Genomic DNA, 55002 nt, shown 5'->3' with positions numbered 1-55002 from the left:
GAACTGGGCAAGCACATCTTCAGTGCGCCCACGTTCTACTACAAGACCGGAATCGCCTTTATGTCCTGGCTGAACGGACATCAACAGGGCTTCCAAATGGTTGGCGGGCTGCATTCGGGCCGCTCGGTGGTCCACTTGGCCCAAACTTTCGAACTGGCAGACCGGGCCGGATTGCTCAAGAATCCTGACCACGCCGCGTTCCGGATGTCCGATTTCCTTCGTATTAATGGAGTAGCAACATGAGCGACTTTTCACGGTTGTCCCTGAACTCGGCCACAACCAAGAAATGGACCCTCGCAGAGGCCGTCGACGGGTGTGTCCGGGCCGGCATCCCCTTGATCGGGCCCTGGCGCGACATCGTCGCCGACGCCGGGCTGGACAAGGCGGCCCGGCTCATCAGCGATGCCGGACTCCGCGTGTCCTCGCTGTGCCGGGGAGGGTTCCTCACCGCGGTCGACCAGGCCGGTCAAGCAGCAGCCCTCGCCGACAACCGCGCCGCTGTTCTGGAGGCGGCGGCGCTCGGCACCACCGAACTTTTCCTGGTGGTCGGTGGTCTGGCGCCGGGGGAGAAGGACGTCGTCGCGGCCCGCCGCCGCGTGGCCGATCGTCTGGAGGACCTGGTGCCGTTCGCCGTCGAACACGGTGTGCGGCTGGTGCTGGAGCCTCTGCACCCGATGTATGCGGCGGACCGGGCCCTGATTTCCACCCTGGGGCAGGCCCTCGATCTGGGCGCACCCTACGATGCGACGGCTGTGGGCGTCGCCATCGATACCTTCCACGTCTGGTGGGACCCGGAGCTGAAGGCACAGATCGAACGTGCCGGCCGCGAGAACCGGATTGCGTCCTACCAAGTGTGCGATTTCAATCTCCCCATAGCGGCGGACGCCCTGCTGTCCCGCGGCATGATGGGCGACGGCGTCATAGACTTCGCGACCATCGGCACCTGGGTCCGCGACGCCGGGTATACCGGTGCCATCGAAGTCGAAATCTTCAATCAGGAGATCTGGGACGCCGACGGCGACAGCACCCTGACCACAATGAAAGCCCGGTACGCAGAACTGGTTCTGCCCTACGCCTGACCGGCGGCGTCAGCTGGCGCCGACGGCGTCTGCCGGGCCTATCCGGAAGACGCCGTCTCTGACGCTTCTGCAGCCGTCCGCGCATACGACTCCGAGACCCGGCGGTAGACGGGGGTCAGGAAGGCCAGCAACGCGGCCACGATCATGATGATCCCAGCCACCAGGAACACCAGGGCGATGCCGCGGGAGGTGCCCTCGCCCAGCAGCGGGGCCAGCTGGGCGGCACCCTCAGAGGAGCGCGCGTACGGGATGATCCAGACCTGGGCGATCGGTGCGATGAGGAACGCGGTGATCGGCGCTGCCGCAGACTCGAATGCCATGGCGAATCCGAAAACCCGGCCCTGCCGGTTCAGGGGCACCACCTGTTGGATGACCGTCTGCTCGGCGGCCTCCACGAAGGGGACCAGGACGAGGTACAGCCAGATGCCGGCAATGTACAGCCAGGCCCACTCACGAAGCGTGAACACCGCACCGAGGACCCCCATCAGGACCACCGCGATGAGCATAGTACGCAACGGGTTGGACCCGAGCCCGAACTTGCCGATCAGCGCGCCGCCCACGATGAACCCGGTGGCGCCCACCGCGAAGTACGTCCCCCACAGCTCCACGGGGAACATCTCCAGGCCGTAGGGATCCATCAGCGCCATGTAGACGCCACCGATGAAGTTGTTGAACGTGGAGAAGAGGATCAGCGCAAACAGTCCGGAAATGGCCAGCACGGCTGCGAGGGAGCCGCGCAGGTCGAATCCGCCGTGCGCGTCCGTGGCGGCAGCGCGCACTTCCTCTGGCATGCGCAGCGTGAGCAGGTGCGCGAATGCCAGCGCCGTGAGCACCACGGCGACGGCGACCGTCCAGCCCATGCCCAGCAGCCCGACCGAGAGTCCGGAGAGCACCGAGGTGACGATGAACATCAGTCCCTGCACCATGCCCACCAGCCCGTTGGCGTTGGCCCGGCGATCCGGTTCGATCAGGATGGTGACCGTGGTGGAGAGAGCAATGTTGCGCATGTTTTCCACGACCGCACCGACCAGGATGATCAGGGCGAAGACCCAGAACCAAGGCTGTGCCAGGTCCAGCAGCCAGGCCGTGGGGGTCAGCAGGAACATCACCCCGGCGAGCACAAACATCACAAGGGTGAATCCGGCGGCAAAGCGCATCACTGCCAGCTTGCGGTAGCGGTCCACGAAGGTGCCGAAGCTGATGCTGGAAAGGGCGATCAACAGCATGTACGCCCCGCCGATTACCCCGGTGGCGATCACGTTGCGCGTCTCCAGGTACACCCAGAACGTCAAGGCGAACCACAGGTAGCTGGTGGTGATGTTGGCCAGCGCGGTGTTCACCAGGATCCCGGCGAAGGTGCGGGACCGTTGCGCAGGACTGCGCAACGTCGTGTCGATGGCGACCGGCATGGGGCTGTCGGCCACGTCCTCGCGGAGGTCAACGTTGTAGTCGGGAGCCGCAGCGGCCCCTGGCGGGGCCGGTTCCTGCTCGGTCATGCGTCCCAGTGTACTGACAACTTCCAGGCACGGACACGGCCGCCGGCCGGTCGGGTGGTGAGCATGCCGGCACCAGTTTGTGACGTAAGGAAACCTGCAGGAAACGTTCCCCGTCTACGCTGGCAACACCGCGGCGCCGCAAGGCCCCCGTGACCGCCGGTGTGAAGGGATTCCGTCATGCATCTGCTGCCCCGTGAGCAGGAAAAGCTCATGATCGTGGTCGCGGCCGACCTTGCCCGCCGCCGCCAGTCGCGCGGACTGAAGCTGAACTTCCCGGAGGCGGTGGCCATCATCAGCTACGAACTGATCGAGGGTGCCCGGGACGGCCGGACAGTCGCGGACCTGATGAGCCACGGCACCACGTTGCTCGGCCGCGAGGACGTCATGGAGGGCGTGCCGGAGATGATCCACGACGTCCAGATTGAAGCCACGTTCCCGGACGGCACCAAGCTCGTCACCGTCCACGATCCGATCCGTTAGGAGCCCACAATGATTCCCGGAGAGTACGTTCTCGGCCCGGAGCCTGTGCCGGTCAATGCGGGGCGTGAGGCGATCGACGTCGTGGTGACGAACACCGGTGACCGTCCCGTGCAGGTGGGCTCGCACTTCCACTTTTCCGAAGCGAACGCCGCCCTGTCGTTCAACCGGCGTGCCGCCTACGGCCGGCGCCTGGACATCCCGGCGGGCACGGCGGCCCGTTTCGAGCCGGGGGACAGCAAGACCGTCCGGCTGATCGAACTGGCCGGCCGGCGCGAGGTCTACGGCCTCAGCAACGCGGTCAACGGCACTCTGGAGGGACGGAGATGAGCTTCGAATTGTCCCGCAGGCAGTACGCGGACCTGTACGGCCCGACGACGGGCGACGCCATCCGCCTCGCCGACACCGAGCTTTTCCTCGAGATCGAGAAGGACCTCACTGTCTACGGCGAGGAGGTCGTCTTCGGCGGCGGCAAGGTGATCCGCGACGGCATGGGGCAGAACGGCCAGCTGACCAGGGACGGAAACATTCCGGACACCGTCATCACCAACGTCGTGATCCTCGACTACACCGGGATCTACAAGGCCGACGTGGCGCTCCGGGACGGCCACATCTTCCGGATCGGCAAGGCCGGCAACCCGCAGATCACCGACGGCGTGGACATCGTGATCGGGGCCAGCACCGAAATCATTGCCGGCGAGCGGAAGATCCTGACCGCCGGCGGCATAGACTCCCACATCCACTTCATCTCCCCGGACCAGGTTCCCGCCGCCCTCTGCAGCGGAGTGACCACGATGATCGGAGGCGGCACCGGCCCGGCCGAAGGCACCAAGGCCACCACCGTCACGCCCGGCAAGTGGCACATCCAGCGGATGCTGCAGGCCGCCGAAGGGCTCCCCATCAACATCGGCCTGTTCGGCAAGGGGCACGCGTCCGCCGTCGAACCTTTGGCCGAGCAGATCCGCGCCGGCGCGATCGGGCTGAAAGTCCATGAGGACTGGGGTTCGACGACGTCCTCGATCGACACCTCGCTGCAGGTCGCGGATGAGTTCGACGTCCAGGTGGCCATCCACACCGACACCCTGAACGAGTGCGGCTTCGTGGAGGACACCATTCGGGCCATCGACGGCCGCGTGATCCACACCTTCCACACCGAGGGCGCCGGCGGCGGGCACGCCCCGGACATCATCAAGATCGCCGGGCTGCCCAACGTCCTGCCGGCCTCCACCAACCCCACGCTGCCGTACACCCGCAACACCATCGAAGAGCACCTGGACATGCTTATGGTCTGCCACCACCTCAACCCGGACATCCCGGAGGACGTGGCCTTCGCGGACTCCCGCATCCGCGCCGAAACCATCGCCGCCGAGGACGTGCTGCAGGACCTGGGGATCTTCGCGATCACCTCCTCGGACTCCCAGGCCATGGGCCGGGTGGGCGAGGTAGTGATCCGCACGTGGCAGGTGGCGGACAAGATGAAGCGGCAGCGGGGTGTCTTGAAAGACCCGGACGGAGGCGAGCACGGGGCGGAGTCGGGCCTGGGCGCCGAGAGCGACAACTTCCGCCTGAAACGCTACGTGGCGAAATACACCATCAACCCGGCCATCGCGCAGGGCATGGCGGACTCCATCGGCTCGGTGGAGGTGGGAAAGTTCGCGGATCTGGTGCTCTGGGATCCGGCGTTCTTCGGGGTCAAGCCGGAACTGGTGCTCAAAGGCGGGCAGATCGCCTACGCGCTGATGGGGGACGCCAACGCCTCCATCCCCACCCCACAGCCGCGCACCATGCGGCCCATGTTCGCCGCCTATGGCAAGGCCCTGCAGCAGTCCTCCATCACCTTCCTCTCCCAGGCCGCCATCGACGCCGGGGTCCCGGCGGAGCTCGGACTGGAGAAGGTCATCCGGCCGGTGTCCGGCATCCGCAGCCTCACCAAGGCGGACCTCAAGTACAACGGCGCCACCCCGGAGATCGAGGTGGACCCGGAAACGTATCAGGTGACGGTCGACGGCGAGGACGTTACGTGCGAACCGTCAGACGTGCTGCCCATGGCGCAGCGCTACTTCCTTTTCTAGGCTCCCGGAGGAGACAGGCATGATCATCGAAAAGGTCCTCGGCAACACCCACGACCTCCCTCCCGGCCCAGACCCGTACTTTGGGCTCCACCGGGAAAAGGTGGTGCTGCCCAGCGCCCAGCTGGTCAAACGCATCCAGCGCGTCACCACCGACCACGGGAAGGAACTCGGCATCCGTCTCCCCGCCGGTTCCGGGGACCTGCGCGACGGCGACATCCTGCACGTGGCCGGGACCAACATGATCGTCGTGTCGTTGCTGCCCACCGATGTCCTCGTGATCGCGCCGCGCTCCATCCACGAGATGGGCGTGGTGGCGCACTCCCTGGGCAACCGGCACCTGCAGGCCCAGTTCTTCGATGCGTCCTCGGAGTATGGGGCCGAGGTGATGGTCTGCCAGTACGACCACACAGTGGAGGACTATTTGAAACACGTCGGAGCGCCCTACGACCGCCAGGAGCGCGTGATGCCCGTCCCCTTCCGCCATGCCGAACACTCGCACTAGCCCGGCGTCCTACCAGCTCGCGCTGCAGCAGCTGACGGATTCCGCGCTGCCTACCGGGGCCTTTGCCCACTCGCTCGGGTTTGAGACATACATCGAGCGCGGTCTGGTGCGGGATGAGGCGTCGTTCGGTGTGTGGCTGGCCGCGTTCACATCGCAGCAGCTGACCTGCTCGGACGCCTTGGCGATCCGGTTCCTCTACGAGGGTGACCCGCTAGCGGAGCTGGATTCGCTGCTGACAGCACAGCTGTTGCCGCGGCAGCTGCGCGAGGCCAGCATCAAGATGGGTGGCCGGCTGCTGGAGATCGGCGCCGAGATCTTTCCGTCCCCTGAGCTGGCGGAATACCGGGAGCTGGTGGGCTCCGGCCGCGCCGCCGGCCATCAGCCGCTGGCGTTCGCCGTCGTCGCCCGGTCCTTGGGTATCCCGTTCGCCGAGGCCCTGACCGCCTACCTGTTCGCCACGGTCACGTCATTGACGCAGAACGCCGTCCGGGCGATCCCGCTGGGCCAGAACGCCGGCCAGCGGCTGCTGCGGAAAGCGTCCGACGACGTCGCTGCCGCGGTGAAACGCGCCGGACACCTGGACCGGTCCGACTTTGGCGCGGTCAGTCCCGGACTCGAAATTTCGCAGATGCGGCACGAGCGACAGCGTGCCCGCATGTTCATGAGCTGACCGCACACCGAAGAAATATGTCTGGAGAAGAATATGTCTGAACCCATCAAAATAGGCATCGGCGGCCCGGTGGGTGCCGGCAAGACGCAACTCGTGGAGCGTCTTACCCGCCACATGAGCCGGGACATCTCCATGGCCGCCATCACCAACGACATCTACACCATCGAGGACGCCAAGATCCTCGCGGCCAACGGGATCCTCCCGATCGACCGGATCATCGGCGTGGAAACCGGCGGCTGCCCGCACACCGCCATCCGCGAGGACACGTCCATGAATACCGCGGCCATCGAGGAGCTGAAGAAACGGCACCCGGACCTGCAGGTGATCTTTGTGGAATCCGGCGGGGACAACCTCTCCGCAACGTTCAGCCCCGAACTGGTGGACTTCTCCATCTACATCATCGACGTGGCCCAGGGCGAGAAGATCCCGAGGAAGGCCGGCCAGGGCATGATCAAGTCCGACCTCTTCATCATCAACAAGACCGACCTCGCACCGCACGTCGGCGCGGACCTCTCCGTCATGGAGCGGGACTCCAAGGAATTCCGGGGCGGCAAGCCGTTCTGCTTCACGAACCTCAAGACCGACGAAGGGCTGGAGCGCGTCATCGAATGGGTGCGGCGCGATGTCCTGATGCTCGATCTGGCGTCATGAGCACGACGGCGGCCCTTGAGCCTCCCGCTGTCGAAGCACCCATGGGGGAGCTTGCTTTGCTGGTCGCCGAGCGTGGTGGGCGGTCGGTGGCGGTGCGTCAGTTTCATCAAGGCGCCTTGCGGGTTTTGCGGCCGCATTATCTGGATGATTCGGGGCAGGTTTGTTATGTGGTGGTGAATCCTGGCGGGGCGTATTTGGGGGCCGACCTTTATGTCATTGATGTGGAGGTGGCGGAGGGTGCGAAGCTGCTGCTGACTACGCAGTCGGCCACCAAGATTTACCGGACACCTGGTTCGTTTGCCGAGCAGCGGATGCGCCTGCGGCTGGGGGCGGGGGCGCAGCTGGAGCTGGCTCCGGACCAGGTGATCGCCTACCGGGAGGCCAGCTACCGGCAGAACACCCACATCACCCTGCACCCGACGTCGAGCCTGGTCATGTCCGAGGTCATCACCCCCGGCTGGTCGCCGGACGGGGCGTCGTTCCGCTACGAGGAATTGCGGCTCCGGACCGAAATCCAGATCGAATCCGGCGGCCTGCTGGCGCTCGACAACCTGCTGATCCGGCCGCCGCAGCACGACGTCACCGGCCTGGGGTTCATGGAGGGCTTCAGCCATGTGGGATCACTGATCGTTGTCGATCGCCGCGTCGACCAGGCACTCGCCGACGAACTGCATGTGCTGACCGACGGGCACGACGCCTACACAGGAGTCTCCCTGACTGCCACAGTTGATGGCATCAGCGGCGTTGTTCTCCGGTCCCTCTCGAACAGCACCGAAGAACTCAACAGGCTGCTGGGCGCGTGCAGTGCCCTGCTCCGTCAGCGGTGGCATGGCACGGCGCCCCTGGACCTAAGGAAATACTGATGACGACGTTGACCGAGTTCGCCGCCATGTACCGACAGCGCGAGCAGCTCCCGCTGCGGACCAGGTTGCTGGTGACCTTCGGCGCCGTCATTGCCCTGCACGCGGCCGCCGTCGTGCTTCTCCTGGCCGGTCTGGTGACGGCGGGAGAGCCGCTGGCTCTTGGCCTGGTGCTGACTGCCTATATGGCCGGCATCAAGCACAGCTACGACTGGGACCACCTCGCCGCCATCGACAATTCGACCCGGAAGTTCGTGGCCCAGCGGAAGGACCCGGTGAGCGTCGGCTTCGCTTTCAGCCTTGGCCACAGTTCCGTGGTGATCCTGGCCGGGGTCCTTGTGGTGGGCGGCGCCGCGATGGTGGGACAGTTCATGGAGGACGGCACCACCGGAAACCTCGTGCTGGGACTGATTGGCAGCGGCGTCTCCGGGATTTTCCTGCTTGCCATGGGGCTGTTCAACGGATCCGCCTTCCTCCGGGCCGCGAGGGCCTACCGGAGCGTGCAGGGCGGCGGAGACGTGCGCGACGACGACCTGGAGGCCGGGGGATTCGTTGCCCGGCTGCTGGCGAAGCCTCTGGCCGGAGTCCAGCGGCCCCGGAACATCTACGTCCTTGGGTTCCTTTTCGGCCTGGGGTTCGACACCGCCACCACCATCGGGCTGCTGGTCACGGCGACGGCGGCCTCCCTGGCAGGAGTTTCCCCGCTGGCGCTCCTGGCGCTTCCGCTGGCATTCACCGCGGCCATGACACTGTGCGACACCACCAACGGCGTTGCCATGATGCGGATGTACAGCTCCGCCATCCACAACCCCCAACGGCGCCTGGGCTTCAACGCACTGATCACCGGCATCTCCGCCGTGTCGGCCCTGTTTATTTCGTTCATCACCCTGGGCGGCTTCTTTAACGCAGCATTCGGGCTCGAGGATCCGGTCACTACCTGGCTGGGCGGGATCGACCTGGGCGAGGCAGGTCTCTTGCTGGTCGCCTGCCTGCTGATGGTCTGGGGATTGGCTTCCGTGCGCGGGCGGCTGCCCGCCTCACGCCGGGGGAACTAGCCAGCCTGCGGCCCGGGCCGGCAATCGCAACGAAAGCGGCCCGTGCCCGCCCAGGACGGGAGGGCACGGGCCGCTTGGTGACAGCTCTAGCGGACGGAGGAAGCCTCCGACCGGTCAGCGGCGACGCCGACCGGCTCGCCGGCGATGATGGCGTCGACTTCAGCCTTTTCCTTGGCGCCCCAGGTTTCGCGGGTGTTCAGCACGCCGATCAAGCCGATGACACCCACCAGGACGTACAGCGAGGCGCCGCCGGCCCAGCCGAAGACCGAGGCCAGGAGCACGGCCAGGAAGGGCGCGAATCCGGAGATCGAGGCGGCGACCTGGTAGCCGATGGAGGCGCCGGAGGTCCTGGTGTTGGTCCGGAACAGCTCCGCGAACCAGGCGCCCTGCGTGCCGGTGAACGTCGCGTGGATGATGCCGATGCCGATCACAAACGCCAGGACGATCAGGAACGGGTTGCCGGTGTTGCTGAGCAGGAACATCGGGAAACCGAAGGCAATGACGGCAATGGTTCCGCCGAGGTAGAGCTTGCGGCGGCCGATGCGGTCGGTCAGCGCGCCGGCGATCAGTGTGACCGGGATGGCAAGCAGGCTGGCGATCACAATGCCGGTGAGGCCGATGGCCCGGTCGTCGGGGTTGTTCTTCGCGATGTAGGACAGCAGGAAAGTGGCCGTCACGTAGTACGCGCAGCTCTCCACGATCCGCAGTGAGATCACCCGCAGGATGTTCCGCCAGTCGTTCTTGATCACGGTGGTCAGCGGGTTCTTGACGATTGCGCCCATAGCCTTGGTGTGTTCGAACTCGGGGGATTCCTCGAGCTTCATCCGGACAACCAGGCCGACGACGATCAGGACGGAACTGGCGAGGAACGGCAGCCGCCAGGCCCAGTCGGTCTGCAGGGAGGCGGAGAGCAGGAACGCGGCGTTGGCCAGGGTGATGCCCAGCGGGTTGCCCGCCTGCGGGATGGCGGCGAAACGCCCGCGCTGCTTCCAGGGTGCGTGCTCGAACGTCATCATGACGGCGCCGCCCCATTCGGCACCGAAGGCGAGGCCCTGGATCATCCGGATGATGACCAGCAGAATGGGCGCGGCGATGCCGACCTGCGCGTAGGTGGGGAGGCAGCCGATCAGGACGGTGGCGATGCCCATGGTCAGCAGCGCGCCGACGAGCACGGGCTTGCGGCCGTACTTGTCGCCGAGGTATCCGCCGACGGCTCCGCCGATGGGCCGCATCAGGAATCCCACCGCCAAGGTGGCGAAGGCCAGGAGCGTTCCGACCACGGGGTCCGTGTTGGGGAAGAAGACCTTGCCGAAGTACAGGGCCGCGGCCGTGCCGTAGGCGACGAAGTCGTAGTTTTCCACGCAGGTTCCGGCGGCCGAGGCCATGGCTGTCTTGATCTTCCCGGGGGAGCCCTGGGCGGCCTGGCGCGGCCGATCGGTGATTTCTGCCGTCATGTTCTATATCTCCTTTGATATTGCTGGACAGCCTTGGGCGGCATGCCGAAGGCCAGGTGAAGTTCTGGTGGGGCCGGCCGGTCAGATTTCTGCGGCCAGTTCCCGGGCTCCTTCTAGTTCCATTTCGCGCAGCTTCCGGACGCGCCGAATGGTGTCCTCGTCGTTGTCGAACTTCGCGTCGAGGAAGGACTGGAGGACTTCTTTGGCGGTGGCCCGGCCGATCAGCCACGCGCCCATGGCGATGGCGTTCGCGTCGTCGTGTTCCACGCTCTGGTGGGCCGAGTAGACATCGTGCCCCAGCGCGCAGCGGATCCCCGGGATCTTGTTCGCCGCCATGACGGCACCGACTCCAGTCCCGCAGACGAGTACCACCCTGTCTGCGTGGCCGGACTTCACAAGCTCACAGGTGGCGCGGGTGATGTCCGGGAAATCGACAGGGGCTTCGCTGGGGGCCCCGCAGTCAATGACCTCGTGGCCGAGGTCTTCCAGGACTGACTGGACAAACGCCTTCAGGGGGAAGCCGGCGTGATCGTTGCCGAGTGCGATTTTCATGGGTCTCCTTAGTTCGAAACGAAGTTGGTGGGCAATGTGGCGGAAGCCGTGGCGGCTGGCAGTTCCACCCGCCATGGAATCGATTCCATAGCGCCGCTGCGTGTGACAGCCAAAGCGGCAGCGCCGGTTGCGAGACGCATCGCGGCGGCAAGGTCCCCGGGCGTGGCCAGAAGGGAAGCGGCGAGGTAGCCGACAAAGGTGTCACCGGCGCCGGTGGTATCGACGGCGGCTGCGGTGGGCGCGGGCACATGCACCAGGCCGCCGTCGAGAACCGTGAAGGACCCTTCCGCGCCCACAGTGCAGACGATTGCCGCCCCGAGAACCGGTGGAAGTGACTGGACGAGCTCCAGATGGTTCCCCGGCGGCATTCCGGAGATCTCCGCCACGGCCCGGATCTCCTGTTCATTGACCACCAGAAGGTCGACGTCGTCGAGCAGGCCGTCGATCTGCCGGGGGGCGGGGGCGGCATTGAGAATGACGAAGGCACCGCGGCTCTGCGCGATGGCGGCTGCCTGCCGGACCAGCGCCGCCGCGATTTCCAGCTGCAGGACCAGCACGTCGCCGGACTGCATGGCGTCGAGGCCGGCTTCGACGTCTTCGGCGGTGAGGCTGGAGTTTGCCCCCGGACTGACGATGATCTGGTTCTCCCCGCGGTCGTCGACGGCGATAATCGCCGTCCCCGTGGGGGCGTTGCTGACGATCCGCAACTTTGCGTGGTCGATGTGCGCCCCGGACAGCACGTCGAGAATCCGGCGTCCGTGGGAGTCGTCCCCGACTGCTCCGGTGAATTTCACGTGGGCGCCGGCGCGGGCGGCCGCAACAGCCTGGTTGCCGCCCTTGCCGCCCGGGCTGAACGTGGCGTCCGTGCCCCGAACAGTTTCGCCTGCCCGGGGTAATGAACTGACGCGGACGTTCTGGTCGATATTGAGGCTTCCGACCACAAAAACCGTGCTCATGGGACCTGCTCCTTCGGTGGTGTCGGACGGTGCCCCGCGCCGCAATTCGAGAATCCGGGCGGCGGGGGAAAGGGCCGCGCTCACGGCTGGCCCAGGCTGGTAGCTGGCGCCACGGAGGAGGCGCGGATGATCAGTTCGCTGGGGAGGACGACCGATTCCGGCCGATGTCCGTCGATGACGTCGAGCAGCAGCCCGACCGCAATTCGGCCCATGGCTTCCACATCGTGCGAGATGACAGTGAGGGGCGGGTCCAGCAGTGAAAACCACTCGATGTCATCGAAAGCGACAAGGGCCATGTCTCGGCCGATGCGCAGGCCCTTCCGGTTCAACGTGGCCAGTGCGCCGACTGCCATGGGACTGTCCGCGGCCAGCATCGCGGTTGGGGGCTGCCGGAGAGCCAGCAGGTGTTCGGCTCCGGCCGAGCCGCTGGCTGACTGAAAGTCACCGAAGTACGTCAAGGCGGGATCGCTGCTGAGCCCCATCTCCTTGACGGCCCGGGAGAAGGACCGGAGACGCTCGCGCCCGGTGGACGTCGTCTGGGGGCCGGCGATGTAACCGATCCGCTCGTGACCCTGCCCGGCCAGGTGCTCCACAGCCTGGCGGATGCCGGAATCACTGTCTGTGGTCACGCTGGGCACGTCGATCCCATCGACGGTCCGGTCGACGAACACCGTGGGTATGTCCCGCTCCAGCAGCGCGCGAAGGCTGGAACTTCCTTCGCCCTGGGGTGCGGCGATCACACCGTCAACACGCTGTGAGATGAAGGTATCGAGGTACCGGTCCTGCTGCGGGATGCTCTCGTTGGCGTTTCCCAGCAGGGTGACGAGTCCCTCGGCGAGGGCGGCCTGCTCGGCTGCATGGGCAAGGTCGGCGAAGAACGGGTTGCGCACATCTGACACGAGCAGTCCGATGACATTGGTCCTGGTGGAACGGAGTGCGCGCGCCTGGGCGTTGGGGTGGAAATCGAGCTCAGTGACGGCTGCGGCCACTTTCTGCCTGGACTGCGGCGACGTGGCCGGGTTTCCGGACAGCACCCGTGACGCCGTGGCCGGCGAGACGCCGGCGAGTGCCGCCACGTCCTTGATGGTGATGGATGGTCCTGTCACTGCTGCGCACCTCGTTGTGGGACTGCCTTTGAAACTGCTCATGGAATCGATTCCATGGAATCGGTTCCATAATTATGTGACGGGTATTACGTTGTGTCAATGATTAAGAGTCTCCGGCGAGATTTTGGACGTGCACCGGTCGTGAATGCGGGGGCCGAGGTGGCCGCGGAGCTCGCATCGCCGGTTCCGATCCGGCGCGCTCAGTCCCCGTGGACGGTGCTCTGCTTCTCTTCCGAGCGGTCCAGGTAGGCCAGCAGCAACCTGCCGGCCCGGTCCAGCTCGCCGGCTTCGAGTGCCTTGCAGATTTCCTCGTTGTCGTCGAGGTAGCTGCGGTAGAAATGCGCGTCGACAGTGGCCTTGTGGAAGAACAGCCGCATCTCGGCGAGGACCTGGGCCATGATCGTATTGAGGCGCTGGCTCTCGGCCAGCGCCACGATCGCCCCGTGGAAATGCTGGTTGGCGTTGCCCAGCGCCTCCTCGTCGTCGACGGCCGCCGCGGCCCGGCCTTCCTCCACTGCGGCCCGGACCGCCGCCACCCGTTCGGGGCTGCCGCCGCCGCGGATGGCACTTACTTCGATGAAGCGGCGCACGGTGTAGACGTCGTGGATGTCGCCCGGCCCCAGGCTCGCGACGAACACCCCCCGGTTCGGCTGCCGGACCACGAGCCGTTCGGCCGCGAGTTCGGCGAAGGCTTCGCGGACGGTGTTGCGGGAGACGCCCAATTCCTCGGAAATGGTCGATTCGGTGAGCCTGGCGCCCGGCAGCAGCAGACCTTCCGCCAGCTGCAGCCGCAGTTCCGCCGCCACCCGGTCCGCGACCGAGGGGATGGCCACCCGCAGCCGGGCCGCCGCACCGAGTGCGGCCCCGAGCGCGGTTCCGGCCCCGCCGGCACCTGCCTGTTTCGTCCCGGCCCGCTTCGCTGCGGCGCGGGCAGGCCTGGCCAACGTCTCGCCGGAGATTCCGCTGGTTCCTGCTTCGGGGCTCGTCATACTTCAGAATTTACACGATCGTCACATCGTGGAATCGAAGGATTGTTGAACAATCCGTAGATTTAGTGCATTCTAGTTAGGGGGCTATCAATGAGACGAGGATCACAAATGGCAACCATCGACCTGAACAGCGACGTCGGCGAGTCCTACGGCCGCTGGAGCCTGGGAGACGACACAGCGATGTTCCGCTCGGTCTCGAGCGCGAATGTGGCCTGCGGCTTCCACGCCGGCGATCCCAGCGTGATCCGCCGGACCTGCCGCGAGGCGGTAGCCGCCGGCGTCGTGATCGGCGCCCACGTTGGCTACCGCGACCTGGCCGGCTTCGGCCGCCGCTTCCTGGACATCGACCCGATCGAACTCGCGGACGACGTCGTCTACCAGATCGGTGCGCTGCAGGCGCTGGCCGCCGCGGAAGGCGGCAAGGTCACCTACGTCAAGCCGCACGGCGGCCTCTACAACGCGATCGTGGCGCACACCGCGCAGGCCAGGGCCGTCGTCGACGCCGTAAAGTCCGTCGATCCGAACCTGCCCATCCTGGGCCTGCCGGGCTCGGAAGTGCTTCGGCTGGCCGAGGCCGCCGGGCTCCGCGCCGTGACCGAAGCCTTCGCGGACCGGGCCTACAACCCGGACGGCACCCTGGTATCCCGGGCGCTGCCCGGAGCCGTCCTGCACGACAACGCGGAGGTCACGGAGCATGTCCTCCGCATGGCCACCGAATCAGCCGTCCGCACCATCGACGGTTCCATCCTGAAGATCCGCGCGGAAAGCATCTGCGTGCACGGCGACTCCCCGGGAGCCGTCACCATGGCCGCCGCAGTCCGCGAGGCCCTCACTGCCGCCGGCATCAGCACGGCCGCCTTCGTCTAACCCGGCGCTTTCGTCCAACCCGGCCGAAACCACCGCTTCACCGGCACCGCGTGATCGAACCGGCGCCGCTCCACCACACCCACCCAGCACAGGCAGCATTCCGCACCCTGGAGGAAAATCATGACCGCACCGCACCAGGCCACCCCGGCCGCCAGCAAAAGGAAGGTGCCGGCCGGCGCCCTCAAGGCCTACGCCGCGAGCCTCACCGGCACGTCCCTGGAGTACTACGACTTCGCGATCTACTCCGTGGCCTCGGCCCTGGTGTTCCCCAAGGTCTTCTTCCCCGGCAACAACGAGTTCGTCGGCCTGCTGCTGTCCTTCTCCGCGTTCGCCGTGGGCTACCTGGCACGCCCCATCGGCGGTGTCATCTTCGGCCGGCTCGGTGACAAGATCGGCCGCAAGTACGTCCTCGTCTTCACCCTGATGCTGATCGGCATCGCGACCGTGCTGATCGGCCTCCTGCCGGGCTACGCGACCATCGGCGTCGCCGCACCCATCATCCTGGTGCTGCTGCGCCTGGCCCAGGGCATCGGCGTCGGCGGCGAATGGGGCGGTGCCGTCCTGCTCTCCAGCGAATTCGGTGACGCCAACAAGCGCGGCTTCTGGTCTTCCGCCGCGCAGATCGGCCCGCCGGCCGGCAACCTGATGGCCAACGGTGTCCTGGCGATCCTCGCCGCGACCCTCAGCGACGAGGCCTTCCTCTCCTGGGGCTGGCGCGTAGCCTTCCTCGCCTCCGCCCTCCTGGTGGTCTTCGGCCTGGTCATCCGGCTCAAGCTCGAAGAAACCCCTGTCTTCAAGGCCATCCAGGCCCACGGGGAGCAGCCCAAGGCCCCCATCAAGGAGGTCTTCACTAAGGAACCCCGCGCCCTCGTGGCCGCCGCCCTCTCCCGCGTCTGCCCCGACGTGCTCTACGCCCTCTTCACCGTCTTCGTGGCCGTCTACGCCACCAAGGAACTGGGCATGACCACCGGCAACGTCCTCTCCGCCATCCTGATCGGCTCCGCGTTCCAGCTGGGCCTGATTCCCTTTGCCGGCGCCCTCACTGACCGCTTCAACCGCCGCCTCGTCTACGGCATCGCCGCCGTCGGAACCGCGCTCTACATCCCGCTGTTCTTCTTCATGATCCAGGGCAAGTCTGTCGCCATGCTCACCCTCGGCGTCGTGATCGGCCTGGCCTTCCACGCCTTCATGTACGGTCCGCAGGCTGCCTACATCACCGAGCAGTTCCCCGTCCGGCTGCGCTACGCCGGCAGCTCGCTGGCCTACACACTGGCCGGCGTCATCGGCGGCGCCGTCGCACCGCTGGTATTCACCGCCCTCTACGCCGCCACCGGCAACTGGTACCTGATCGCCGGCTACCTCGCGGTCGCCTCGATCGTGACCGTCGTCGGCCTGGCCCTGGGCCGGAACCCGCAGACCAAGGAAGAAGAGCGGCTCCTGCAGGAAGCCCACGCCTAAGCGGCGCGGATCCCATTCGAGGCACGGCCAACGATGAAGGCAGCGATGATTGAGACAGCGGGGGAAACCCTGGCAGTACAGAAGGCGGCAGTTTCCAAAGTGAGCTCCGTGCGGGCCGTGGGAACCCGCGCCGTGCTCGCCGAGCTCTCCGGAACCCAGGACGTGCTGGCACTTCAGGCGTTGCTCCTGGAGCACCCCCTTCCGGGGCAGCTGGACGTCCTCGCCGCGGCCGAGACCGTGCTGGTCACCGCGGACTCGCCGGCAGCAGCCCGGCGGATCGCGGCCCGGCTGCTTCAGCTCGACCTCACCGCCCCCGTGCAGCGGGACGGCGAGCTGGTGCTCATCGACACCGTGTACGACGGCGAGGACCTCGCCGAAGTGGGGGAGCTGACCGGCCTCGGCACGGAGGGTGTGATCGCCGCCCATACCGGCCAGACCTGGACGGTGGCCTTTGCCGGCTTCGCCCCGGGTTTCGGCTACATGGTGGGGGAGAACCAGGATCTCGAAGTGCCGCGGCGCAGCTCCCCGCGCACCGCGGTTCCTGCGGGTTCGGTGGCGCTGGCCGGCAACTATTCGGCCGTGTACCCGCGCCGCTCGCCCGGCGGCTGGCAGCTGATCGGCCGCACCGGCGCCAGGATGTGGGACCTGGACCGGGAGCAGCCCGCCCTGGCCGCTCCCAGCCACCGCGTGCAGTTCCGCGCCGTGCGGGACGTCGTGACGCTGGCGCCGGAGCGCCCTGCCCACGACCGCGCTGCCCACGCCCTCTCTCCGGAGGTGGCGTCCGGCCTGCGGATTGTTTCACCCGGCCTGCAGAGCCTGATCCAGGACCTCGGCCGCTACGGCCACTCCGGCCTGGGTGTCTCCGCCGCCGGCGCGCTGGACCGGGCCTCGCTGCGCCGGGCCAACCGCCTCGTCGGGAATGCGCCGTCGGCCGCTGCGGTGGAGACCGTCGCCGGCGGGCTGTCGGTCGAGGCCGTCGGAGACCAGGTCCTCGCCGTCACCGGAGCGCCCGCGGAGCTGACCATCGAGACACTGTCCCGTGCCGACTCGGCCGATGACGACTTCGAAACAGCGTGGCGGACCGTCCCGATGGCCACGCCCTTCGCCCTGCTCGACGGCGAAACCCTGACCATCGGCGCCCCGCAGAGCGGCTTCCGCAGCTACCTGGCCGTCCGCGGCGGCGTAGACACCGCCCCGGTGCTTGGCAGCCGCTCCACGGACACCATGTCCGGGATCGGCCCGGCCCCGCTGGCCGCCGGCCAGCTCCTCGCCGCCGGCGGGGAGGCCGAGTCCGGCGTCGTGGGACACCCCGAACTGCAGCCGGACTTCCCGGACACCGGCGTCACCGTGCTCGACGTCGTCCCCGGCCCCCGCGCCGACTGGTTCGACGCCGACGCGCTGGCATCCTTCTGCCGCCAGGACTGGGACGTGAAACCGCAGTCCAACCGCGTCGGCATGCGCCTGCAGGGAACCCCGCTGCAGCGCACCCGCCAGGGCGAACTCGCCAGCGAAGGCACCGTCGCCGGCGCCCTGCAGGTCCCGCCGGAAGGACTCCCCGTGCTGTTCCTGGCCGACCACCCGATCACCGGCGGCTACCCGGTCATCGCCGTGGTGGTCGACTCCCAGCTGGACCGCGCCGCCCAGGTCCCGATCGGCGGCAAAATCCGCTTCCGCTGGGCTCCGGCTGACACCAACGCCGAGACCACTGAACACACCACCCCCGAACAAGAAGCGAGTAACTGATGCGCAAGGTCCTGATCGCCAACCGCGGTGAAATCGCCGTCCGGATCGCCCGGGCCTGCGACGACGCACAGCTGGCGTCCGTCGCTGTCTACGCGGACATCGACGCCGACGCCCTGCACGTCTCCGCCGCGGACGAGGCCTACGCCCTGGGCGGCAACTCGCCCGCGGACACCTACCTGAATATCCCCAAACTCCTCGCCGCCGCAGCCGACTCCGGCGCCGACGCCCTCCACCCCGGGTACGGGTTCCTGTCCGAGAACGCCGAATTCGCGCAGGCCGTCCTCGACGCCGGGCTCACCTGGATCGGCCCCACGCCGGACGCCATCCGCCTGCTGGGCAACAAAATCACCGCCCGCGAGACTGCCGTCCGGGCCGGCGCGCCGCTGGTCGCCGGCAGCGACGGCCCGGTGGAATCGGCCGCAGAGGCCCGCGCTTTCGCCGAAGAACACGGGCTGCCGATCGCCATCAAGGCGGCCTTCGGCGGCGGCGGCCGCGGCATGAAGGTGGTCCGCGCCCTGGACGAGGTCGAGGAAGCTTTCGACTCCGCCGTCCGCGAAGCCATCGCCGCGTTCGGCCGCGGTGAATGCTTCGTGGAGCGCTACCTCGACCGCCCGCGGCACGTCGAGGCGCAGGTCCTTGCGGACACACACGGCAACGTCGTCGTCGTCGGAACCCGCGACTGCTCGCTCCAGCGCCGGCACCAGAAACTCGTCGAGGAGGCCCCGGCGCCGTTCCTCACCGAGGAGCAGACCAGCCAGATCTACCGGGCGTCCAAAGCCGTCTGCCGCGAAGCCGGCTACTCCGGCGCCGGCACGGTGGAATTCCTCGTTGCAGCGGACGGCACCGTGGCCTTCCTCGAGGTCAACACCCGTCTGCAGGTGGAGCACCCCATCACCGAGGAAACCACCGGCATAGACCTCGTGCAGGAACAGTTCCGGATCGCCGCGGGGGAGCCGCTGCGCATCACCGACGACCCGGCGCCGCGCGGGCACTCCTTCGAGTTCCGGCTCAACGCCGAGGACGTGGGGCGCGGCTTCCTGCCCTCGCCCGGCACCGTTGAGGAGTTCTCCGGCCCCACCGGCCCCGGCATCCGTCTGGACACCGGCGTCCGCTCCGGCTCCTTCGTTCCGCCGCAGTTCGACTCGCTGCTGGCCAAACTGATCGTCACCGGCGCCGACCGGCAGCAGGCGCTGCGCCGCGCCCGCCGGGCCCTCGCCGAAATCAGCATCACCGGAGTGGCCACCGTGCTCCCGTTCCACCGCGCCGTGCTCGAATCCCAGGACTTCACCTCCGAAACCGGCCTCGGCATCCACACCCGCTGGATCGAAACCGACTTCGCGGACACCATCTCCGCCGACCCGGGCTACAGCACCACCACGCCCGACGGCGAACGCCGCACCATCACGGTGGAGGTGGACGGCCGCCGGATGGCCGTCGGGCTGCCCGCTGACCTCCTGGACGGCTGGGCCCGCTCCGGCGGACCGGTACCCGCGGGAGTCTCCGTGGACGCACCGTCCGACGGCGGAGCAAACGGCGGCGGCGCAGCCGCCGCGGACCCGGGGGAGCTGCGCGCCGGCATGGCCGGCACCGTTGTGAAATGGCTCGTCGAACCCGGCGCCGCAGTCTCGGCCGGGGATCCCGTCGTCGTGCTGGAGGCCATGAAGATGGAGACGCAGGTGTCCGCCCACCGCGACGGGACAGTGACCGGCCTCCGCGCGGAGGCCGGCGGCGTCGTTACCGCGGGAGCGGTGCTGGCCCTGATCGGGTAGTCAGCGGCAGTTATGGTCGCGCCTGGTTCCTGTGGTCTGGCGGTCGTTCACCGGTAGGTCGGCAAGTAGCGGCGGACCGGGGCCATGTCGGGTCCGGAGGGGATCGCCAAGAATACATAGTAGGAAGTCCTAGTAATAATTGGCCCGTCGTACTAAATTGAGTCCAAATCTACGCTTTGGAGGACTGGGCATGTTTGAACTCAACGAGGACCAGCAGTCGCTGGTTGCGATGGTGCGGGACTTCGCCAACGCGGCCCTGGCGCCGAACGCCGCGAAGTGGGACGAGACCAAACACTTTCCAGTGGACGTGCTGCGGGAAGCCGGCGCCCTGGGTATGGGCGGCATTTATGTGCAGGAGGAGTTCGGCGGCTCCGGGCTAACGCGCAGCGATGCGGTGCTGATCTTCGAGGAACTGGCCAAGGCCGATCCGACGATTGCCGCCTACATCTCCATCCACAACATGGTGGTCTGGATGATCGACTCGTTCGGCAACGATGAGCAGCGCGCCCAGTGGGTGCCGCAGCTTGCCTCCATGGAAGCACTGGGCAGCTACTGCCTTACCGAGCCCGGCGCCGGCTCCGACGCTGCCGCGCTGAGCACCAGGGCAACACGCGACGGCGAAGAGTACGTGCTGAACGGCGTCAAGCAGTTCATCTCCGGGGCCGGGTCATCGAGCTACTACATCGTGATGGCCCGCACCGCCGACACCGGAAACCGCGGCATCACCGCCATCGTTGTCCCGGCGGAAACCCCGGGCCTGTCGTTCGGTCCGAACGAGAAAAAGATGGGGTGGAACGCCCAGCCGACCCGCCAGGTTATTTTCGACAATGTCCGGGTTCCGATTGCCAACCGCCTCGGAGAGGAAGGCAGTGGTTTTGGGATCGCGATGAAGGGGCTCAACGGCGGCCGCATCAATATGGGCGCCTGCTCTCTGGGCGGCGGCCAGGCTGCCCTGGACAAGTCGGTGGCCTACCTCAAGGAACGCGAGGCGTTCGGCGGACCGCTGATCAACCAGCAATCCCTGCTGTTCCAGCTGGCCGACATGGAAACCGAGCTGGTGACCGCCCGGACCCTGCTCTGGCGGGCAGCGGACGCGCTGGACCGCGGCGCGCCCGACGCCGTCAAGCTCTGCGCCATGGCCAAGAGGGTCGCCACGGATGCCGGGTTCAACGTCGCCAACAGTGCCATCCAGCTCCACGGGGGCTACGGCTACCTTTCCGAGTACGGACTGGAGAAGATCGCCCGGGACTTGCGGGTCCACCAGATCCTCGAAGGCAGCAACGAGATCATGCGCCTGATCATCGGCCGCATGGTGGCCGGCACCTAGCCGACAGTTGGCTGCCCCTTAGTCTTGCTTCAGCGGTTGGTCAGCGGCATGTTGGGTCGCGGCCCAGCTGGCCAGCAGCCGCAGCGCGTCCTCGGTGGGAGAACCGGGCTCGGCGGTATAGACAAGCAGTGACAGCCCGGCGTCGGCCGGAAGATCCAGGGCCTCGTACATGAGGTGAAGGTCCCCCACCACGGGGTGCCGGAAGTGCTTGCGGCCGGTGTAGTGCAGGCGGACGTTGTGGGCCGCCCACCGGGTCCGGAACTCCTCGCTGCGGGTGGACAGTTCCCCCACCAGGTCGGTGAGGCCGCGGTCGTAGGGGTCGCGGCCGGCCTCGGTGCGCAGGATCGCCACCGTGTCATTCGCAGCGCGCTCCCAGTCCGGGTAGAACCCGCGGGAACGGTCGTCCAGGAAGAGGAACCGCGCAAAGTTGGCCGGGCGGGCGGGGCCGCCATACATGTCGGAGTACATGGCGCGGCCGAGCTGGTTGGCCGCGAGGACGTCCAGGCGCCCGTTGCGCACGAAGGCCGGGGCGTTGGTGATCGCGTCGAGCATGTACTGGACACTCGCGCGGACCGCCTGGGTGGTGGCGCGGCGGGGCTGCGGCCTGCGGCCGGCGCCGGCGGCCCGGGCCAGGTCGAACAGGTGGGCCCGCTCCGCCTCATCCAGCTGCAGTGCACCCGCGAGGGCCTCCAGCACTCCCTCGGAGACCCCGGAGAGGTTTCCCCGTTCCAGCCGGGTGTAATACTCGACACTGACCCCGGCCAGCATGGCAACTTCGCCGCGGCGCAGTCCGGGGACCCGGCGGTTTCCGCCGTAATCGGGGAGACCCGCCTGTTCCGGGGTAATTTTCGCCCGCCGGGTGGCCAGGAAGTCCCGGGTCTCGCTCTGGTTGTCCATGCCTTCAACGGTAGAGGGTGCGGCGGTGTAAGGGAGACCCTGCCAGTACCCCTCACAGCAGGGCCTCCCTTTCGAACAGCTCAGTGGTGTTTGATGGATAGTGCCCCCGAAGACGTCCGGGCCGGAAGGCCGCACGTGACCCGTGCCGGACGCCGGGGCTACCCCCAAACCATCCACAAGCAGGAGATCCATGCTTACCGTTAACGCTTACGCCGCCACCTCCGCGACGGAACCCCTTGTTTCCACCACCGTCGAGCGCCGGGACGTTGGCCCGCACGACGTCCTGATCGACATCAAGTTCGCCGGCATCTGCCACTCAGACATCCACACCGTCCGCGGCGACTGGGGCCCGCAGTCCTACCCGCTGGCGCCGGGCCACGAAATCGCCGGCATCGTTACCGAGGTCGGCTCGGCCGTCACCAAGCACGCCGTCGGCGACCGCGTCGGCGTCGGGTGCATGGTCAACTCCTGCCGCGAGTGCGTCAACTGCCAAAAGGGCGAGGAGCAGTACTGCCTCGCCGGGAACACGGGCACCTACGGCGCCGTGGACCGCGACGGTACCGTCACCCAGGGCGGCTACACCACGCACGTGGTGGTGACCGAGGACTTCGTGGTGCGGATTCCGGAGGGAATCGAGCTCGACGTCGCCGCGCCGCTGCTCTGCGCCGGCATCACCACCTACTCGCCGCTGCGCCACTGGGGCGCCGGCCCCGGCAAGAAGGTGGCCGTCGTCGGACTCGGCGGGCTGGGACATATGGCCGTCAAGATCGCCCACGCCATGGGCGCCGAGGTCTCGGTCCTCTCGCAGTCGCTGAAGAAGCAGGAGGACGGCCTGCGTCTCGGCGCGGACCACTACTACGCCACCAGCGACGAGAACACTTTCTCAGACCTGGCCGGGACTTTTGACCTGATCATCAACACGGTCAGCGCCTCGATCGACATCAGCTCCTACCTCCAGCTGCTGACCCTCGACGGCGCCCTGGTGAACGTCGGCGCCCCGGCGGAACCGCTCCCGGTGAACGCGTTCGCCCTGATCATGGGACGCCGGTCCTTCGCCGGATCCATGATCGGCGGCATCCGGGAAACGCAGGAAATGCTCGACTTCTGCGCCGAACACCAGCTCGGCGCCGAGATCGAGGTCATCCCGGCCGGCAAGATCAACGACGCCTACGAGCGGGTGCTCGCCTCCGACGTGCGGTACCGCTTCGTGATTGACACTTCCACGCTGGTTTAGCGCGGCTGCCGGAGCCCGCACTTCGTCGGCCCGGTGCGAGCCAAAAAGAGTGGCCCCGGCGTACCTCATTTGATGAGGTCCGCCGGGGCCACACTTGTCACTGCCTCAGTCCGCCGGAATCGTCCCTGACGAACGACCTGCCTCCGCCAGTGTCCAGCCGCCTTTCTAATGCACGGTAATGCTCATGACAAACATGCCGGTGGGATCCGAGTTGTACCACGATGACCATTTCGACAGGTAGAACGAGGAGTTACCCCATGTAGTGCTGTAGTAGGTGACCGTGATTGCGTTGTTCCCGCTTGAAATGCTTTTAATCTGTTGACGCAATTGTGGCGGAATTACGGTCAAGCCCGCGTAGGCGAAACAATTACTAATTCCATTGAAGTGTGTGATCTTTAGGTAATCCGTGCGTGTGCCGCATTGCACCTGGTTGGTGGCATGCGCCGCGGTGGCAGCGATGACGGGCACCCCTAATCCAATTGTGGCACTCAGCAGGAGAGACGGTATCAATCGACGTTTTTGCAAGACAACCCCCATTTGACTTGATGTCCGAGCCACCAGAGTGACGGTTTTGTAAATAAGTGTCAATACTTGTCATGGAGTGTGAAATGTGGATACGATCCTGCATCTATGTGGTGTTGGCTCTCTTGCGGCACCACCAATCACGACTAAAATCATGCGGACCCCATATTGAGTGTCGGGAACACCCTTTCGCGTGATCCACGCAGCCATCCTGGGGTTCCAGCGCACAGCGGCCCTTTGGCGTCCGGTGACGGGAATCGTCGCAGCTCAGGCCTAGAATGAAGTCAATGATTCCTGAAAGAGCTGTCGCCGCCGAAGGGAAGAATTCCCTCAGCATCCGCGCGGGAATTATTGAATCCGTGTGGCGCCCCGGCTCGTTGGTCGATGTCGAGGACGCCAGGGACGCCATGCTGGCCGTGGAGCGAATCAGCGGGGGAATCCCGATGCCGATGCTCTCGGAAATGACCGATGTGGAGATCACCGCGGCGGCCCGTTACGAGTTTGCGCGGACAACCGGCGTGCTCGCCATTGCCGTCCTCGGATCCAATGCCGTCGACCGGGTCGTCGCGGCCGCCATGAGCCGGCACACCCATTACCCGCACGCATTCTTTACTTCCAGGAACGCCGCACTGACCTGGCTGACGGACGTCACCAAGGTGGAGCCGCGGGCTCTCTGAACCGCTGCTAGCATGACCGTCAGGGGCACCAGAGGCAGCGTCCGGAGAGATGGAGACACGATGAGCATGTCCAAGACGTCGGAAATGCAGACGGACCAGCAACCGGCCGCACTGCACGTAGCGGACAGCCACGATCTGCTCCGGGTGCAGGGCGCCCGCGAGAACAACCTCAAAGACATCAGTATCGAGATCCCCAAACGCCGCCTCACGGTGTTCACGGGCGTGTCCGGCTCGGGCAAAAGCTCGCTGGTGTTCGCCACCATCGCCGCCGAGTCGCAGCGGATGATCAACGAGACCTACAGCGCCTTTGTGCAGGGGTTCATGCCCAACCTGTCACGTCCCGACGTCGACTTTCTCGAGGGGCTGACGACGGCGATCATCGTCGACCAGGAGCGGATGGGCGCGAACCCCCGCTCCACGGTGGGCACGGCCACCGACGCCAACGCGATGCTCCGGATCCTCTTCAGCCGGCTGGGATCGCCGCACGTGGGCCCGCCCACGGCGTTCTCCTTCAACGTCCCGACGCGGAAGGCCAGCGGCGTGATGAGCACCGAAAAAGCCGGCGGCAGGGTCGAGAAAAGCGTTGTGCAGAACGTCGTCTACCTGGGCGGCATGTGTCCGCGCTGCGAGGGCATGGGCTCGGTCTCCGACTTTGACCTCACCGCGCTCTACGACGAGACCAAATCGCTGGCCGAGGGTGCCCTCACGGTCCCCGGCTACAGCATGGACGGCTGGTACGGCCGTATCTTCAGCGGCGCCGGGTTCAACATGGACAAGCCGATCGCCAAGTACACCAAGAAGGAAATGCACGACCTCCTCTACAAGGAACCGACCAAGATCAAGGTCGAGGGCATCAATCTCACCTACGAGGGGTTGATCCCGAAGATCCAGAAATCGATGCTCTCCAAGGACGTCGACGCGATGCAGCCCCACATCCGGGCCTTCGTGGAGCGCGCCATCACCTTCCAGGCCTGCCCCGAATGCGACGGCACGCGGCTCAGCCCCGAGGCCAGGTCCTCGAAAATCCAGGGCAAGAACATCGCCGACCTGTGCGAGATGCAGATCAGCGACCTCGCCGCGTGGGTCCGCGAGCTGAACGAGCCTTCGGTCGCGCCGCTCCTGAAGGGCCTGCAGCACCTTCTCGACTCGTTCGCCGAAATCGGGCTGGGTTACCTCTCGCTGGACCGGCCGGCGGGCACGCTGTCCGGGGGAGAGGCCCAGCGCACCAAGATGATCCGGCACCTGGGCTCGTCCCTGACGGACATCACGTACGTCTTTGACGAACCGACGATCGGCCTGCACCCGCATGACATCGAGCGGATGAACCAGTTGCTGCTGCAGCTGCGCGACAAGGGCAACACCGTGCTCGTCGTCGAGCACAAGCCGGAGACCATCGCCATCGCTGACCACGTCGTTGACCTGGGCCCCGGCGCAGGCACCGAGGGCGGCCGCGTCTGCTTCGAGGGGAGTGTGGAGGGGTTGCGGGCGAGTGACACCATCACGGGCCGCCACCTCGACGACCGGGCCAAGGTCAAGGGATCCGTGCGGAAGCCTTCCGGCGCGATGGAGGTGCGGGGCGCCTCGACGCACAACCTGAAGGACGTCGACGTCGACGTTCCGCTTGGTGTGCTGTGCGTGGTCACGGGTGTCGCGGGTTCGGGAAAGAGCTCGCTGATCCAGGGCTCGGTGGCCGGCCGCGAGGGTGTTGTGGTGATCGACCAGGGCGCCATCAAGGGATCCCGCCGCAGCAACCCGGCGACCTACACGGGCCTGCTTGAGCCGATCCGCAAGGCGTTTGCCAAGGCCAACAGCGTGAAGCCGGCGCTGTTCAGCTCCAACTCCGAAGGCGCCTGCCCCACCTGCAACGGTGCCGGCGTCATCTTCACCGAACTGGGCGTGATGGCCACCGTCGAGTCCACCTGCGAGGACTGCGAGGGCAAGAGGTTCCAGGCGTCAGTTCTGGAGTACAAGCTGGGTGGCCGCAACATCGCCGAAGTGCTGGCAATGTCCATGACCGAGGCCGAGGACTTCTTCGGTGCCGGCGAGGCGAAGACACCGGCGGCGCACAAGATCCTCGACCGGCTGGTGGATGTCGGGCTTGGCTACCTCACCCTCGGCCAGCCGCTCACCACACTGTCCGGCGGCGAACGGCAGCGCGTCAAGCTTGCCACCCAGATGGCGGAGAAGGGTGACGTCTACGTCCTCGACGAGCCCACCACCGGCCTGCACCTCGCCGATGTCCAGAACCTGCTGGGCCTCCTCGACCGCCTGGTGGAGTCCGGCAAATCGGTCATCGTGATCGAGCATCACCAGGCAGTCATGGCGCACGCCGACTGGATCATCGACCTGGGTCCCGGTGCAGGGCACGACGGCGGCCGGGTCGTCTTCGAGGGCACACCGGCCGATCTGGTCGACGTCCGCTCCACCCTCACCGGCGAGCACCTCGCGGCCTACGTCGGCGGGTGATTCTTCCCGGTCTGATTTTTCCGGGTCTGTTCCCGGACGACCGTCCCGATCACGGCGATCGCCAGCGCCAGCAATATTGTCGGTCCCGCCCGGCCGGCGGGGCCGAGGGCGGACGTGAAAACCTGTTTGCCCAGCGCTGCCATCGCCGGCAGGTCTCCTGCCAGAACACGCGTGCCCAGCATGCTCCTGACCGCCGAGAAGATCGCCGGCACCACCCAGAGCAACCCCAGATCCGCCAGCCACACCAGGGCCCGGATCCGCGGGCGCAGTCCGCACCAGGCGAGTGCAGCGCCCACCAGCACGGCAGGGAGCCAGTGCCACAGCATGTTCAACACCACCGGGACGCTGCCGACGCCGGCCACCGCACCGACGCCGGCAGCCAGCCAGGACACCACCGGCACAGCCACCAGGCCAACGCCAAGGGCAGCCAGCGCCGTAGATCTTGCGGCGAGGAGCAGCAGCGACACCAGCCCAGCAGCCATCGCGGCCGCCACCCCGGCCAGCATGCCGGCCAGGTAGAGGCTGGACAGCTGCCCGGGCGCCAGGCCGCCGCCGAGCACCGTGAACGCCTGAGTCGCCGCGGCGACTTGGACTGCTGCCACAGCCCCGGCCGCGCACCACGTGGCCAGGAGCAGCCGCACGGGGGACCAGCACCGGACCGCGAAGCCGGCGGCCGCCCCGCCCGTGACCATGAGAGCCACCAGGGTGGTGCTTTCGTACTGGTTCAGGGGCAGGAGAGCCAGCGGCATCTGCGCCGGCGTCACCTGCGTGCCCCACAAGTTCTGGAGCGGGAGCCGTGCGCCGGTGATCAGCCAGGGCGCCAGGCCCACCAGCCCCGCCGCGAGCCCGATAGCAAGCGCAACGGCCAGGTCTCTGCCGACCCCGTGTGCAGGCTGGACCGGCGGACGGGGTGCCCGTTGTTGCGGCGCCTGCCCAGCGGGGTTGCTGTGGTGATGTTCGTTGCTGCCGGCGAGGAGATCCGCGTCAGGGTGGGCGCGGTGGCGGCCCATCTGGTCGTTGGGGTCACTCACGGGAACTCCTTCGGTGGCAACGGAATGGCACGCGCGCCCAGGGTCGTGGCGCAGCCGGTGGCGGGCCCGGCGGGCCCGCAGAAAAATCACTGGAAGGTCAGATGCTACACCGAGTGGATTAATTAGAGGTGCCGTGCCCCTGGACCGCCGCAATTTGGCCTGTCGTTTCAGGGTGCAAGTTAGGTCCTTGTCCGTTGCACATGGTGTCTGAGTTGCATAGCCTCGCCATATAGTCCGGTATCCACTCCCAGCCCTGCAATGACTCCCGCCACAGAACCGTCCGGATGGCCGGGTCGGCAAAAGGAGAAACTATGAAGCTGACAGTATTCGAGTTCGTAAGTGTCGACGGCGTATCGCAGGGCCCGGGATCGCCCGAGGAAGACACCAGTGACGGGTTCACCCAGGGTGGATGGCTTGTCCCTTTTATGGACGGAGCATTCATCCGCCAGGCCGCGGAATGGCTCGGCCAGGCCGACGCGCTCCTGCTCGGCCGACGCACCTACGACGCGTTCGCGAGGGACTGGCCGCAGATCACGGATCCGGACGATCCCTTCACCGTGCTCATGAACGGCCTGCCGAAATATGTTGCCTCGCAGACCGTGACTGCGGGCAGCTGGAATCCGACCACCATCCTCTCGGGCGACGTCGCAGCCCAGGTCGCAGCACTCAAAGAGCAACCCGGGCGGGAGCTCCAGATCCACGGAAGCGCCCGGCTGGCCCAATCCCTGCTGGCGGCAGGGCTGATCGACGAGTTCCGGCTCGTGGTCGCTCCGGTCATCGTCGGCCGCGGCCGCCGCCTCTTCCCCGACGGCGGCGCATCAGCGGGACTGCGCCTCGTCAGCAGTCAGAGCACCCCTGGCGGACTCACCCTCCAGGTGTACGAACGAACGGGACCCGCCACCCACGCGACGTACACAGGCGTCTCAGACCTGCGCTAAGTTTCTAAAACGTGCAACAGGTTGGTGCGGCCGCCCCCAGTGACCTCACTTAAGCTCCCGGCCAGGGATACGCGCCATCCGGGTGTTTCTGCCTCACCAGGTGGGGGCTTCTTTCCGTCGCGACTTGATGGCCGAGGTCTGACCGCAGTTCGAACACGTGATCTGGTAGGCCCTGGACGCGGTGAAGACCGGGATAAAAAACAGTGTGAACTTTGTAGCGCGTTCCTGCAGGTGATGGTGAGCGAGCTGGCGGCAGGACTGGCACGTCGCGGCCCGCCCTGGTCGGTCCTTCAGGGCGGTCTTGAGGCCGAACAAGAGGAACATCGGCGGCGCCTTTCGAAAGGGTTTCGGATTACGCTCGGGGTGCGAGCCGGGCGGCGAGCCCTGAGAGGAGGATGGTGATTCCCTCGTCCAGTTCGGACTTCCCGTCGTAGTCGGCGAGGACGGGTGCGAGAGCGCGAAGGCGGGGGAAGTCTTTCGGTGGCAAGCGATGAAGACCCAGCCGGAGGAGTGCCTCATTTTCGTCGGGGTCGACGATGAACTCCTGCAGCTCGTTGAGGATGTGCCCGTAGAGGAAGCCGTAGTAGGCGCGGTAGACGTGCAGGGCGTCCGCGGGAGCGAACCCGGCGTCGATCAACAGAGACAGGATCTGTTCCAGCGGCCGCAGCGTCCCCAGCGGCCGCAGACCCAGGGGGGTGGACAGAGGGCGGGTCACGAGCAGCGGCACAACGTTGGGGTGGCGGAGTGCCAGGTCGCGCAGATCGTGGGCAATGCGGCGCAGCTGTGCCTGCCAGTCGGGGTCATCGGGAAAGATGGCCAGCTCATTGAGGACTAGTTCGGAGACTCCGTCCAGCAGCGCGGCGCGGTTTTCCGCGTAGCGGTACAGGCCCATGGGATCCCGCCCGAGTTCCTGTCCCAGCCTGCGCATGGTGAGTGCCTCGAGTCCTTCCGAGTCCACTAATGCCAGCGCCGCGGAGAGGACAATCTCCCGGCTGAGCCGCTTCTTCTTGCCGGGAGTCGCTTGCGGTACCGGATTCTCTTCGGGTGACATGATGCTCCGTTCGGGTCGGTGCTGGCTGCCGCATGGATCAAAGATACGCAGTTTGCTTATAATGTAGTCTACGCTTAGAGTCTACAGTGTAGAGACGATTGCCAGTGTCCGCTCTTGGACACCCAGCGACGACTTTCTACCCGGGTCTGCCGTGAAGCAGCCCGGGATAATGCTTCGGTGCTCCCGTGCAGGACCTTGAGGCTTAGCCGCTGTAGCCACACGGCGGCACCAATTGCACCGCGAGGAAACGAGCCACTCATGGCAACTTCTCAGTACGACAAATTCCTGCAGGAAGCCACCACCCTGGACCCAGCATCCGACCACGCCCTGGGCCGGAGCCGCCTCTACGGCCTCTATATCAGCTGGTGCTTCCTTCGCCAGGCCGCGCCCCATCCTGAAGAGGCGTTCTGGGCGGCAATGAAAAAGAAACGGATCCACCCCAAGGGCACTGGCCTGCGCATGAAAGGCCCGGCCGCTGCGGACTATATCCTGGCCAGCTACCCGGGGCTGGTCTGACCGGGGTGACCACCACGTCCAACACGTATGTGCCCCGTGAGGCCCACCAGCCCCGCGGCGGGCGCCCCTGGTGCTCCACCTGCCACACGGACCGGCACCTACTCGCCGACTCAGTCGCCGTCCTGGACTCTCGGGCGGAAACCCTCGCCCTGGCCGTCACCTGCACTCGGTGCGGAGACTCCCGGGTCCTGGCAACCACTGCAACGTTCACCGCTGACATCATGGGCAGGGCAGAAAAGGGCGACGACTCCGATCCGGCTTCGGCCGTCCACTGCAGGGAACCGATGTCCTTGGTGGCACCAGCCAAGAATGGCTCTATCGGACGGGCCGGTCCGTCGAGCGAACCAAGTGGATTCTTCCCTGCCCGCGTGCTGAGGTGCCGATGCGGGTTTCAGATGGATGCTCCTGCCGGCCGGCGACCCCGCCTGCCGGTCGGACGCCGTAGGACTTGGAAGCCATGACAAACCACACCGGCCCACACCTCGGAAAGGCCGCCCCAACGGCCGCTGGCCAAGGACAACGAATGAACATGCCAGAACCACGGGGACCCATCAGTGCCGGAGTGCGTGCCCTTCTGACCGGGGACCCAGGGTCGGATCCCGCCGGCCTGGCAGCCCTGGACACACTCGTCACCGAGCGGTTGTCCGTTGTCGAGGACCTGATCGACGATGACGTCCAGCTGGCCTTGTTCTGCCTGTATGAACTGCATTACGGAGGACTGGCCGGCGTCAGTGACCGCTGGGAGTGGCACCCCGGACTGATCGGAATCCGGCAGCAGATCGAGGAACCCTTCGAGGCGTGGCTGCGCTCCGAGGTCGGCCCGATTACGGCTTCCGTCCCGCGGCCGGATTCGAGGACTCCCGGCAGCGACGCCACCGCGGCCCTCCTGTTTGACCTGGCGGCCCGTGACGGCGGACCCAGCGTTTCCCGCCACGTGGCGAAGAATGCGACGGTCGAACAGCTCTGCGAATTCCTGATCCACAAGTCCTTGTATCAACTCAAGGAAGCAGACCCCCACACCTGGGCCATTCCGCGCCTGACCGGCCGGGCCAAGGCCGCCCTCGTCGAAATCCAGGCCGACGAGTACGGCGGCGGCCGCCCCGAGCGAATGCACAGTGCATTGTTCGCCCGCACCATGAGGGGGGTGGGACTCAACGACAGCTATGGCAGCTACATCGACGTCGTACCAGCCATCACTCTGGCCTCGGTGAACATGATGTCCTTGTTCGGGCTGAACCGGCGGCTCCGCGGAGCCATCGCAGGGCATCTGGCGATGTACGAGATGACTTCCTCACGCCCCAACCAGCTGTATGGGAACGGATTCCGGCGTCTCGGTTTTGATGCGGCCGTCACCGGGTATTTCGATGAGCACGTCGAGGCGGACGCCGTCCACGAGCAGATAGCTGGCAGGGACCTGGCCGGGGGACTCGTGGAGGCGGAGCCGGATCTCCTGGAGGACGTTCTGTTCGGTGCGGCGGCGGTGTCCTGCATTGACGCGCGCTTCGCCGCCCACCTAATGGACGCCTGGGAAGACAACCGGTCCTCACTGCGGTCGCTCATGCCCGCCACTACATGACCACCGCGTATTGCCCCATTTGCACGCCGAGATCGGAACCACTCATGAACGAGATCCCCCTGCGCCCCGCCAACGCCTCGCTTGTCCTCTGCCCCGACGGTCCGATTCTGGTCCGTGGGGACTTCGATGTCGTTATGCCGTCCGGGGAACCAGTGCCAAGACAGCGCCAAACCGTCGCCCTCTGCAGATGCGGTGCATCCGCTATCAAGCCGTACTGCGACGGCACACACAAAATGATCAACTTCCGCACCGAGCCCCCTGACACGCAGGGCCGCGGAAACCCCGAGTGTCCGAAATAGGGGAAGTCTCTGCGCGAATCCTGAGGACTCAAGCGCAGAGACTTCCTGGCTCTCCAAGCTGGGGGCTGGAGAGTCGCTTCCCGGCTTAGTCGGTCCAAGGTCGGTCGCCGGGTGGACCCTGGCAGCGCTGCGGGGCCGCGGCCAGGTGCCGGTTGCGGGCCTCAATGAGCGTCCGGAGATAGCGGGCCAGAACCAGCTTCTCCACCACACGCCCGAGCAGGCCGAACGGGGCCACGAACTCGATCCGGTCCACCATGGTGGACCCTTCGGAATCCTCGCCGAACTCATGGACGTGCCGGAACCGCCGAAACGGGCCCTTGACCTGCTCGTCAACGAAAAAATCCGGAGCCTCCATCTGCGTTATCCGACTCGTCATCCGGATCGGGACCCCGAAGTGCCAGGCCCGCCACGTCACCTCTTCTCCCAGGGAGATCAAGCCGGTCCTGACACCGGCGACGGCTTCCTCCCGTGACCGCGCCAACGAGTCCTTGTGGGCGTCGATGCTGCGGGCCAGGTCAAACAATTCCGGCTTGGGCATGCTTGTCCGCGTTGTGCATTCGAAGTAGACCGGCATCGTCCGAGTATGCCAGCCCCCGGGCTAGGATCGCCCTATGGGGACGACGGAGGATTTGTTTGAAGGGACGCCGGGCGGGCTGCCGGATGCGGTGGCACGCGGCAGGGCGCTGTACCGGCAAGCGGAGGGCCCGACGGCGGCCGTCAGGCACGTGGGCGGCTATGCCCGGTTCATCGAATTCTGTGACCGCAACGGAGTGCGGGCCAGCGAACTGGCCTCGGACCCTGAACGGCTCATTTGGTTCCTGCGTACGCACGGCTCCCAGCTTGCAGGCGACGGCGCGCTCAGCGCCGCGGCGGCCGTATTCGCCGGGAACACCATCGCCGGGCTGAGACCGGACGCGCGGTGGACCGCCTACGAAGGTGCCTCGCCCACGGTGGGAAACGCGGTGAGGCAGTTCGAGGTTGATCGCCTGCTCGGCGGCCTGCGCAGCGCCGACGACGAATCCGTCCAGGGGCTCGTGGCCATGCTGGCGGACTGGGCCCAGGAAGAGCTGGATGAGGCGCCGGCAGCGCAGCCGATCCCGGTGGCCCCGCCGGCTGGACAGACCCGCTATGTCCGGCCGCACCTGCCGACGACGGTCTATTACTCGCCCGAGGGGGAGCCCATTCCGTTCGGCCGGCAATGGGGCGATGACGGGCCCGACCCCGATTCCTACAGCGTGGACAGCCACCCCGAGCGTTTCGCCGGGCTCCACGCCGTCGCCCGTGCCCTGATCGACCATCTCAGGGACGTCTACGACGTCGACGTCGACGAGGATCCGGTGCATGCCGGGGAAATGCTGCTGGACGTCAAGGACGTGCTGGAGTCAGTCAAGGTCACGCCGCGGCGTTCCGGAGCAGCGCCCCTGACGTTTGTGCTGACCGGGTATCCGGGGGTGGCGGTGCACGCCGGAGTGCTTCACGACTTCCCGTTTCCGGTATGCGGCTGCGACGCCTGCGACGAGACGGTTGAGACAACGGCCGACCGGCTGGAGTTCCTGGTACTTTCGGTCGCCGCCGGCGGATACCGCGAACGCTATCCGGTAGGCCGCAAACGGTGGAGCGAATACGCCTTGAACGCGTTCGACGGTTCCGGCTCGGAAAGCGGCCAAGGCGAACCCGTCCCGGCGGCCGCCGGCCGCCTTCACGACGCCGAGGTCCGGCTGCGGGAAGTAATTGGGGGATGGAGTCCCTGGCCGCTGCGCGGGCGCTGAAACTGACGGCGCGGCAACGTCCGTCGCGGTCAGATGTGGCCGGCGTCAGCAGCGATCTGCATCGACCGTGCGAGTCCGTCGAGGACCAAGTCCAGTCCAAACTCGAACTCTGCGCCATAGTCGTAGCCGGGTTTCATCACATGCTCGATCGAGAACTCGGCGAGGTGGGGATAGTCACCGGAGGAATAGTGGCTCATCATGCGCTCGGCAACCTCGGCCAGGGGTTCCGGGCCGTTGATGGGCAGGGTGGCCTCGGAGAGGGCAAACCCGTACACGTAGGCGTCGATCACCGCGTACGCGTGGGCGGTCATCTCCACCGAGAAGCCCGCCGCACGCAGGGTGCCAATGACGGCGTCGTGGTGTTTCAGCGTTGCCGGCCCGGGGCTTGTCCGCGTCTCGACGAGGCCGATTGCCCAGGGGTGGCGCCGCATCGCCTCGCGGGCGGAGGCGGCCCGCCGTCGCATCTCAGTGTGCCAGTCGCCGCCGATCACCGGCAGGTCGATCTCGCTGAAGACGATGTCAACGATGCCGTCGAGAACCTCATCCTTGTTGGCCACGTGGTGGTAGATGGACATGGGCTTGACCTCGAGGGCGTCCGCGAGCGAACGCATCGTCAAGGCTCCAATGCCGCCGGCGTCGGCAACCGCGACGGCGCCGCGCAACACGAGTTCCCGGCTGAGCCGGGGGCGGCTTGGGCTAGCTCCTGCGCGCATTTCACACTCCACGTTTCCTGAGGCCATAGACCGTTCGTACTTAGTACGATACATTAACCGTACTAAGTACGAAACCTCTTGGGAAAGGTCCCGACATGACAAACCACATCAGTGAGACGGCCGCAAACAACCAGCCTGCCGCTGACGGCAACATGAACGCCATCGTGCAGGACGCCTACGGTGCCGCCGACGTCCTGCGTTCCGGCCGGACCGCTCGGCCGCGCATCGCCGAAAACGAAGTGCTGATTCGCGTGCACGCGGCGGGCATGGACCGCGGAACGTGGCACATGACGACCGGCCGCCCCTACCTCCTGCGCGTCCTCGGATTCGGGTTCCGCAGGCCGAAGAACAGCGTGCCCGGAATCGATGTCGCCGGCACCGTCGTCGCGGTCGGCTCCGCCGTGTCCCGGTTCGCCGTGGGAGACCAGGTGTACGGGATGTCCCGGGGGTCGTTCGCCGAGTACGCCGCCGCGCTGGAGGACAAACTGGCCCACAAGCCCTCCAACCTGTCATTCGAACAGGCGGCCGTGGTGCCGATCTCGGCGGGCACCGCCCTCCAGGCCCTCGACGCCGGGCGGGTGGAGCGCGGCCAGAAGGTGCTGGTCCTGGGCGCGTCAGGCGGCGTCGGCACCTACGCCGTGCAGCTGGCCAAGTCCCTTGGTGCGGAGGTCACCGGCGTGAGCAGCGCCGGAAAGGTCGATCTGGTGCGGTCGCTCGGAGCGGACCACGTCCTGGACTACGCGGCGGATGACTTCGCCGACGGTACGCGTGGTTACGACCTGATCCTCGACATCGGAGGCAACCCGAAACTATCCCGGCTGCGCCGGGCCCTTACTCCCACCGGGACGGCCGTCGTCGTCGGAGGCGAGGAAGGCGGCAAGTGGACAGGAGGCTTCGGCCGGAGCCTGCGGGCGCCTCTCGTGTCCCTGTTTGTGCGTCAGCGCCTGGCCATGCTCGCTTCCAAGGAACGCGCCAGCGACCTCGAGCGGCTCACGCCCCTCCTCGAGTCCGGCGCCGTGACGCCGAGCATCGACAGGACGTACACACTCGGCGAGGTGCAGGACGCGATGCGCCACCTCGAAGCCGGACAGGTGCGCGGCAAGATCGCCATCACGGTTTTTAGCGGCGAAGCAGCCTCATGATCGTGATGGGCTCTGCCCGTTCAGGCGTCCCAGCCTGAGGCGCGCCGCCGTGAGCGCACCCCCTCGGCCAGGACCAAGGCCATGAACGACGCGATCCCCATGGCGCCAATCGCAATGCGTGCCAAGGGTGGAAGGCCCCACAACTCGTGGGCCGGGGACTGCAGCCCGAAGACTCCGGAGATCAACACGAGTGTTCCGCCCGAGGCCAAAACCACCGATGCGATGACCAGAGCCCAAAACCGGGCCATCCGCGACTTCGGCGCGAAGTTGTCTGCGTAATCGCTGGGCGTTCCGAACGCCGCCGTAGGGTCCTCACCGGATTCGGCGATGCGGCTTTGGACGTCCCGCACGATCCGGGCTACCGCCGCGGCCGGCACATCCCGGAGTTCCAGAATCTCCGTCAGTTCCGTTGCGTATTCTGTCGCCGGCGTCTCAGTCATGTTTGGGGGTTCCCTCTCGTTACATTGCTAGAAGCGGATTGCATCGATGACCTTGACGCGGACCGCCACGACGGCGGGGATGGCCCCGGCCAATGCGCCGACAAGAACTGCCGCACCCAGACCGAGCAGGGCCGCGTCGACCGGGAACGGGGGATAGTCCGTCAGGCTCGGCGCGATTTTGGATTCGATCCAGGGGTTCTTGACCACCGCGACGGCGACCATGACGCCTACCACCCCGGCCACCGCCGTTGCCACGACGGACTCCATCATGACGCCCAGGAAGATGCGCCGGGACGTGGCCCCAAAGCTTCGTCGAATCCCGATTTCCCGGACCCGGTACCGCACGGTGACCATGGAAATGTTCAGCATTCCGACCGCCCCGAGGAGCAAAACGAGGCCGGCTACACCGCCAACGGCCAGTTGGGCCGGGGCAAAAGGATCCCCGTAGCTGGCGTAATCCGAGCGGTCCACCATGGGCTGCATGCCGGGGAACTGCTGCTCAAGGTCCGAGGCGATGGCTGCCTTGAGTGAGGCGGCCTGTTCGTCCTGGACCCAGATTTTGAACTGCTGCCCGGGTCCCGCCGCGCCGCCGGTCGTGACCCCCGACCGCTCGGCAGTGCCCGTCAGCATGAACGCCGACGGCGGGTTCTCGGGATACGGATCCGGCACGACGCCGATGATCACAGCCGTTGTCTTCTGGTCTCCGGCCATGGTGACTTTGGGACTGGTGGCCAGGTTTGGCCGCCCGGCGGCGTTGTAGAAGCTTTCTGAGACGACCAGCGCGGGTGCGAGCCGTTCCTCGTCGTTCGCCGCGAACCAGCCTCCCTGGCTCACGTCGACCCGGTGAATGACGCCGTAGCCCGGATCGACCACCTGGAGCTGGACGGGCTGGACGCCCCGAGGAAACTGGAAGGACTGTGTCGCCGTTGCCGAGCGCGAGAAATACGTTATTCCGTAGCGCTCGATGATGCCGCGGTAAGCACCCTCCAGCTTTTCCGGATCGGGTTGGCTGGGGCCGTAAACCCCGATGGCGAGGGTCGCCGAACGTCCGCCGTTTCGCTCCGAATCTGCCTTGAACCCCTCCCGCGCGAGGTCGCCGACACCGACGACCGACGTGAGGGCCGCGACCGACAGTGCCACTCCCACGAGGGCCAGCAGAATGCGTGTCTTGTTGATGCGGAGTTCCTGCCACGCCTGCTTCCAGCCGGTAGCACGCCCGGGCAAGGGCTGCGACGTTGACGTCGTGCGTGATGGTGATGAGCGCGGCTCCCGATTCGGTTGCCACGGTATCGAGCAGCGCCATGACGGCCTGGCCGGTGTCGACGTCGAGCGCCCCGGTGGGTTCGTCCGCCAGGATCAGCCGGGGCCGGCGAACGAGCGCCCGTGCTATCGCGACCCTTTGCTGTTCGCCGCCGGAGAGCATGTTCGGCAGGGTGTCGGCGCGCTCTGCCAGGCCCACACGGTCCAGCATGTCCATAGCCAGTTCCCTGCGCCGCCAGAACTGGGATCCCCTGGCGTACAGCAGGGGAGTGATCACGTTTTCCAGCGCGCTCCGGCCCGGCAGGAGGTTGAACTGCTGGAACACGAACCCCACCGACGACCCGCGAAGTGCGGCCCGTTCGTTGCCGCGCAGCTGTTCCACGGGGGTCCCCTGAAAGCGAAGTTCTCCGCTGGTGGGCAGGTCCAGCAGCCCGAGGAGGTTCAGGAGGGTGGACTTCCCGCATCCGGATCGACCGATCACCGCCGTGTGATCACCGGCGTGGACGGCCAGGTCCACACCCCGGAGAATGTGCAGTTCTTGATCGTCGGCGAGGCGGACGGTCCGGGTTACACCCGCGAGGGACACCAGTTCCTCCATGATCACCCGCCTGCGATGCCGGCGAACTGCTGCCCGGGTTGCGGCTGGGCGGGTGCGCCGGGAATGAACTCAAGCACGGCTTCACCTTCGGCAAGGCCCGAGACGATCTCCACCATCGAGCCGTCGTTGAGGCCCAGCTGCACCTTTCGCTCTTCTGGTTCTCCGCCCTGGGGCCCGGCCGGGGGCCCGGCCACCGTGCCGGTGGCGGAGCCCGGGAAGGTGCCGGCGGGAGCGAGCCACACGGAACCTTCCTTCACGCTGCCCCGCACCGAAGTGAGCGGCACCGTGACGACGTCGGTGGCCTGGCCGGCAGTGACCGTCATCGTCGCGCCCAGCCCGGCGAACACCTCGACGCCGGACGGAACGGCGCAGCTGATGGTGCCGGTCGGCGCGCCGCCCTGCTCGGGCATGCCGCCCCCGCCCGGGATGGCGGCAGCGTACGGCACCGAGCGGCTCACCCCGCCGGACGCACCGGACGCGCCCCCTGACACGCCGCTGGCTGCGCCCGTCAACGCGACCGTGGGGCAGGAGAACGGGGCGGGGCCACCGACGAGGGCGATCTCCGCTGAGCTTGGTTTGGCCAGCAGGCGGTATTGCTGGGCCGCGTCGACAGATCCGCTCACGGTGAAGGTCCCCGGGTTGACGGCTCCCGCCGTTTCGCCCACTCCGACCTGCTGTTTGAGCAGCACAGTGAGGCTCTCCAGCAGGCCCGACGCCGGAGCGAGGACATCGGCGTAGGTGTAGGCGGGCCCGGTTCGGCTCAGCTGCTGCCGGGTACCGGCCGCATCGGGCTGGTCGGCCGCCGTCGCGAGGCTGCTGGTGTCCTGCGCTGCTGATTCGGCCGCGACCTCGGTGCGGACCTGGTAGAGACGATCACCGGAGGTCACTTTGTCTCCCGCTGCGACAAACAAGTGCGTCACGACGCCGGCGGCTGTGTTGCGGACGCCCACGGCAGCGTCGCTTTGCACGGTTGCCTTGATCTGGACTGAATTGGTCACGGTCGCCCGGGCGGCCTGAACCACCGGGATCGCGACCTCCGCCGACGGCCCGTTCAGCGCCTGACCCGGCTTCATCCCGTCGACAAACGCAATCTTGACCAGCGCCACGGCTATGACGGCGAACACTGCCAGCCATGCCACGGGCATGACGACGCGCCTGAAAATTCTCATCTCTGCCCCGTTCGGTAACTCCCCACAGAACCTCTCTGCGAGAGATGCACTTCACACCCTAATGGCTGAGCCGTTTCCGGCTTGGGACGTCGCGCTATCGGCGCGGGCGGGCTGAACCGACGTTGTACCGTGGGGCCGATGACTATTTCAGAACTTCTCACGGCATACGACCAGCAGTTGCGGACGGACGCGGAGACCCCCAGCGCGGTCGCCGTCGAACGGCTGGGGCCGTTGCGCCTGGTGACCTGCGCCGGCGGCCGGGGTTTTGTGACCTACCGGAGCCTGGACGGAGCCGGTGCGGCAACGATTGCGGACTGGGTGGCCGAAGCCACAGGGTTCTTCCGTGACGACCCTGCCATCGAACGGGTCGAGTGGAAGACACGCGGCCACGATGCTGCGCCCGGACTCCATGAGGCGCTGCTCGGGAACGGATTCGAGCCGGAAGAGACCGAGTCCGTGATGGTCGGGCCGGCCAGTGCGTTGTGTGTGGACGTGGACCTGCCCGACGGCGTGCACCTGCGAAGAGTGACCGAAGAGCCGGACATCCGGGCCATGAGCGCCATGCAGGACGAAGTCTTTGGCAGCCCCGTCTCTGACGGCAATGCCGAGGCAATCCTGCGCCGCGCGGGCCTCGACGGCGGAATGGAACTGTGGGTCGCCGAACACGAGGGAAAAATCGTCAGCGCGGGACGGCTCGAACCGGTTCCAGGGACGGATTTCGCAGGCATCTGGGGCGGGGCCACCCTCGAGGCGTGGCGCGGCCAAGGGATCTACCGCGCCGTCACCGCGGCACGGGCCAAGGCCGCGCTGACGATGGGCAAAAACCTCATCCACAGCGATTCAACGGAATATTCACGGCCGATCCTGGAACGCTACGGCCTGCTCCGCGTATCAACGACGACGCCGTATTGCTGGCACCGCTGAGGTCCGGAAACTCGGCAAAGCCGTCCGTGGTTCCCCCGTTTCACTGACCCTGCGGAGCGGCCGGACGCTCGATCGTGACGGTGCCGGCGTCCCCGTCGACGCGGATCTGCCAGCCGCTCGCAATCCGCTGGGTGGCAACGCCGGTACCGAGCACGGCCGGGATGCCGTACTCACGGGCCACGATGGAGCTGTGGCTCAACGGGCCGCCGACGTCGGTAACGACGCCGGAGGCCATTGCGAAAAGCGGGGTCCATGCCGGTGTGGTGATGCGGGCCACCAGCACGTCGCCGGGCACCATGCGGGTGAAATCCTCGGGTCCTCTCAGGACACGGGCCGGGGCGCTGACCTGGCCCGAGCTGGCCCCGGCGCCTTTGATGACGTCGCCGGGCGCTCCCTGTGGGGCTGCCGGCATCATTGACCCGAAGGCCCGTTCCATCCACGGGCTCTCCGGGAGAAGTTGCGGGGCGGCGGCCTTCGCCTGGCCCCGCCAAAGCATCTTGCGTTCCTCCACGGCGTGGGCGCGGACGGGGCGGTCTGCTCCGGTGATGGCCACGGCCGCCGGTGCGCCCGGCCCGGCGAGGCCGAAATCGACGGCGCTGCGCAGCTCCTGGTGGCGCAGCCAGAACACGTCGGCGGGCTCTGCGATGACGGCGGAGTCAACCAGCCTTTGTCCGAGCTCGAACAGCATCCGCCGCAGCAGCGGCCACGCCAGGCCGACGTCGGCGAGGGCATCCTCGCGGATCGGGGCGGCGCGCTGTGCCCACCGGAGCAGCCGCAGGAACGCGGCCCGGCGGCGTGGCCCCAGCCGGGTGATCATTTGGCTGGTTTGATTCTCCCGGCGCGCGGCTGACAGCCGCTGCCGCTCGTGCGGGTCGACGCCCTGTCCTCGCAAGTAGAACTTCACTGTCTCCAGCAGCTGCGAGGGGTCATCGGCCGGCACCGGGCTGGCGAAGTCCAGGTTGTAGACCGCGTGGCCGAACCGGTTGAGGTGGCCCTGGAAGCGGGGATCCCACTCCTGCCAGAGGGCCGGGTCCATCCCGGCAGGGGCGAGTCCGGTGCGCTGCGACTCCACAAGGGCAGCGGTGCTGTCCCTAAGAATCGCCTGCGCCAGCCCTGGAACTCCCCGGGCCCAGGCGGCGAGGTCGTACAGCGACTTCTCGGCCCGGATGGGTTCGCTGTCGTAGCCGAGGAGGAACGTCTGGGCGGGGGGATCTCCCTCACGCCGCACGAACTTCTCGTAATACGTCCGGAAGGAGATTTCGCTGGTTGCGGCGATCGGAATGACCGACTGCACGGCCGTGTAATAGACAGTGCCGGCGTCAAGCAGCGTGTGCACACCCTCCAACAGTTCCGCTCCGGGGAGCTCCCGGAGCGGCTTCGCCGACCATTCCTTGATCGCCTTTTCGTAGCGGGGATGTGAAAATTCCCGCCAGCCGCCCACGCCCATGTGCGCCTGGCCGCGGACCAGCGCTCGTACCGCAGCCGGCGACTTGCCCATCACTCGCCACATCGCCGCGTTGCGGTAGTAGTAATAGGCATAGCCGTTGATGGTGGGCAGCCCGACGTCGTCCTCGCGGATGACATTCGTGCCGACGGCTTCGGACATCAGGGCCCGTAGCGACCGGGACACCGAGCCGTCAATGAGGTCGGCGAACAAGGGTGAGAGCGGGTCAGGCATCTGTTCCACGATGCTTGCCCGGAAGTAGAGTCCCTTCGGGTAGGGCACCGGCCAGGTATCCGGGGTGTCAGCCGCCGGTTCAGGCAGGGCAGTGACGGGCCGTGACTGCAGGATGGAGAACTCCCCGGCGGCCCGGGCCCACTCGATGTCCTGCGGCACCCCGAAATGATCCGCGATCCGTGATCCATACCCGGCCAGCCCGGCCGCTGCCTGGTCATCCAGGACGGGCTGACGACGGCGGCCCGTGGGCACGGGCTGCTCCCGCGTGCCGTGGTCCGCGTAGACAGTCATGACGTCCTTGTCCGCGGTCCGGCGCGACAGAACACGGCCCGTCCCCGCTTCGACCACGACGTCGTCGGTGGTGACACTTCCGCTAACCACGGCCTCGCCCAGGCCCCACGCGGCACTGATCACGAGCTGGTCGCGGCGCCCGTTGGCCGGATTGGCGGTGAACATCACCCCGGCCGACTCGGCCTCGATCATCCGCTGGACCACCACCGCCAGGAGCACCGTGTCCGGTCCGATGCCTTCACGGGCCCGGTAGGCCATGGCGCGCGCCGTCCACAGGGACGCCCAGCAGTCCCTGACTGCCCCGGCGAGAGCCTCCATCCCGACGACGTTCAGGTAGGTTTCCTGCTGCCCGGCGAAACTGGCCGATGGAAGGTCCTCGGCCGTGGCGGAAGAGCGCACCGCAACGGCCGTATCACCCGTGCCGAGAAGCCCGTAGGCGGCGCCGAGTTCTGCTGCGATACCGGCCGGCATGGTGCCGGCAGTGAACAGGGCACGGATCCGCCGGGAGGCATCCTCGTAGTCCTGTGGCCCCGCCTGCTGCGGCATCGCGGCCAGCTCATTTATGCGATCCCCGAGGTTGTTGGCATCCACAAAATCCGCATAGGCCGAGGTGTTCAGCACAAATCCCGGCGGGACCGGCAGCCCGGCCTGAACGAGGCCGCCCAGTCCGACGCCCTTGCCGCCTGCCGCGGCCACGTCACCTGGTCCCACATCACCGAAATTGAAGATGTAGGTCATGACCGTCGATCCCTTCTGGAGCCGGGCCCGCGCTCGTCGAGCCTGATTCTCAACATACTGGCACTCCGGCAGGCGGGAGGCTATAGCTTCACGCGGTGGCCGGTGGCGCGGCTCCGGGGCGGGCGTGTTCCGTTAAAGCTGCTTCAGTAGGGCGAAGTAGAGGTGGTGTGCGAGGTCGAGTTCGAGGGCCTGGATTGGGGTGAACCACTGTATGTCGTCGTGTTCATCCCGGGCCAGGTTCTCCGGAACGCCTGACCACTCGGTGATTACCCACCCGGACAGGGCCAACCCGGCGGTGGCGCCATGGTTGTGGTGGACCCTGAATGTCGGCGCCTCGTCTGGGACGACTATACGGATATTGACCTCTTCGAGGAGCTCCCGGGCCAAGGCCTCGCCGGCCGTTTCGCCATCCTCGATGTGGCCGCCAGGAAGATCCCACTTGGCCGGGTACCGCTGCAGTGATGCGCGCCGGTGGCACATCAGCACGCCCAACGGGCCGACGAGTGCGCCGACTGCGATGCGGTGGGTCATGGTGTCTGCCGACCACACCGGGGTCCGGTGCGAAGGTCCAGCGTGAAACACGGATAGTCGGGGAAGTCCCCAACGCGATCGGCCGAGAAGCCGAGCGCTTCGTAGAAGGCAACCGCGGAGGGGCTTGCCTGCCAGTCGAGGACCATGACGTGGGGCCGGGCCCGGGCCCATCCGAAGATATGGTCCATAAGAGCTCGGCCCGTGCCGGTCCGGCGCGCGTCAGGATCCACAAAGAGGTCATGCACGCGGCCCGTCGTGAAAGTGGCACGCAGACCCGGCCCGAAGTCCTGGGCCAGGCCATAGCCGAACAGTCGACCGCGCGAGTGGGCCACGGCGACGCACCACGACGGGTCGGAGACAACGCCGGCGTATCGGCTGTAAAAATCCTCGGACGGAACATTTTGTGCGCTGGGTGTGAAGGAGATGCTCAGGCGTCGTACCTCCACCGCGTCTTCAGTCCTTGCTGAACGCACGGCTATCTCCTGCAGCGCCATGTCTCGGTCTTCCCCTCGTTGTCCCCGAATCCTGATCAGCATACGGTCAGCTGCCGTCACCATGACTGCTCGGCGTCCGGGGGCGGTACCTGGTTCGACTGGGCGGGACTATCAGCGGCTGCCGGGGCATGACAGACTGCGGCCATGAGCATTGAGCAATGGTGGCCGAAGCTGAAGCCGTCGACGCAAGACTGGCTGATTGAAAACAACGGCGACGCAGTCCCGGCCGAGACTCTCGCCGAGATTGAGGATGCTGGCGGGTCTGTAGCGTCCGGCGACTGGTGGGTGGGCGAGACCGGGCCCTCGGGTTTCTATTTCTCGGACGAGGCCGTCGACTGGATTGAGGCCGTCGGAAACGGAGAGACACCGGACGCCCGCTGAAACCAGCGCAAGGACCTTCCAACGTCAACCCGCACGAAAATGCCCCCAGCCTGCAGAGGCTGGGGGCATTCCGCTCAAACCGACCAGTTCGGACGGGCGCTTTCGACGCTGCCTAGTGCGTCAGGTCCTTGCCCTTCGTCTCCGGGATGGTGAAGACGAACAGCGCGCTGACCAGCAGCAGCACCACGGCGTAGACGTTGAACACGTTGGCGAGGCCGATGGTGCCGAGCCAGGTCTGCAGGTACGGGGCGGTCCCGCCGAACACGGCCACGCAGATGGAGTACGGGACGCCGACGCCGATGGTCCGGATGCTCGTGGGGAACAGTTCCGCGTAGACCGCCGGAACGATCGCGGCGCTGGCGGCGATGAAGATCAGCATGACGGACATGGCCACGGCCAGCTGCCAGGCCGAGTCCTTCAGCAGCCAGGTCATGGGGAAGTGCATGACGGCGCTGCCGGCCGCGCCGGCCCAAAGCACCTTTTTGCGGCCGATCCGGTCGGACAGCTTGCCCCAGAAGGGCAGGGCGGCAATGAACACGATGTTCGCGACCACGCTGGCCCAGAGCGCCTCTCCGCGGTCGATCTTCAGCGTGGTGGCGGCGTAGCTCGGGGCCACGACACCCCAGATGTAGTAGATCACCGTGAGGCCCACCGTCAGCCCGATGACCTGGAGCGCCTGTTTGCGGTGCTTCACGATCTGCGGCCAGATCGCGGCATGCTTCTCGGACGCCGTTTCACCTTCGAAGGCCTCGGTCTCGTGCAGCTTGGAGCGCATGATCAGCGCGTAGAGGCCCATGGCGGCGCCGACCAGGAACGGAACGCGCCAGCCCCAGTCATTCATGGCATCGGCGCTCAGGGTCATGTTGAGGACCGCGCCCAGCAGCGTGCCGGCCAGGATTCCCACGGTGCCCGAGGTGTAGATCAGGGTGGCCCACAGGCCGCGCTTCTCTTTCGGGGCCACCTCGGAGAGATAGGTCTGCGACGACGGCAGCTCACCGCCGTGGGCCAGGCCCTGGATCAGCCGGGCGACCAGGAGCATCAGCGAAGCCCAGAATCCGATGCTGGCGAAGGACGGCGCGACGCCGATCATGAGGCTGCCGAGCGACGCGAGGCCCACGGCCAGCGTCATGGAGGTCTTGCGGCCGACGCGGTCGCCGATCCAGCCGAACAGGAAACCCCCGACCGGCCGTGCCACGAAGCCGACGGCGAAGATCGCCAGCGTTGCCAGCACCGCCGAGGCAGGATCCGCTTTGCTGAACAGCTGGCTGGCGATGTAAGGCGTGAATGTGGCGTAGATGGCCCAGTCGTACCATTCGACGGCGTTTCCAATGCCCGTACCGAGGAGCGTCTTCCGCGTGGCCGCCCGGCTGATGAGCTGCGGGTTCGTGATGGTGGTCATGATGTCTCCGAAAGGTGTAGGGCTAGGAAGCCAGGGACGTTGGGGTGCCGGCGGCGAGTGCTGCGATCCGGGAAATGGCGAGCTCTGCGTAGAGCGCCGCACCGTCGGTGAGGACGCCGTCGTCGAACGTTGCGTAGGGGGAGTGGTTGAACGCGGCGGCGGTGTGGTCCGCGCCCGGTGCGACGGCGCTGAGCCCGATGAAGGTGCCGGGCACCTCTTGCATGACCCGGGAGAAATCCTCGGAGCCGCTGAGCGGAGTGGCCCAGCGGGTCAGCCTGGACTCGCCAAACAGGTTCTGGATGGTCTTCTCCGCGGTGAGCGTCTCGTTTTCGTCCGTGATGCTGAGCGGGTATTCGCTGCGGTAGTCGACCTCCACCTCCAGGCCGTGGGCGTGGGCGATGCCCTTCAGGAGGGTAGGAACGGCGGTCATCATCCGATCGCGGGAGGCGTGGGAGAACGTGCGGACGGTCGCCTCGATGCGCGCTGATTCGGGGATGACGTTGCGGGTGGTGCCCGCCTGCAGGACGCCGACGGTCAGTACAACCGGGTCAAACATGTTGAACTGCCGCGTGATCATGACCTGCAGCGCGGTCACCATTTCGGCAGCTGCAGTGACGGGGTCCTTGGCTGCGTGCGGGGCGGAGCCGTGGCCGCCGGAGCCCAGGATGGTGACGAACAGCCCGTCGGAGGCACTCAGCATCACCCCCGGCTTGGTGGCGAACTGGCCGTATGGCTCCAGGGAGGAGAACACGTGCATGCCGTAGGCGGCGTCCGCGCGCCGGCCCGCGGCCTCCAGCACCCCTTCGCGGATCATGTGGCCGGCGCCGTCGTAGCCTTCCTCGCCCGGCTGGAACATCAGGACGACGTCGCCGGCTAACTGCCCGCGGCGTTCGGCCAGGAGGGTGGCGGCTCCGGCCAGCATCGACGTGTGGAGATCGTGGCCGCAGGCGTGCATGGCGCCGTCGAGCCGGGAGGAGTAGCCGACGCCGGTGCGCTCCTGGACGGGGAGGCCGTCCATGTCCGCCCGCAGCAGGACGACGGGCTTGTTGGCCGACGCGTACGGTGCGCCGCCGCGCAGAACGGCGGTGACCGACGTCGTGCTCTCGCCAAGGGTGATTTCGTACGGCAGGCCGTCGAGGGCTTTGAGGACCTTCTCCTGGGTGCGGGGGAGTGCAAGGCCGATCTCCGGCTCCTGGTGCAACTCGTGGCGCAGCCGGGTGATGTGGCTTTGCAGTTCCTTGGCATCGGCGGTGACCGACATATGTTCCCTCTTCCCGAACGGTTGGCAGGTGCTTACGAACCATTGTGAAGTGACTGGAGTCACACGCGGGGGAACGGCTGGAAAAATGCAAAAGTAGAATCCTTAGTACAGGAATCATTCATCGATGGGGAGGTCCCGTGGAGATCAGTGAGGAAGACCTGCAGCTGATCAACGCGCTGCAGATTGCGCCGCGGATCAGCTGGTCGGATGCCGCCGGCATCCTGGGCGTCCACGCGACCACCCTGGCGGCCCGCTGGGAGCGGCTGAAGGCCTCCGGCGCGGCTTGGAGCACGGCCCATCTGATGGGGGATCCGAAGCAGATGTGCCTGGCGCTGGTTGATGTGGACTGCGAGATGAAGTCGCGGGCCGCCGTGACCGCAGCGCTGGCGGCGATCCCCGAAGTGGTCACGGTGGAGGAGGCTGCCAGCAACCGTGACCTCATGCTCACGGTCATCACGCCCACGCTGGCCCAGTTCAGCGACGTCGTCCTGGAGCAGCTCAAGGAGATTCCCGGCCTCACCAAGTACCAAACGGCGCTGTGCACCCGGCTGCACTCCGGCGGCTACGCGTGGCGGCTGAACGTCCTGGACAAGGCGCAGATGGCCGCGCTTCAGGCGCTGGCCGGTCCCGAGGCCTCCGGCACGGCGCCGGCCGGAAACCAGGGTGGGCCGCTGCCGCGGAGCCACCTGGACCTGATCCCGTTCCTGGCCAGGGACGGCCGCGCGGCGGCGGCTGACATCGCCCGTGCCTTGGGGCGCAGCCCGGCCACGGTCCAACGCCAGCTGAACCGGGTCCTGGCCAGCCACGTTCTCTCTTTCCGGTGCGAAATCGCGCAGAAATACTCGGGGTACCCGGTCACCTGCCAGTGGCTCGCCAACGTTCCGCCCGGCCGGCATGAGGCCGCCGCTGCCGAGCTGCGCAACTTCCGCAACATCCGGCTCACCGCCTCCACCACCGGCCGCACCAACTTTGTGATCCTGATGTGGCTGCATTCCCTGGCGGACGTTATGAACGCCGAACAGGCACTCCAGCTGCGGATCCCCGGCATCCAGCTCGTGGAAAGTGTTGTGGTGCTCAACTCCGCAAAACGGGTCGGCTGGATGCTGAACCCGGACTCGACCGCCACCGGAGCTGTCGTCGTGCCCGCCGCCGAGCTGGCGCCCACGGCTTGAGGACCTCTGTTCCCGCTTCCCGGCCGCGCTCCTGCCCGGTTACTTCTCCGCGGCACGGCCCGACACCGGCGTGTCCCGGGGAAAACGCCGGATTCCGGGACTGCGGCGGCCGGTAACTGGGCAGGAGCGCTGTCCGGTGTGACGGCCTGGGCGACGCCGGCCGCGTCAGGAATTTTGCGCGTGGCACAACAGTATGCGCCGGGCTTCAGTCGGTCTTCTTCCAGCGCTTCGGCCACTTCACGTTCATCAGGAGCAATCCGAGCAGCAGCGCGTCGACAGTAATGATTGCCGCCAACAGGTAGGCCCAGCCGACCATCATGGGTTGCCAGCCGCCCCGCGGCCGGAACTGCGCGTTCGTAGCATAATGCCCAAGGCGATCTCCTGACGTGGATCCCCCCAGTCACTCGATAGTTCACCAAGTGTGCCACCGCGCCGCCACTGGGGGAACCGTGGCACTTTCCAATTCAAGCTTTTCTCAAGTCGGCTTGCAGGTGACGCCAATACTCGCAGGTGACGCCAACAGCTGTGGACACTGGAAGCCGAGGCACGCCATGCCGCGCGGATCTGCTTCGTCCAGACCCACCCACCCATTCCGGCTACCAGCATGGAACTACGGGCCGGCGGTCATCGTCGACGTCGCCCCTCTGAGATTTTGACAATAGCTTTTGCTCTAATCTGGGGGAGTGGCCAGCATACGAGAAGCGCAAAAGCAGATGACCCGCCGATTGTTACTCGAGAAGGGGCTGGAGCTTTTTGAGGAGAAGGGGTTTGCCGCCACGACGGTGGACGACATCGCTGCTGCCGTGGGCACCACCAGGGCCACGTTCTATGCCCATTTTCCGTCCAAAGCCGAGCTCATGCGGTCGCTGTTGGAGCGGTCCAACGAGATGCTGACTGAGGCCGACGTTCCGCCGCTGCATTCGGTGGTGGAATCCGGGGACCGCGAGCTGATTCGGGTCTGGCTCGCCCGGAAATTCGACCAGTGGGCCGAAATTCGCCCCTATGTCGTGGCGGCGCACCAGGCCGCGGCCAGTGAACCGGATATCCAGGCGGCGTTGGATCGGTGGTTCGACACGGCGATCGACGACATGCAGGCCGGCCTTGACCGGGCCGGGCGGTTCGACCCGGCCAGCCGCCGTGTGCGGTGCTCGCTGGCTTTCGGGGAATTGGAGTTCTTCTCCCGGCGCTGGATGCGGCTCGGCTGGACCGTTGACCGCGAAGTTTCCCTTGTTCTGATGGTGGACAACTGGTGCTTCCTGCTGGCGGAGTGAGCAGGAAGCACCAGGTGCTGGTGAGTGCGTCAGCCCGCCTGGCCGTCCGCCGTCTTGCGTATGGTGAACGGCAGCACGAGCCGGGACTGGTGGGCGGCGTCGCGGTAGATCTTGTGGGTGACGGGCCGGCCCACCGGCAGGTGGAAGGCATCCGGTGGGAGCAGCGCATTGTGCTCGTCGGCCAGCGGCTCGCCGTTCGACAATTCCACCGTCAGGGTGTGACCCGGCTTGAAGGTGTTGGCGAACGGGTAGAGGCGGAGCACGTACTCCTCGATTTGCCCCGGCTCCACCGGCACGGTTCTGGTGTGCGGGTGGAACGGGTTGCCTTCGGTGGTCCGCCCGTCGAGCTCGCGGTGTGAGGCCTTGAGGTAGCCGCTGGTGATGAGCTGGCGCTTGCCGTTGGGCGCGTAGTCCCACAGGCGCAAGATGAAGTTGGTGTCCGGCTGGTCGATCTCGGCGAAGATGTGTGCGGCGCCGGTGCCGATCATCTCCGTGGCCTCCTCGAAGGCGGGCGTGGACCAGCTGATGATCTCCACCTTGTCAGTCACCGTCAGCGGCGCCTGGTAGAAGCCGTCCGGGGCCGCGTATTCGGCGCCCATCAGCTCCGGCTCGGCGGACAGCTTGTGGCGCGGGCGCAGATAGAGATTCGTATACTCGACGTCCTTCGGCGGCCAGGACTTGCCGGTCACCAGCTCGCGCGAGCCTTCCACAAAGACGCTGACGGCCGGCTCATCCATGACACCATTGTCGATGCCCTTGATCCAGTAGTCGTACCACCGGAACATCTTGTCGTGCTCCTCGATGAAGGGCCGCGACTGCATCGGCGGGTAGGGGCCGATGTCCAGCTTCTTGGGGCCCTTCAGCTCGTTGAATAGCTCGATGGTGCCGTCCATGGTCCAGCCACGGCCCTGGTCGATCTGCAGCCACACCGGGATGTCGATGTTCGGGGCCAGCGTGATGGGGTTGCGCTCCTCGTACCAGTCACCGTCCAGCTCGTTCATCACAATGTCGAACCAGGCTTCGTGGTTCTTGGGGTAGTTAAGGACGTGCACCAGGTTCGGCCAGGCGGCAACGTCCGGATCCTCCAGACGCTTGGCGACCAGCTCCTTCAGTTCCTCCGGGGGGTACTTCTCGACCATGCGGGACTTGACGCCGTCGGTGAAGGCCCAGCCGGAGTCCCCGCCGCGGCCCTCGCGTGCGGCCCGGGGCATAAACCACATGATGCCGCCGTGGTACGTGGTCTCGTAGAAGTCGTAGTGACCGCCGCTGACGAAGATGGCCTTCAGGTGCGGCGGACGCTCGGCCGCGGCCAGCACCTGCATGGAGCCGAAGTAGGAGATGCCGACCATGCCGACGTTGCCGTCGCACCACGGCTGCTCGGCGACCCACTCGATGAAGTCGTACGCATCCTGGCCCAGTGAGACACCGCCGGCGTTGTAGTTGCCGATGTGTTCGCCGCCGGAGTGGCCGGAGCCGCGCAGGTCGCCGATGACATGGACGTAGTCCTCTTTGACGATGCGGGCGATATCGCCGGCCTCGATGCAGCCGTCCCACATGGGGCTGGGGCGCCGCTGCGGCGGGGTGGTCAGGGCCAGTGCCTGCAGCTCCTTGCCGTACGGGCTCAGCGCCACCAGCGCCGGGCGCGGCTTGTCCTCAGTGCCCTGGTAGGCGTCCGCGGCGAGTTCGACGCCGTCCCGCATCGGGACGCGGAGGTCCTTGCGGACGGCAATTTTCTCCCCGCCGGCGTCGATTGTCTGGTACTCATTCATGATTGCGAAGGCTCCTCTGTTAGGACATCAGGTTGATCTGTGTGCGGTAGCCGTGCAGCGTCGTGAAGAACGGGGAGGGCTCCAGCGTGGGGTCACCCGTGTAGCCGAGCTCCTCGGCCACGGAGGCGAACGGAGAGTAGACCGAGTCCGTCTCCTGCAGGCCCTCGTGCAGGTAGCGGCGGGCGGCGCCGCCGATCCTGGCCTCAAGATCCAGGCTTTCCTGCAGGGCGTTCCTGGCCGTCTTCCGGTCCAGTTCGACGCCGGACGGCACGCCGTCAGCGCCTCGGTACGGGTGGCCGAGGTACAGGTGCCGCGGGCCAACCTCGTCGCGCAGGTACTCCAGGCTCGCCCGGTAGGCAGCCGGATCCTCGTAGCCGGGGAAGCCGTTGGCTGCCCCGTGGATCTGGACGGCGTCGCCGACGAAGACCGACTGCTGGCCGTCCACGACGTAGGCCACGGATCCGGCCGTATGGCCCGGGATGTGGTGCACGGAGACGGTGACGTCCCCGCCCAGGGACAGCGTCTCGCCGCCCTTCACCAGCATGGCCGGCTCCATCTCGCCCGAGATGACGTGGTTCGCCGCCTCCAACTGCTCCTCGACGGCGTCCGGGTTGTTGAGGTACTGCTGGCGCACGTCCACGTACTGGTCGACGTGCGCGCGCCGGGAACGCAGCAGGGGAGCGTCGGCCTCATGGATCACGACCTTGGCACGCCTGCCCGTGAGCTCCCACAGCGCGTGCGCGCCGCCAACGTGGTCGATGTGGCCGTGGGTCAGCAGGATCCAGCGCACGTCCTCGATGCGCCGGCCCAGCTTCTCCAGCGCGGGGACCATGCCTTCAGCGGGAGACGAGGTGATCCCGGTGTCGACGATGGCCGGTTCGGGGGCGTCGATGAAGAAGCTGTACAGGCCGAACCGGCCCCACGGCGAGACCAGCGGATGGACAGCGACGGGCTCCGTCATTGCGCAGCCCCCGCGTTCAGAAATTCACCCGTCTCCTGGAAGGCCCGGTAGAACCCGGGGATCCAGGAGAAGTTCTGGACGAAGCCGTGGTTGGCTCCCTCGTAGCGGCTGACCGTTGTGTCCACGCCGGCGTCCCTGAGGCGCCGGCCGTAGAGTTCGCCCTCGTCGCGCAGCGGGTCGTGCTCGGCCGTGATGACCAATGCGGGCGGCAGTCCTGCGAGGTCCCCGCGCTTGATGGGCGAGACGAGCGGATCTGCCGGGTCCGCACCGCTCTTGAAGTAGAACGAGTTGAACGGCAGCAGGCCCGCGGTCTCCAGACCATAGCCTTCAGCGTTCTCCCGCAGTGAGGCGTAGCGGTCGACGTCGAAGTCCAGGTCCAGCGACGGGTAGAACAGGACCTGGTGCGTGATCGCAAAGAACCCATCATCGTGGGCCTTCGCGGCGACTGCAGCGACGAAGTTGCCGCCCGAACTGTCGCCGGCAATGGCAAAGTTCTTCCCATCCCACTTCAGGGCCGTACCCTGTTCGGCGGCCCAGCGGACCACGCCGTAACAGTCTTCGAGCCCGGCCGGGAAAACCGACTCGGGGGCAAGGCGGTAGCCGACGGAGATGACCTTGTGCCCGGTTTCCCTGGCCAGGGCCCGCGCCACGTGGTCATGCGTGTCCAGGCTGCCCAGGAAGAACGCGCCGCCGTGGAAGTAGACCAGCACCCCGTAGGTGTCCGCCTCGAACGGGGTGTAGATCCGAATGGGAACGTCGCCGGATGGCGTCGCCGCCGTCAGGTCCTCGACCGCGTGCAGCGACAACCGGTCCCCGAGTGGGGCGGCCTGGGCGGCCTCCCCGGCGCGCATGGCCGCCGGATCCAGCGGCGACCCGTCAGGTGCCGGCAGGGTTGCCAGGATTTTGGCGATTTCGGGATGGATTGTCATGGCTTTACGCCTTCGCCGCGGCGGGCTGCTGGGACGAGGGCTTCTGACCCGGGAAGACGTCGTTGACCTCTTCTTCGGACCAGCCCTGGCGCGAGATGCGCTGCAGCTCGTCCGTCACCGGCTTGCGCGTCGCCTGGAACCGTTCCAGCGCCTCCTTCACCGAGCCGGCCAGGGCCAGCGCATCGGCCAGCGCTCCCGCGTCCTCGATGGCGGAATTTGCGCCCTGTCCCTGGTGGTGCAGCATGGAGTGGGCCGCATCGCCCATGAGGACCACCGAGTCCGTGTGCCAGGTGTTAACAGGATCAATGTCGTAGACCGCGCGGATGTTCACCGTGTCCATGTCCAGGCCGCGGGCGATCTCAACGATCCGCTCGTCGAAACCTTCCACAGTCTTTAGGAGCTCTTCCTTGGTGATCGCGGGCGCCCAGGTGCTGTCCGGGTTCAGGGCGGTGATGTCGAAGGACATCTGGTTGCGGTGGCGCAGCGGCAGCAGATAGACCTTCGTGCCCCTGCCCATGTACATCCTCAGGTTGTCGTCAACCACCATGCCGTGGGCGTCGTCGGCGGAGATCACCACGCGGTAGGCGTGTTCGCCGGAGAACACCGGGCCCTTGTCGCTGAACAGCTGCTCGCGCACCACGGACTTGATGCCATCAGCACCGACCACCAGGTCGGCCTCGACGGTCTCCCCGTTGGCAAAGGTCAGAACGGAGTGGCCGCCCTTATCCTCGATGGTCTCCAGCCTGTGGCCAAGTTGCACCATGCCCTCGGGCAGGACGCTGAGAAGGGCCTCGATGAAGTCGCGGCGGTGGATGAGGTAGGTCTGCTTCTCTTGGCCAGACTCCGGCCAGGTGTCCTTCATGATCGGTTCCCCGGTGGCCGTGAGGATCTCGAAGTAGTCACTCGCCGAGCTCACCCTGGCGATCGCGTCATAGATCCCCCATTGACGGAACCGGGCCATGGTGGCGGGGCGCAGGCCGATGCCGGCGCCGACCTCTCCCATCTGGGGAGCCTGCTCATAGACCTTGACGTCTGCACCGAGCAGGCTCAGGGCCTTGGCTGCCGCAGCGCCGCCGTAACCTGCGCCGACGACGGCGATCTTGAGGTTCTTGATTTCTGAAGCCTTCATGGATTCATCTCTTTCTTGGCTTGACTTGGCCCGGGCCAAGTCTGGGGAACGGGTAAGTTGAGGTGGCCTGACCGGGGTCAGGCACTGAGCGACAGGAAGTCTGCCGGATTGTCCTCGAGCAGGAGTTTGATCGTGGCGTCGTCGATGCCGGCCGAGCGCATGTCGGGGATCATGTCCTCGAAGATGTAGTTGATGGTGTGGCCCTTCACTCCCGGCCAGCCCAGCGGGCTGCAGTTTGCGTCGGCCGAGACGAGGAGCTTGTCCGCATAGCCCTTGTTCACGAGGTTGACGAAGTGCCCCATGCGCTCGGCGCGCTTGCGGCCCCAAAACGGCGGATCGGGCAGCTCGAGATCGTAGCCGAAGGTGTCGAAGCCGATGCGACCGCCCTGCTCGTAAATCCAATCGTGCGGGGTGATCGGAGCGTTAAGGCCGTCGTCGGCGTGGCCGAAGAGCACACGGTCCAGCGAGAGGCCCTCTTCATTGAAGATGTTCACCGCCGGTTCGGGGTCGATCGCCAGATGGGTCAGGACCGGCGCGCCGGTGACGACGGCGGCGCGGGCCGCGGCCCGGTAAATGCGCTTATCCAGGTCCGTCATGCGCCCGCCGCGGCTCACGCCGACCTTAATGACGCCGGCCTTGGCCCCCGTGTTGCCGATGCCGACCGTGATCTCGTGGATGAACACCTTCGCGAGA

The 55002-nt window shown here is 66.7% G+C and carries 54 protein-coding genes and 1 pseudogene (2 of these 55 cut by a window edge); 28 read left to right on the top strand and 27 right to left on the bottom strand.

The genetic code is table 11. The features are described from left to right. Positions 1–243: the 3' end of a dihydrodipicolinate synthase family protein gene (locus tag AC1DF4_RS05750; protein WP_476911975.1), read on the top strand. It extends 972 nt beyond the left edge of the window; the window shows 243 of its 1215 coding nt (coding positions 973–1215); the start codon falls outside the window, past its left edge; it ends in the stop codon at positions 241–243. Continuing rightward, entirely contained in the window at positions 240–1079 is an 840-nt protein-coding gene (locus tag AC1DF4_RS05745) for a sugar phosphate isomerase/epimerase family protein (protein WP_476911974.1), read from the top strand. Before AC1DF4_RS05750 ends, AC1DF4_RS05745 begins: the two co-directional genes overlap by 4 nt. A gap of 38 nt (positions 1080–1117) precedes the next feature. On the opposite strand, the gene AC1DF4_RS05740 is transcribed toward AC1DF4_RS05745, so the two are convergent. After that, the gene (locus AC1DF4_RS05740; protein WP_476911973.1) at positions 1118–2575 is read right to left on the bottom strand and encodes an MFS transporter; all 1458 of its coding nucleotides are present in this window, start codon (positions 2573–2575) and stop codon (positions 1118–1120) included. A 177-nt stretch (positions 2576–2752) separates the two neighbouring features. Between AC1DF4_RS05740 and AC1DF4_RS05735 the strand changes: the two genes are divergently transcribed. Genes AC1DF4_RS05735 through AC1DF4_RS05700 form a run of 8 tightly spaced genes read left to right on the top strand, consistent with a single transcriptional unit; the run spans position 2753 to position 8862 of the window. Beyond that, complete coding sequence (locus tag AC1DF4_RS05735) at positions 2753–3055, top strand: urease subunit gamma (RefSeq protein ID WP_476864435.1); 303 nt, start codon at positions 2753–2755, stop codon at positions 3053–3055. 9 nt (positions 3056–3064) lie between these two features. Beyond that, on the top strand, positions 3065–3382 hold the full coding sequence (locus AC1DF4_RS05730; RefSeq protein WP_476911972.1) for an urease subunit beta: 318 nt from the start codon (positions 3065–3067) through the stop codon (positions 3380–3382). After that, the gene (gene ureC, locus AC1DF4_RS05725) at positions 3379–5124 is read left to right on the top strand and encodes an urease subunit alpha (protein WP_476911971.1); all 1746 of its coding nucleotides are present in this window, start codon (positions 3379–3381) and stop codon (positions 5122–5124) included. Before AC1DF4_RS05730 ends, ureC begins: the two co-directional genes overlap by 4 nt. Positions 5125–5143: 19 nt before the next feature. Next, positions 5144–5626 carry an urease accessory protein UreE gene (gene ureE, locus AC1DF4_RS05720; protein ID WP_476911970.1) on the top strand — a complete coding sequence of 161 codons (483 nt, stop codon included), beginning with the start codon at positions 5144–5146 and terminating at the stop codon, positions 5624–5626. Next, entirely contained in the window at positions 5607–6296 is a 690-nt protein-coding gene (locus AC1DF4_RS05715; RefSeq protein ID WP_476911969.1) for an urease accessory protein UreF, read from the top strand. The genes ureE and AC1DF4_RS05715 overlap by 20 nt, the downstream gene beginning before the upstream one ends. Before the next feature lie 33 nt (positions 6297–6329). Continuing rightward, a complete protein-coding gene (ureG, locus tag AC1DF4_RS05710) occupies positions 6330–6947 on the top strand; it encodes an urease accessory protein UreG (protein ID WP_476911968.1) in 618 nt (205 codons plus the stop codon). After that, positions 6944–7810 (top strand): urease accessory protein UreD, encoded by an 867-nt coding sequence (locus tag AC1DF4_RS05705; protein WP_476911967.1) that lies wholly within the window; start codon positions 6944–6946, stop codon positions 7808–7810. Before ureG ends, AC1DF4_RS05705 begins: the two co-directional genes overlap by 4 nt. Beyond that, on the top strand, positions 7810–8862 hold the full coding sequence (locus tag AC1DF4_RS05700) for a HoxN/HupN/NixA family nickel/cobalt transporter (protein ID WP_476911966.1): 1053 nt from the start codon (positions 7810–7812) through the stop codon (positions 8860–8862). The genes AC1DF4_RS05705 and AC1DF4_RS05700 overlap by 1 nt, the downstream gene beginning before the upstream one ends. A gap of 86 nt (positions 8863–8948) precedes the next feature. Here AC1DF4_RS05700 and AC1DF4_RS05695 read toward each other — a convergent pair whose 3' ends face one another. The 5 genes from AC1DF4_RS05695 to AC1DF4_RS05675 all read right to left on the bottom strand — a co-directional run bounded on the left by AC1DF4_RS05695 (position 8949) and on the right by AC1DF4_RS05675 (position 13919). Beyond that, positions 8949–10316: an MFS transporter gene (locus AC1DF4_RS05695; protein ID WP_476911965.1), complete on the bottom strand. Its 1368-nt coding sequence runs from the start codon at positions 10314–10316 to the stop codon at positions 8949–8951. 81 nt (positions 10317–10397) lie between these two features. Beyond that, the gene (locus AC1DF4_RS05690; protein WP_476911964.1) at positions 10398–10868 is read right to left on the bottom strand and encodes an RpiB/LacA/LacB family sugar-phosphate isomerase; all 471 of its coding nucleotides are present in this window, start codon (positions 10866–10868) and stop codon (positions 10398–10400) included. 8 nt (positions 10869–10876) lie between these two features. Continuing rightward, on the bottom strand, positions 10877–11824 hold the full coding sequence (locus AC1DF4_RS05685) for a ribokinase (RefSeq protein ID WP_476911963.1): 948 nt from the start codon (positions 11822–11824) through the stop codon (positions 10877–10879). An 80-nt stretch (positions 11825–11904) separates the two neighbouring features. Then, positions 11905–12930, bottom strand: coding sequence for a LacI family DNA-binding transcriptional regulator (locus AC1DF4_RS05680; RefSeq protein ID WP_476911962.1), 1026 nt, complete (start codon positions 12928–12930; stop codon positions 11905–11907). A 200-nt stretch (positions 12931–13130) separates the two neighbouring features. Continuing rightward, the gene (locus AC1DF4_RS05675; protein ID WP_476911961.1) at positions 13131–13919 is read right to left on the bottom strand and encodes a GntR family transcriptional regulator; all 789 of its coding nucleotides are present in this window, start codon (positions 13917–13919) and stop codon (positions 13131–13133) included. Between the two features lie 108 nt (positions 13920–14027). On the opposite strand from AC1DF4_RS05675, the gene AC1DF4_RS05670 reads away from it, so the two are divergent. The 5 genes from AC1DF4_RS05670 (at position 14028) to AC1DF4_RS05650 (ending at position 21083) form a co-directional block, all read left to right on the top strand. Beyond that, a complete protein-coding gene (locus AC1DF4_RS05670; RefSeq protein ID WP_476911960.1) occupies positions 14028–14786 on the top strand; it encodes a LamB/YcsF family protein in 759 nt (252 codons plus the stop codon). A gap of 120 nt (positions 14787–14906) precedes the next feature. Continuing rightward, positions 14907–16244 (top strand): MFS transporter, encoded by a 1338-nt coding sequence (locus AC1DF4_RS05665; protein WP_476911959.1) that lies wholly within the window; start codon positions 14907–14909, stop codon positions 16242–16244. Positions 16245–16289: 45 nt separating this feature from the next. Further along, complete coding sequence (locus tag AC1DF4_RS05660; protein WP_476911958.1) at positions 16290–17987, top strand: 5-oxoprolinase subunit B/C family protein; 1698 nt, start codon at positions 16290–16292, stop codon at positions 17985–17987. Beyond that, positions 17987–19756, top strand: coding sequence for an acetyl/propionyl/methylcrotonyl-CoA carboxylase subunit alpha (locus AC1DF4_RS05655; RefSeq protein WP_476911957.1), 1770 nt, complete (start codon positions 17987–17989; stop codon positions 19754–19756). The genes AC1DF4_RS05660 and AC1DF4_RS05655 overlap by 1 nt, the downstream gene beginning before the upstream one ends. 190 nt (positions 19757–19946) lie before the next feature. Further along, positions 19947–21083: an acyl-CoA dehydrogenase family protein gene (locus tag AC1DF4_RS05650; RefSeq protein ID WP_476911956.1), complete on the top strand. Its 1137-nt coding sequence runs from the start codon at positions 19947–19949 to the stop codon at positions 21081–21083. 18 nt (positions 21084–21101) lie between these two features. On the opposite strand, the gene AC1DF4_RS05645 is transcribed toward AC1DF4_RS05650, so the two are convergent. Further along, positions 21102–21980, bottom strand: coding sequence for a helix-turn-helix transcriptional regulator (locus AC1DF4_RS05645; protein ID WP_476911955.1), 879 nt, complete (start codon positions 21978–21980; stop codon positions 21102–21104). Positions 21981–22170: 190 nt separating this feature from the next. On the opposite strand from AC1DF4_RS05645, the gene AC1DF4_RS05640 reads away from it, so the two are divergent. Then, positions 22171–23214 (top strand): NAD(P)-dependent alcohol dehydrogenase, encoded by a 1044-nt coding sequence (locus AC1DF4_RS05640; protein WP_476911954.1) that lies wholly within the window; start codon positions 22171–22173, stop codon positions 23212–23214. A gap of 165 nt (positions 23215–23379) precedes the next feature. Here AC1DF4_RS05640 and AC1DF4_RS05635 read toward each other — a convergent pair whose 3' ends face one another. Then, positions 23380–23682 (bottom strand): hypothetical protein, encoded by a 303-nt coding sequence (locus AC1DF4_RS05635; RefSeq protein ID WP_476911953.1) that lies wholly within the window; start codon positions 23680–23682, stop codon positions 23380–23382. 341 nt (positions 23683–24023) lie between these two features. Here AC1DF4_RS05635 and AC1DF4_RS05630 point away from each other — a divergent pair, with 341 nt between their 5' ends. Then, positions 24024–24413 (top strand): DUF7793 family protein, encoded by a 390-nt coding sequence (locus AC1DF4_RS05630; RefSeq protein WP_476911952.1) that lies wholly within the window; start codon positions 24024–24026, stop codon positions 24411–24413. 60 nt (positions 24414–24473) lie between these two features. After that, positions 24474–26879 carry an ATP-binding cassette domain-containing protein gene (locus AC1DF4_RS05625; protein ID WP_476911951.1) on the top strand — a complete coding sequence of 802 codons (2406 nt, stop codon included), beginning with the start codon at positions 24474–24476 and terminating at the stop codon, positions 26877–26879. Here the strand turns inward: AC1DF4_RS05625 and AC1DF4_RS05620 are convergent. Further along, positions 26864–27910, bottom strand: a complete 1047-nt coding sequence (locus tag AC1DF4_RS05620) for a hypothetical protein (protein ID WP_476911950.1) — start codon at positions 27908–27910, stop codon at positions 26864–26866. The two genes, AC1DF4_RS05625 and AC1DF4_RS05620, sit on opposite strands and share 16 nt — an antisense overlap. 311 nt (positions 27911–28221) lie before the next feature. On the opposite strand from AC1DF4_RS05620, the gene AC1DF4_RS05615 reads away from it, so the two are divergent. After that, positions 28222–28848, top strand: coding sequence for a dihydrofolate reductase family protein (locus AC1DF4_RS05615; protein ID WP_476911949.1), 627 nt, complete (start codon positions 28222–28224; stop codon positions 28846–28848). Positions 28849–28941: 93 nt separating this feature from the next. On the opposite strand, the gene AC1DF4_RS05610 is transcribed toward AC1DF4_RS05615, so the two are convergent. Further along, complete coding sequence (locus AC1DF4_RS05610; protein ID WP_476911948.1) at positions 28942–29172, bottom strand: zinc-ribbon domain-containing protein; 231 nt, start codon at positions 29170–29172, stop codon at positions 28942–28944. A 28-nt stretch (positions 29173–29200) separates the two neighbouring features. Further along, positions 29201–29899, bottom strand: a complete 699-nt coding sequence (locus AC1DF4_RS05605; RefSeq protein ID WP_476911947.1) for a TetR/AcrR family transcriptional regulator C-terminal domain-containing protein — start codon at positions 29897–29899, stop codon at positions 29201–29203. A 258-nt stretch (positions 29900–30157) separates the two neighbouring features. On the opposite strand from AC1DF4_RS05605, the gene AC1DF4_RS05600 reads away from it, so the two are divergent. The 3 genes from AC1DF4_RS05600 to AC1DF4_RS05590 all read left to right on the top strand — a co-directional run bounded on the left by AC1DF4_RS05600 (position 30158) and on the right by AC1DF4_RS05590 (position 32290). Beyond that, entirely contained in the window at positions 30158–30415 is a 258-nt protein-coding gene (locus AC1DF4_RS05600; RefSeq protein WP_476911946.1) for a hypothetical protein, read from the top strand. Between the two features lie 523 nt (positions 30416–30938). Further along, positions 30939–31991, top strand: coding sequence for an iron-containing redox enzyme family protein (locus AC1DF4_RS05595; RefSeq protein WP_476911945.1), 1053 nt, complete (start codon positions 30939–30941; stop codon positions 31989–31991). Between the two features lie 44 nt (positions 31992–32035). Continuing rightward, positions 32036–32290 carry a CDGSH iron-sulfur domain-containing protein gene (locus AC1DF4_RS05590; protein ID WP_476911944.1) on the top strand — a complete coding sequence of 85 codons (255 nt, stop codon included), beginning with the start codon at positions 32036–32038 and terminating at the stop codon, positions 32288–32290. A gap of 85 nt (positions 32291–32375) precedes the next feature. On the opposite strand, the gene AC1DF4_RS05585 is transcribed toward AC1DF4_RS05590, so the two are convergent. Beyond that, positions 32376–32864, bottom strand: coding sequence for an SRPBCC family protein (locus AC1DF4_RS05585; protein ID WP_476911943.1), 489 nt, complete (start codon positions 32862–32864; stop codon positions 32376–32378). 37 nt (positions 32865–32901) lie between these two features. Between AC1DF4_RS05585 and AC1DF4_RS05580 the strand changes: the two genes are divergently transcribed. Continuing rightward, positions 32902–34059 carry a DUF6226 family protein gene (locus AC1DF4_RS05580; protein ID WP_476911942.1) on the top strand — a complete coding sequence of 386 codons (1158 nt, stop codon included), beginning with the start codon at positions 32902–32904 and terminating at the stop codon, positions 34057–34059. A 29-nt stretch (positions 34060–34088) separates the two neighbouring features. On the opposite strand, the gene AC1DF4_RS05575 is transcribed toward AC1DF4_RS05580, so the two are convergent. Next, positions 34089–34772, bottom strand: coding sequence for a TetR/AcrR family transcriptional regulator (locus AC1DF4_RS05575; protein ID WP_476911941.1), 684 nt, complete (start codon positions 34770–34772; stop codon positions 34089–34091). Between the two features lie 95 nt (positions 34773–34867). Here AC1DF4_RS05575 and AC1DF4_RS05570 point away from each other — a divergent pair, with 95 nt between their 5' ends. After that, complete coding sequence (locus AC1DF4_RS05570) at positions 34868–35914, top strand: NAD(P)-dependent alcohol dehydrogenase (protein ID WP_476911940.1); 1047 nt, start codon at positions 34868–34870, stop codon at positions 35912–35914. A 20-nt stretch (positions 35915–35934) separates the two neighbouring features. Here the strand turns inward: AC1DF4_RS05570 and AC1DF4_RS05565 are convergent, their stop codons facing one another. From AC1DF4_RS05565 to AC1DF4_RS05550, 4 genes and pseudogenes are all read right to left on the bottom strand, one after another. After that, positions 35935–36354 (bottom strand): hypothetical protein, encoded by a 420-nt coding sequence (locus AC1DF4_RS05565; protein WP_476911939.1) that lies wholly within the window; start codon positions 36352–36354, stop codon positions 35935–35937. Between the two features lie 27 nt (positions 36355–36381). Beyond that, positions 36382–37578, bottom strand: a complete 1197-nt coding sequence (locus tag AC1DF4_RS05560; RefSeq protein ID WP_476911938.1) for an ABC transporter permease — start codon at positions 37576–37578, stop codon at positions 36382–36384. Between the two features lie 172 nt (positions 37579–37750). Further along, positions 37751–38212: pseudogene (locus tag AC1DF4_RS05555) on the bottom strand (ABC transporter ATP-binding protein); the annotation flags it as partial. 2 nt (positions 38213–38214) lie between these two features. Beyond that, the gene (locus AC1DF4_RS05550; protein ID WP_476911937.1) at positions 38215–39381 is read right to left on the bottom strand and encodes an efflux RND transporter periplasmic adaptor subunit; all 1167 of its coding nucleotides are present in this window, start codon (positions 39379–39381) and stop codon (positions 38215–38217) included. A 138-nt stretch (positions 39382–39519) separates the two neighbouring features. On the opposite strand from AC1DF4_RS05550, the gene AC1DF4_RS05545 reads away from it, so the two are divergent. Next, entirely contained in the window at positions 39520–40305 is a 786-nt protein-coding gene (locus AC1DF4_RS05545; protein WP_476911936.1) for a GNAT family N-acetyltransferase, read from the top strand. 40 nt (positions 40306–40345) lie between these two features. On the opposite strand, the gene AC1DF4_RS05540 is transcribed toward AC1DF4_RS05545, so the two are convergent. The 3 genes from AC1DF4_RS05540 to AC1DF4_RS05530 form a co-directional block, all read right to left on the bottom strand. Beyond that, positions 40346–43012: a PEP/pyruvate-binding domain-containing protein gene (locus tag AC1DF4_RS05540; protein WP_476911935.1), complete on the bottom strand. Its 2667-nt coding sequence runs from the start codon at positions 43010–43012 to the stop codon at positions 40346–40348. Between the two features lie 132 nt (positions 43013–43144). Next, a complete protein-coding gene (locus AC1DF4_RS05535; RefSeq protein WP_476911934.1) occupies positions 43145–43543 on the bottom strand; it encodes an NUDIX domain-containing protein in 399 nt (132 codons plus the stop codon). Continuing rightward, positions 43540–44016: an N-acetyltransferase family protein gene (locus AC1DF4_RS05530; RefSeq protein ID WP_476911933.1), complete on the bottom strand. Its 477-nt coding sequence runs from the start codon at positions 44014–44016 to the stop codon at positions 43540–43542. The genes AC1DF4_RS05535 and AC1DF4_RS05530 overlap by 4 nt, the downstream gene beginning before the upstream one ends. A 165-nt stretch (positions 44017–44181) precedes the next feature. Here AC1DF4_RS05530 and AC1DF4_RS05525 point away from each other — a divergent pair, with 165 nt between their 5' ends. Then, on the top strand, positions 44182–44418 hold the full coding sequence (locus AC1DF4_RS05525) for a hypothetical protein (RefSeq protein ID WP_476911932.1): 237 nt from the start codon (positions 44182–44184) through the stop codon (positions 44416–44418). Between the two features lie 112 nt (positions 44419–44530). Here the strand turns inward: AC1DF4_RS05525 and AC1DF4_RS05520 are convergent, their stop codons facing one another. Beyond that, the gene (locus tag AC1DF4_RS05520; RefSeq protein ID WP_476911931.1) at positions 44531–45817 is read right to left on the bottom strand and encodes an MFS transporter; all 1287 of its coding nucleotides are present in this window, start codon (positions 45815–45817) and stop codon (positions 44531–44533) included. A gap of 22 nt (positions 45818–45839) precedes the next feature. Then, on the bottom strand, positions 45840–47078 hold the full coding sequence (locus tag AC1DF4_RS05515) for a M20 metallopeptidase family protein (protein WP_476911930.1): 1239 nt from the start codon (positions 47076–47078) through the stop codon (positions 45840–45842). Between the two features lie 137 nt (positions 47079–47215). Between AC1DF4_RS05515 and AC1DF4_RS05510 the strand changes: the two genes are divergently transcribed. Continuing rightward, on the top strand, positions 47216–48250 hold the full coding sequence (locus tag AC1DF4_RS05510; RefSeq protein ID WP_476911929.1) for an Lrp/AsnC family transcriptional regulator: 1035 nt from the start codon (positions 47216–47218) through the stop codon (positions 48248–48250). Positions 48251–48933: 683 nt separating this feature from the next. Continuing rightward, positions 48934–49521: a TetR/AcrR family transcriptional regulator gene (locus AC1DF4_RS05505; RefSeq protein ID WP_476911928.1), complete on the top strand. Its 588-nt coding sequence runs from the start codon at positions 48934–48936 to the stop codon at positions 49519–49521. Between the two features lie 29 nt (positions 49522–49550). On the opposite strand, the gene AC1DF4_RS05500 is transcribed toward AC1DF4_RS05505, so the two are convergent. The 5 genes from AC1DF4_RS05500 to AC1DF4_RS05480 all read right to left on the bottom strand — a co-directional run. Further along, the gene (locus AC1DF4_RS05500) at positions 49551–51290 is read right to left on the bottom strand and encodes a CocE/NonD family hydrolase (protein WP_476911927.1); all 1740 of its coding nucleotides are present in this window, start codon (positions 51288–51290) and stop codon (positions 49551–49553) included. A 19-nt stretch (positions 51291–51309) separates the two neighbouring features. Continuing rightward, complete coding sequence (locus AC1DF4_RS05495; protein ID WP_476911926.1) at positions 51310–52251, bottom strand: MBL fold metallo-hydrolase; 942 nt, start codon at positions 52249–52251, stop codon at positions 51310–51312. Further along, the gene (locus AC1DF4_RS05490) at positions 52248–53180 is read right to left on the bottom strand and encodes an alpha/beta hydrolase (RefSeq protein WP_476911925.1); all 933 of its coding nucleotides are present in this window, start codon (positions 53178–53180) and stop codon (positions 52248–52250) included. Before AC1DF4_RS05490 ends, AC1DF4_RS05495 begins: the two co-directional genes overlap by 4 nt. A 4-nt stretch (positions 53181–53184) precedes the next feature. Beyond that, complete coding sequence (locus AC1DF4_RS05485) at positions 53185–54309, bottom strand: FAD-dependent oxidoreductase (RefSeq protein ID WP_476911924.1); 1125 nt, start codon at positions 54307–54309, stop codon at positions 53185–53187. Between the two features lie 77 nt (positions 54310–54386). Then, positions 54387–55002, bottom strand: partial view of a phosphotriesterase family protein gene (locus AC1DF4_RS05480; RefSeq protein ID WP_476911923.1) — the 3' portion only. It continues 338 nt past the right edge of the window; the window shows 616 of its 954 coding nt (coding positions 339–954); its start codon lies off the right edge, out of view; its stop codon occupies positions 54387–54389.

Source organism: Arthrobacter sp. 05N429, from assembly GCF_056397045.1.
Note: the sequence above shows the minus strand (reverse complement) of the source record. Positions and strands in the feature narration are given on the sequence as shown.

Coding starts and splice junctions, on each gene's coding strand:
- AC1DF4_RS05540 (WP_476911935.1), bottom strand. CDS start 43,012: ATGACCTACATCTTCAATTTCGGTGATGTGGGACCAGGTGACGTGGCC.
- AC1DF4_RS05515 (WP_476911930.1), bottom strand. CDS start 47,078: ATGTCGGTCACCGCCGATGCCAAGGAACTGCAAAGCCACATCACCCGG.
- AC1DF4_RS05640 (WP_476911954.1), top strand. CDS start 22,171: ATGCTTACCGTTAACGCTTACGCCGCCACCTCCGCGACGGAACCCCTT.
- AC1DF4_RS05580 (WP_476911942.1), top strand. CDS start 32,902: ATGGGGACGACGGAGGATTTGTTTGAAGGGACGCCGGGCGGGCTGCCG.
- AC1DF4_RS05575 (WP_476911941.1), bottom strand. CDS start 34,772: ATGCGCGCAGGAGCTAGCCCAAGCCGCCCCCGGCTCAGCCGGGAACTC.
- AC1DF4_RS05600 (WP_476911946.1), top strand. CDS start 30,158: ATGGCAACTTCTCAGTACGACAAATTCCTGCAGGAAGCCACCACCCTG.
- AC1DF4_RS05745 (WP_476911974.1), top strand. CDS start 240: ATGAGCGACTTTTCACGGTTGTCCCTGAACTCGGCCACAACCAAGAAA.
- AC1DF4_RS05670 (WP_476911960.1), top strand. CDS start 14,028: ATGGCAACCATCGACCTGAACAGCGACGTCGGCGAGTCCTACGGCCGC.
- AC1DF4_RS05735 (WP_476864435.1), top strand. CDS start 2,753: ATGCATCTGCTGCCCCGTGAGCAGGAAAAGCTCATGATCGTGGTCGCG.
- AC1DF4_RS05490 (WP_476911925.1), bottom strand. CDS start 53,180: ATGACAATCCATCCCGAAATCGCCAAAATCCTGGCAACCCTGCCGGCA.
- AC1DF4_RS05520 (WP_476911931.1), bottom strand. CDS start 45,817: ATGACCACCATCACGAACCCGCAGCTCATCAGCCGGGCGGCCACGCGG.
- AC1DF4_RS05590 (WP_476911944.1), top strand. CDS start 32,036: ATGAACGAGATCCCCCTGCGCCCCGCCAACGCCTCGCTTGTCCTCTGC.
- AC1DF4_RS05705 (WP_476911967.1), top strand. CDS start 6,944: ATGAGCACGACGGCGGCCCTTGAGCCTCCCGCTGTCGAAGCACCCATG.
- AC1DF4_RS05595 (WP_476911945.1), top strand. CDS start 30,939: ATGAACATGCCAGAACCACGGGGACCCATCAGTGCCGGAGTGCGTGCC.
- AC1DF4_RS05615 (WP_476911949.1), top strand. CDS start 28,222: ATGAAGCTGACAGTATTCGAGTTCGTAAGTGTCGACGGCGTATCGCAG.
- AC1DF4_RS05485 (WP_476911924.1), bottom strand. CDS start 54,309: ATGAAGGCTTCAGAAATCAAGAACCTCAAGATCGCCGTCGTCGGCGCA.
- ureG (WP_476911968.1), top strand. CDS start 6,330: ATGTCTGAACCCATCAAAATAGGCATCGGCGGCCCGGTGGGTGCCGGC.
- AC1DF4_RS05675 (WP_476911961.1), bottom strand. CDS start 13,919: ATGACGAGCCCCGAAGCAGGAACCAGCGGAATCTCCGGCGAGACGTTG.
- AC1DF4_RS05630 (WP_476911952.1), top strand. CDS start 24,024: ATGATTCCTGAAAGAGCTGTCGCCGCCGAAGGGAAGAATTCCCTCAGC.
- AC1DF4_RS05695 (WP_476911965.1), bottom strand. CDS start 10,316: ATGACGGCAGAAATCACCGATCGGCCGCGCCAGGCCGCCCAGGGCTCC.
- AC1DF4_RS05550 (WP_476911937.1), bottom strand. CDS start 39,381: ATGAGAATTTTCAGGCGCGTCGTCATGCCCGTGGCATGGCTGGCAGTG.
- AC1DF4_RS05535 (WP_476911934.1), bottom strand. CDS start 43,543: ATGACCCACCGCATCGCAGTCGGCGCACTCGTCGGCCCGTTGGGCGTG.
- AC1DF4_RS05685 (WP_476911963.1), bottom strand. CDS start 11,824: ATGAGCACGGTTTTTGTGGTCGGAAGCCTCAATATCGACCAGAACGTC.
- AC1DF4_RS05655 (WP_476911957.1), top strand. CDS start 17,987: ATGCGCAAGGTCCTGATCGCCAACCGCGGTGAAATCGCCGTCCGGATC.
- AC1DF4_RS05665 (WP_476911959.1), top strand. CDS start 14,907: ATGACCGCACCGCACCAGGCCACCCCGGCCGCCAGCAAAAGGAAGGTG.
- AC1DF4_RS05570 (WP_476911940.1), top strand. CDS start 34,868: ATGACAAACCACATCAGTGAGACGGCCGCAAACAACCAGCCTGCCGCT.
- AC1DF4_RS05565 (WP_476911939.1), bottom strand. CDS start 36,354: ATGACTGAGACGCCGGCGACAGAATACGCAACGGAACTGACGGAGATT.
- AC1DF4_RS05740 (WP_476911973.1), bottom strand. CDS start 2,575: ATGACCGAGCAGGAACCGGCCCCGCCAGGGGCCGCTGCGGCTCCCGAC.
- AC1DF4_RS05690 (WP_476911964.1), bottom strand. CDS start 10,868: ATGAAAATCGCACTCGGCAACGATCACGCCGGCTTCCCCCTGAAGGCG.
- AC1DF4_RS05545 (WP_476911936.1), top strand. CDS start 39,520: ATGACTATTTCAGAACTTCTCACGGCATACGACCAGCAGTTGCGGACG.
- AC1DF4_RS05610 (WP_476911948.1), bottom strand. CDS start 29,172: ATGTTCCTCTTGTTCGGCCTCAAGACCGCCCTGAAGGACCGACCAGGG.
- AC1DF4_RS05700 (WP_476911966.1), top strand. CDS start 7,810: ATGACGACGTTGACCGAGTTCGCCGCCATGTACCGACAGCGCGAGCAG.
- AC1DF4_RS05585 (WP_476911943.1), bottom strand. CDS start 32,864: ATGCCGGTCTACTTCGAATGCACAACGCGGACAAGCATGCCCAAGCCG.
- AC1DF4_RS05715 (WP_476911969.1), top strand. CDS start 5,607: ATGCCGAACACTCGCACTAGCCCGGCGTCCTACCAGCTCGCGCTGCAG.
- AC1DF4_RS05625 (WP_476911951.1), top strand. CDS start 24,474: ATGAGCATGTCCAAGACGTCGGAAATGCAGACGGACCAGCAACCGGCC.
- AC1DF4_RS05495 (WP_476911926.1), bottom strand. CDS start 52,251: ATGACGGAGCCCGTCGCTGTCCATCCGCTGGTCTCGCCGTGGGGCCGG.
- AC1DF4_RS05730 (WP_476911972.1), top strand. CDS start 3,065: ATGATTCCCGGAGAGTACGTTCTCGGCCCGGAGCCTGTGCCGGTCAAT.
- AC1DF4_RS05500 (WP_476911927.1), bottom strand. CDS start 51,290: ATGAATGAGTACCAGACAATCGACGCCGGCGGGGAGAAAATTGCCGTC.
- AC1DF4_RS05645 (WP_476911955.1), bottom strand. CDS start 21,980: ATGGACAACCAGAGCGAGACCCGGGACTTCCTGGCCACCCGGCGGGCG.
- AC1DF4_RS05605 (WP_476911947.1), bottom strand. CDS start 29,899: ATGTCACCCGAAGAGAATCCGGTACCGCAAGCGACTCCCGGCAAGAAG.
- AC1DF4_RS05525 (WP_476911932.1), top strand. CDS start 44,182: ATGAGCATTGAGCAATGGTGGCCGAAGCTGAAGCCGTCGACGCAAGAC.
- AC1DF4_RS05650 (WP_476911956.1), top strand. CDS start 19,947: ATGTTTGAACTCAACGAGGACCAGCAGTCGCTGGTTGCGATGGTGCGG.
- ureE (WP_476911970.1), top strand. CDS start 5,144: ATGATCATCGAAAAGGTCCTCGGCAACACCCACGACCTCCCTCCCGGC.
- ureC (WP_476911971.1), top strand. CDS start 3,379: ATGAGCTTCGAATTGTCCCGCAGGCAGTACGCGGACCTGTACGGCCCG.
- AC1DF4_RS05660 (WP_476911958.1), top strand. CDS start 16,290: ATGATTGAGACAGCGGGGGAAACCCTGGCAGTACAGAAGGCGGCAGTT.